The following is a 53908-nucleotide window of genomic DNA, read 5'->3' as shown; positions in this document are numbered from 1 at the left end:
GTTGACGACGACGCGGGTGCCGGCCGCGATCGAATCACTGGCCTCGACCACGCCGGCGATGTCCATGCCCGCGGTGTGCGGCAGCTGGAAGCCCGGGATCAGCGCCGGGCCGCGTCGCTGCTGGATGTCGAGGAAGTTCACCGAGCAGGCGTCGACCCGGATCAGCGCCTCGCCGGGGCCGGGCTCGGGCACGGGAAGGTCGTCGACGACCAGGGTCTCGAGACCGCCGTGGACGTGATGACGAACCGCTTTCATCGTCCGCTCCGTTTCGCTCGGTTCGAAAGCCGGGCGCGTCGCAAGCCGCACCGGCCTGCAACGGGGAGGGAACGCGACGGAGTCTGTTGCCTACTCGCGTCGCGGTGAGACTAGGACGGGGATCACTCGGCTGTCAACGCAATGCGTGATGGCGTAGTGCGATACGTAATGGGCATGCGCCCACTATAATGGGCGCATGCCCACTTCCCCTCATGAACACCGTCGCGCGGCCGAGTCGTTCGGCGTCGACGTGGCGCGGTACGACCGGACCCGTCCGTCCTATCCGGACGAGCTGATCGCGCGGATCGTCGCGTCGAGCCCCGGTCCGGCCGTGCTCGACGTCGGGTGCGGCACCGGGATCGCCGCCCGCCAGTTCACCGGCGGTTCGGTGCTCGGCGTCGAACCGGATCCGCGGATGGCCGCGTTCGCCCGGAGCACCGGGATCACCGTCGAGGTGGCCCGGTTCGAGGAGTGGGACCCCGCCGGGCGCCGCTTCGACGCCCTGGTCTGCGGGCAGGCGTGGCACTGGGTCGACCCCGAGGCCGGCGCGGTCAAGGCCGCGGAGGTGCTGCGCCCGGGCGGTGTGCTCGCGCTGTTCTGGCACGTGTTCCGGGCGCCCGACGCGGTCACCGCGGCGTTCGCCGACGCCTACGAACGCGTCGCTCCCGACTCGCCGGTCTCCGTGCGCGGCTCGGCGCCGGACCCGCACGACCTCTACCGGCCGGTCCTCGACCGCGCGGCCACCGCGCTGCGCGCCACCGGAGCGTTCGCGGAGTTCGACGAGTGGCGGTTCGAGGTCACCCGGACGTACACGACAGCACAGTGGCTGGACCTGCTGCCGACGCAGGGGACGATGACGCGCCTGCCCGCCGACGCGATCGCGGAGATCAGCACCGCGGTGGGCACGGCGATCGACGCGCTGGGCGGCTCCTTCACCCTGCCGTTCCACACCGTCGCGTCCTCCGCCCGGCGCACCTGACCACGGTGTCAGCCGTCGGGGAGCCGGGCGAGCGTGCGGTGCCGACGGAGACGCCGAGCCGACCCGGATGCACACCGACACGGTCTCCGACCACGCAAACCAGTTGTCCGCCGTGAGAGCCTTCGGCCCATGACCGAGGACGTCTTCTGGCGCGCCCACACCGACCTGCCCCGCGAGGCGCCCGGCTCGGAGGCCACGACGCGGCTGCTGCTGCGCCTGGCCGGCCCGCTGCCGTCCCGGCCCAGGGTGCTCGACGTCGGCAGCGGAACCGGGCCGGCCACCGTGCTGCTGGCCCAGCTGACCGGCGGCGACGTCACGGCGGTCGACCGGCACGAACCGTTCCTGGCCCGGGTCACCGAACGGGCGAAGGCCGCGAACGTCCACGTCGGAACGCTGGCCGCGTCGATGGACGCGTTGCCGTTCGCGCCCGGGTCCGTCGATCTGCTCTGGGCCGAGGGCTCGGCGTACATCATGGGTTTCGACGCCGCGCTGGCCGCGTGGCGTCCGCTGCTCACGCCGTCCGGGGTCGTCGTGCTCACCGAGGCCGAATGGTCGAGCGACGCACCCGCGCCGGAGGCCCGCGCGTTCTGGGACGCCGGGTACCCGGCGATGCGCACGATGCCGGGCAACGTCGCCGCGATCGCGCGGGCCGGGTGGAGCATCCGCGCCGTCTACGTGCTCCCCGACGCCGACTGGGACAACTACTACGGGCCGCTGGCCGCACGGATCGAGGAGCTGCGCGCCGAGGGTGTTCCGGACGACCGGCTGGCCGCGGTGCGCGAGGAGATCGACGTCCGCGAGCGGCACGGCGCCGACTACGGCTACACCGCGTACGTCCTGCGCCCGCGGTAGCGCTTCGTAGACCGAAGAACACCCACCGTAGACCGGAGACGGACGCGGAGGGCCGCGGGGCGGACGCATCCTGACGGGACCACTCGTCGAGGAGGCATCATGGCGAACGCGCTGCTCGAACGGACGGTGTGGACCGCGCCGGCCTACCTGTGCGCCACCGGCCTGCTGGTCTACGCCGGGCAGAAGGCCTACTACGCCGCCCAGGGCCGGCTCGGCATCCCCGGTGGCGCCTCGGTGCCCACGTCCGCCTACGCGGAGCTGGGCCACGTCGCGGCGCGTCAGTGGACGCTCGCGTCGCTCGGCCTGCTCGGCGCGGCCCTGGCGTTGAGCACGGTGTTCGCTCGTCGCCGGCTGTTGCTGGTGCCGCTCTGGGTGGCGCTGCTCCCGATGCTGGCCGGGGCGCCGTACCTGATCGCGACCGCGGGCCGGGAGACCCTGGGCGGCCTGGCCCGAGGCGTGGCGGTCACGCTGCTGTGGCTGGCGATGACCTGGTCCTACCAGGTCCGATCCCGGCCGCGGCGATGAACCGGCCGGCCGCTCTCGCGCTGGGGTGCACCGCGGCCTACGGTGCGCTCAAGCTGTTCTGGGCGCTCGGCGGCGACTTCGGCCTGCGTCAGGTGCCGCTCCCGCCGGAGGCGATCCGGGACGCGCTGGAGCGCACCCCCGGCGCGGTGCTCGGGCACTGGCTCGGCGTCGCCGCTGCCGGTGTCGGCGTCGCGGCCGCGTGGCTGCTGATGCGCCGCACGCTCCCCCGCCGCGTCGGCGTCGCCCTCGTGGTGCTGGGCGCGGGGATGGTGCTGCGGGCGGTGCTCCAGTCGATCGGCGACGTCCAGCGCCTGCTCGCCGGTGTCTCGACGGCCGCGGCGGCCACGGCCCGCTGGGACCTGTTCCTCTGGTCGCCGTACTTCCTGCTCTGGGGCGTGTGCTGGGTCCTGGCCGCGCGGCGCGGCTACACCGGGCTCCCGCCCGACCGGGCCACCCGGAAGCCGACGTCGTCGAGCGTCAGGTCCGGATGGCTGCGCCGGCGCACCGAGGCACGGCAGCTCCAGTGCTCGTCGAACCAGCCTCCGCCACGCAGCACCCGGTAGCCGCCGTAGACGTCGGGGTCGTAGCGGTCCCAGCACCACTCCCAGACGTTGCCGAGCAGGTCGTGGAACCCCCACGCGTTGGGCGCCCTGGTGCCGACGTCGTGCGATCGTTCGCCGGAGTTGTCGCGGTACCAGGCGATGTCGGCCAGCGGTCCGTAGCGCGGCCCGTCCGTTCCGGCGCGGCAGGCGTACTCCCACTCCGCCTCGGTCGGCAGCCGGTAGCCGTCGGCGTCCCGGTCGCGCTCGACGCCGTCGGCGGTGAGGCGGTACGCCGGGCGGAGCCCCTCGCTCGCCGACGCCCGGTTGCAGAAGCGCACGGCGTCCCACCAGCTGACCGAATCCACCGGACGCCGGGCCGTGTCCCCGCTGACCCGGTGGTACCACGCGTTCGTCACCGGAACGGCCGCGAGCCGGAACGGGAGCACCTCCACGGTCCAGGAGCGCTGGGTGCGCCGGTCGGACAGCGTGACCGCGCCGGCGGGCAGCGCGATCAGCGTGTCCACGCCGCGTCCTCCCGGAGCGCGCGGAGATAGCGCGCGGTGATCAGGCGCTGGTAGAGGTGGCTCACCGGTGCGCCGAGGCGCGCGTACCAGGCGGCCGGACGGACGAAGCCGCTGATCGTGAACGTCACCGACTCGCCGCGCTCGATCAGGAAGCGTTCCTCGCCCTGCTCCGGGTGTCCGCGCAGGGTCCCGTAGGTCAGCCAGGCACGGTCGGGCTCGCGGCCGACCTCGAGCACGCGCACCGGCGCCACCACCTCGATCGGGCCCACCCGCAGGCGCTGCACGAGCACCACACCGGGCGCGACCGTCGGGGCGGAGGCACGCAGCCGGATCCCGGCGCGCGCGTGCATCCGCCCGGACAGCAGGTCACCGACAGCGGTCGGGAAGTGGTCCGGGCCGCCGAGCCGCACCCGGTACGCGAAGTGCCCGTAGCCGGGCGGCCGTTCACCGCGGCCGACCGCGCCGATCTCCGGGTAGTTGAGCTCGTTCATCGGCCAAGCTTGACCCATGACCGTGGAACTGCGTCCCGTCGGTGTGGTCGAGTCGACGCTCAGCGATCCGGCGAGCGCGCCGAAACAGGGCACGGAGGACGGTCCGCCGGCCTGGCTGCGGTTCCGCCCCGAGTTCGCCGACGCGATCCGCGACCTCGACGTCGGCGACGACGTGTTCGTGCTCACCTGGCTCCACCTCGCCGACCGCTCGGCGCTCACCGTCCACCCGCGTGACGACCCGGCGAACCCGCTGACCGGGGTCTTCAGCACCCGCTCGGCGGACCGGCCGAACCCGATCGGCCTGCACCGCGTCCGGGTGGTCGCGATCGACGGGACCCGGGTGCGGGTGGCCGACCTCGAGGCCGTGGACGGCACCCCGGTTCTCGACGTCAAACCGGTGCTGGACGCGACGCGCTGAGCGCCAGCGGACGCTCGTCGGGCAGCCGCGCCGCGGCGGCGGACAGCTCGCCGCGACGCACCAGGTCGTGGATCTCCCGCACCAGCGCGGTGACGTCGGTGATGGCCACGATCCACTCGTCGGCGTACCGACGGGCGGCCTCTCGCCCGAGCCCCAGCTGCAACGACCGGTGTGCGAGCGGACGCAGGTGCAGATCGCGCTCCGGGTCCCACTGCACCCGGGCCGGCGCCCGCTTCAGCGCGCGCTTCCAGGCCGCGGCCGACGGGTGGACACGGGAGTCGTACTGCGCCGAGCAGGCGTGCGTCAGCGCCCACTCGAATCCCGCCCGCGTGATCTCGACCGCCAGCACCGTCTCCTGGTCCGGCTTGGTGGCCCACCCGCAGCGGTACATCATCCAGAGGAACGACGGCTTGATCCACGTCATCCGGTCGCGCTTCCAGGCGTCGGGGAAGCGCCCAGGGATTTACTCTGGACATCCACAGTGGAGAGGGCGGTCCATGGAGCTCGACCAGCCGTCCGCGGCCCGGATGTACGACTACTTCCTCGGCGGTGCGCACAACTTCTCCGTCGACCGGCAGGCGGCCGCGCGCATCCTGACGATCTACCCGCACGCGTCGTCGGCGGCGCAGGCCAACCGGGCGTTCCTGCGCCGGGCGGTCGCCGAACTGCTCGCGCTGGGCGTCCGCCAGTTCATCGACCTGGGCTCCGGCATCCCGACCGCGGGCAACGTGCACGAGGTCGTCGACGCGACCGCGCCGGGCGCGCGCGTCCTCTACGTCGACAACGATCCGGTGGCCGTGGCCTACAGCGAGTCGATCCTGGCCGGCCGCACCGACGTCGGCGTCCTCCAGGCCGACGTACGTGACCCGGCCGCGATCCTCGACGCGCCGCTCACCCGGCGGCTGATCGACCCGGCGCTCCCGGTCGCGGTGCTCGCCGTCGCGGTGCTGCACTTCGTGGCCGACGACGAGGACCCGGCCGGGATACTGGGCCGCTTCCGGGACGCCGCGGCGCCGGGCAGTTACCTGGCGCTCTCGCACGGCACCGTCGACCGGCAGCCGGCGAAGGCGGCGCGCTCGGAGGAGGTCTACCGGAGCACCCGCGATCCGCTCACGTTGCGTACCCGCCCGGAGATCGAGCGGCTGCTGGCCGGTTGGGACCTCGTCGAACCGGGCCTGGTCTGGCTGCCCGAGTGGCGCCCGGACTGGCCGGACGAGCCCGGAACGGACCCGTCGCGCACGGAGATCCTGGGCGCCGTCGGCCGCAAAGCTTAATTTTTTGACGCCGCCCGGTGCAAATGACGGTTCACTTATGCGGATTCCGTACTCACGATGCGTTGATCTGCGGGTGGCGTAGTTCGTAAATCGACCCGGTCCGCCACCCTGCGTCACGCCCGGGCGGGACCGGCGTCCACCGGGGGTCGTCGGCAAACGTGCAACTCGGATTGCACGATTGCGCGCGGGATCTTGTTCGGGAATTGCAGCTGAGAATAATCCCATCCATCTCAGACACCGCCCGTCCGTCTGTTAACTCCTGTCCCGCCTCCGGCGTTTTCCGGGAACTCCACCAAGAGGTCTAGCAATGTCGCCGCTCCTCCCTGGCCAGCGCAGATTCCCCAACCGACGCAGACGGATGGTGGTCGGCGTGGCCACCGCCGTCAGCGCGGCCGTGCTGCTGTCCGCCTGCAACGGATCGATCTCCACCAGCGACCGCAAGGACGCCGCCGCGGGGTACGACAAGAACGCCGACGTCACGCTGACCTGGTGGACCGGGCAGACCCCGGAGGCGCAGAAGACGGCTGACCAGCTGGCCCAGCAGTACCACCAGCTGCACCCCAACGTCACGATCAAGACCTCGCCGGGCGCCGGCACCGCCGACGAGCTGCTGCCGAAGATCACGGCGGGCTACAAGAACGGCAGCTACCCCGACATCTCGTACGCGTACGGCAGCTGGGCGGGTCAGCTGGCCGACGGTGGCCACACCCAGGACCTCACCGACTACGTCGGGCGCCCGGACTTCGGCTGGGAGGACTTCCCCGGCGCCGCGCAGCGCACCGCGACCGTCAACGGCATCGTGATCGGCGTACCGGCGCTCGTCGACAACCTCGCGCTGATCTACAACAAGAAGATCTTCAGCGCCGCCGGGGTGCAGCCGCCGACCGACAACTGGACCTGGGACCAGTTCCGGTCCGCGGCGAAGAAGCTCACCGACCCGGAGAACGGCATCTACGGAACCGCCTACTCGGTGGCCGGCGGCGAGGACACGACGTGGCACCTGTGGCCGCTGCTCTGGCAGCGGGGCGGCGCGATCCTGAGCGGCAAGAAGCCGGTCTTCAACAGCGCCGAGGGTGTCGCCGCGCTGGAGACGCTGCGCGCGATCGCGGTCGACGACAAGTCGATGTACCTGGACCAGACCGACGAGAAGTACAGCGCGCTGTTCCGTCAGGGCAAGGTCGGCATGATCATGTCCGGCCCGTGGGAGCTGCTCGAGCTGGCCCAGACCGACGTCTCCTACGGCGTGGTGCAGCTGCCGGGTTTCAAGGGTGATCACCAGACGGTGTCCGGCCCGGACCTGTGGGCGCTCTTCGACCACGACGACGCCGACCGCGCCGGCGCGTCCCGGGAGTTCGTCAAGTGGTTGACCAGCAAGGACATCGACGCGAAGTGGAACCTCGCGATCGGTAACCTGCCGGTGCGCGACATCGAGCAGTTCACGCCGCAGTTCTTCGCGTACACCCAGGAGTACCCGGGCGGCAAGGAGTTCTTCCAGAACCTCGAGAACGCCAGGCAGTCCCGCCCGACCGTGTCCGGCTACGACGAGATGTCACGCAACGTCGGTGAGGCGATCGCGTCGGTGCTGCTGGGCCGGGCCAAGCCGCAGCAGGCCCTGGACCTGGCGGCGGAGAAGTCCAAGGCACCGCTCAGCGGAGGGTAGCCGGGCGCGGGAGCAGCAGCGGGCTGGCCAGCACGAGCGCGCCCGCCGCGGCGATCGCGACCCGCGGACCGGTGACGTCGGCGAGCACCCCGCCGAGGGCGCTGAGCGCGGCGATCGCGGCGCCGCTGCTGATCGACCAGGCGGCGAGCGTGCGGGCGAGGAGATCGGGCGGCGTCTGCTCGAGCCGGTAGGTGGCCAGCACCGGGGTGAACAGGCTCATGCTGACGACGATCGCGAGCTCGACGACGATGACCGTGACCAGGCCGACGACGCCGGGCCGCACCGCGACCAGGCCGATCAGCCCGATCGCCCGGGACGTGCCGACGACCCGGATCACCCGGGCCCGGCCGAAGCGCGCGACGACGCGGGGCGCCAGCCGTGCGCCGAGCAGCCCGCCGACGCAGGGGACGGCGAACGCGAGGCCGTACTGCCAGGGCGGGAACCCGAGTTCGCCGAGCAGCAGCACGGCCAGCAGCGGCTCGGTGGCCATGATCAGCCCGGCGACGACCAGCTGGTTGACGAAGAGCGGGCGCAGCCCGGGGTGGGTCAGCAGGTGGCGCCAGCCGTCGAGCAGCTCGTCGCGGGTCAGGGGTCGTCGCGGCCGGGCCGGGCGCCGGTCCGGGTGCCGCATCGCGCCGAGGGCCAGCGCCGACGCCAGGTAGCTGACCGCGTCGGCGGCGACGGTGGTGACCGGCCCGAACAGGCCGATCGCGGCGCCGCCCAGCGGGGGTCCGACCGCGATCGACCCCCACGTCGTCGACTCGAACCGGGCGTTGGCCACGAGCAGGTCCTCCGGGCGCACGACCGCGCGCAGGTGCGCCCCGCCGGCAGCGGTGAACACGATCCGGGCCGCGGCGACGACCACCGCGACGACCAGGAGCTGGGCGAAGCCGAGCCACCCCAGCAGGTAGGCGGCCGGCACGCTGAGCAGCGCCCCGAACCGCACCAGGTCGGCCGCGATCATCACCGGGCGCTTCCGGTGGAACTCGATCAGCGGCCCGAGCGGCACCGCGAGCACCGCGCCCACGGCCGGCCCCACCGCGGCCAGCGCCGACACCTGCCCGGGGCTCGCGCGCAGCACCAGGAGGGCGACCAGCCCGAACGCGCCGAACGCCAGCCCGGACCCGTAGGCGCTCACCGCGTACGACGCCCACAACCACCGGAATTCCCGCCCCAGCGAACGCATCCGGCCACCCTGGTCGAACCGGCGGAGGCGGATCAAACAACCGGATCGCCCGCGAGCCACAACGCGGTGTTGTCCGGCTACGGTCGGCGGCGTGGATCTCGACGCCGTGCGCACGTTCGTCGCCGCCGCGGACACCGGTCAGTTCCAGGAGGCGGCCGCGGACCTGTCGATCACCCAGCAGGGGGTGTCCCGGCGCATCGCCGCGCTGGAGCGTGACCTGGAGGTGCGGCTGTTCGCGCGGACCCCGCGCGGTGTGCGTCTCACGGTCGACGGCCAGGCGTTCCTGCCCCACGCCCGCGAGCTGCTCCGGGTGGCCGACCGGGCCGACGCGTCCGTGCGTCCCGGCCGGCGGGCGTTGCGCGTCGACGTGCACAGCCGTCGGATCGCGCCGGCGGTGCGCCTGCAGGAGTTCCACCTCGCGCACCGGCACGTGGGCCTGGAGGTGATCACGCTGAGCGGGGACGTGCACACCGCGGCCGCCGCCGTCGTGGCCGGGACGATCGACGCGACCTTCCACGCCGTGCCCCGCCACGCGCTCGCGCCCGGCCTGAACTCGGTGCGCGTGATCGACGACGCCCACCAGCTGCTGGTCGGCCCCCGGCACCCGCTGGCCGACGCCCGCTCGGTGACCCCGGGACAGCTGGCCGGGCACCGCCTCTGGATGCCGGGCCTGGCCGCGGGCACCGAGTGGTCGGCGTACTACGACGAACTCGCCGACGCGTTCGGGCTCACGATCGACCAGGACGGCCCGGTGTTCGGCTACGAGGCCCAGATCGCCGACATCGCCGGGTCGGCGACGCTGGCCACACTGGTCGGTGAGGGGTCGCGCTACCTCTGGCCGGACCGCTACGACCTGCGCCGGATCCCGGTGGTCGACCCGACGCCGGTCTATCCGATGTCGCTGATCTGGCGCGAGGACAACCGCCACCCCGCCCTGGCCGAGCTGCGCGCGTACTTCGGCGGCCGGCACCGGGCCGGCCCCGACGCGTGGGCGCCGGCCTGGGCCCGGGCGGGTCAGCGTCCGGTGTAGCCGTCCCAGAAGTCCTTCGAACGGCCCTTGTACCCGCGGCCGGAGCGACGGCGCCGCGCCTTGTCACAGCCGTAGTCCCACGTGTTGTCGTAGCGGAATTCGCAGTCGCAGGATGCGTGGCAGCTCATCGTCGTCTCCTTGTCCGAGTCGGTCGGAATGATCGGCGCGTTCAGTGTTCATGGGTCATCGGACGAAAACCGTCCGGGCCCGAACGCAGCGACTGTTCGCCGGACGACACAGCCGGGTGCTCCGGTCTCCGCCACCCGCCAGTGACGGAGACCGCACGCCCTCTTCCAAGTGGCTGCTTCACGGAAGCACATCGATCGGCTCCGCACCGCCCCGGGCACGCGGACTTAAGAACTGCACAGCTAAATGCACCCGTCCGGGGCAGAAAACGCGCGATTGTCCGATCTAGCCTGATTGTCGGAATCAACGACGACGACAAGAGGGTGACCATGACTGGGACAGTTCGACGGACCGCGACAGCCGTCGCCGTGTGCGCGCTCGGCGTCGGCCTGGCGGCGGGTCTGAGCCCGGCCGCTGCGACGGCGGCGACCCCCAGCGGTGCGCAGGCGGTCTCGCTCCAGACGGCCCCGAGCCACGGGAACTGGGACGACGACTGGGACGACTTCCGGCGGTACGACCGCGGCGGCTTCTGGAACGGGGAGTGGCAGTACGGCCGGTTCGAGCGGCGGCACTTCCGGACGATCGGCCGCTACCGCGACTGGCGTGAGTGCCGTGACGCGGCCTGGCGCGGCCAGATCAGTGGCTACTGGAGCAGCTTCAGCTACCGGGAGGTGGGAGGCTTCTGGGTTCTTTACGCCTGACGCGCGACGCGTCTCTCCCTTCTTCGGGCACCCGTGGCCCCGGACGCTTCCTCTCCGCGTCCGGGGCCACGCACCCGCAACTGGACCGCGTCACGAGCGTCATCGGCACCGTCCGTCCCGGCGCGCCGTCGAGCACCGCGCCGACCGCGGCGACGCCGAGCTCCGCGAACGGCGTGGTCACCGCACTCAGCCCGAGATACGCGCCGAGCTCGGTACCGTCGACGCTGATCAGCCCCAGGTCCGTCCCGAGTACCCGCCCGGCCTCGGCGGCCGCCCTGATCACGCCGAGCGCGTGTTCGTCGGTGGTCGCGCAGATCGCCTCGACCGGCCCGGCCAGCAGCCTCGTCGCCGCCCGGTACGCGTCCCCGCGCAGGTCGGTGAACGCGCACTCGACCACCGCGTCCGGCGGCCCGGCCAACCCGGCCAGCGCGCCCCGGGTCCGCCGACCGACCGGATCGTCCCCCTCGGCCGCGCCGAGCACCGCCACCCGCCGGTAACCGTGGCCGCTCAGGTGCGCCGCCGCGCGCCGTCCCGCGTCGAGATCGTCCCCGGCGACGCCCGGCGCGGCCCCGACCGTGCGGTGCACCAGCACGTGCGGCAGCTCCGCGCGGCGCAGCAGTTCCAGTGCGGCGGCCGGGTCGTGCGCCGGCGCCAGCAGCACGGCGTCGACGTGCGCGTCGACCAGGGCCTGGAGCTGTTGTTCCTCGTGCCCGGCGTCGAACTGCGCGCTGCCGACGAGCAGCCGGTGGCCGCGGGCGAAGGCCGCGTCCTCGATCGCGCGGGTCAGCTCGGCGAAGAACGGTTTCGCGAGGTCGGGAACGACGAGCCCGAGCGTGCCGGTGCGGTTGGCGCGCAGCGCGCGGGCGGAGCGGTTGGGCCGGTACCCGAGCGCGTCGATGGCCGCGCGCACGCGGGCGCGCGTCTCGGGCGCCACCGGCCGCGGCCCGTCGTTGAGCACGTAGCTGACCACGGCCGTCGACGTACCGGCGCGGGCGGCGACGTCGCGGATCGTCGGTCCCTTTGACATGGGCGGAGTATGCCAGTCTAATCGTTTAGATGCGCCTCCTGATCGACACCGACACCGCGTCCGACGACGCGGTCGCCCTGGTGCTGGCCGCCCGGCACCCGGGCGCGCGCATCGCCGCGGTCACGACCGTGGCCGGGAACGTACCCCTCGCCCAGGCCACGCGGAACGCCGCGGTGACGCTCTCGCTCGCCGGCGCCGCCGACGTCCCGCTCCACGCCGGCTGCGACCGGCCGCTGCTGCGTGCGCCGCGGACCGCCCAGCACGTGCACGGCGACGACGGGATGAGCGGGGTCGCGCTCCCGGCGCCCGACGTCGCCGCCGGTGACGACCACGCCGTCGACGTGCTGCTGCGGCTGGCCGCACCGGACGTCACGCTGGTCACGCTGGGGCCGCTGACGAACGTGGCCGCCGCCCTGCTGCGCGACCGGTCGCTGCTCGGCCGGTTCCGGCACGTGTACTGCATGGCCGGCGCCGCGGACGCGGTCGGCAACATCACCGCGACCGCGGAGTACAACGTCTGGGCCGACCCGGAGGCGGCCGCGATCGTGTGCGAGGCGGCCACGCCCGGGACCGTCACCTGGATCGGCTGGGACGCCTCCCGGCTCGACGCGGTGATGACCCCGGAGCGGCAGGCCCGGCTGCGTGGGCTGGGCACCCCGCTCGCGGCGTTCGCGGACGGCATCAACGCCGCGGTGGACCGGTGGGCGCTCGCGGTGACCGGGCTGGCCGGCTACGACCTGCCCGATCCGCTGGCGATGGCGGTGGCGCTGCGCCCGGACCTGGTCCGGGACGCGGAGGTGGTGCCGGTGCGCGTCGCGGTCGGCGACGAGGCGCGCGGCCAGCTGCTGGTCGACCGGCGGCGCTCGGCGGCCGACCCGAACCTCACGCTGGTGCGCCGGGTGGACGGGGACGCGTTCTTCGCGTTGCTGCTCGACGCGTGCGGTGGCGCATGAGCGGGCGGTACGAGCTGCACTGCCACCTGGACGGGTCGGTGCGGCTGTCCACACTGGCCGACCTGGCGCCCGGCGTCGACGTCCGGGCCCGCGCGGTCGCGCCGCCCGACGTCGGGAGCCTGCACGGCTTCCTGCCGTTCATCGACGTCGCGCTCGACGTCCTGCAGACGCCGGAGGCCCTGGAGCGGGTGGCGCGTGAGCTGGCCGAGGACTGGCGCGCCGACGGCGTCGTGCACGGGGAGGTGCGGTTCGCGCCCCAGCTGCACACCCGCGCGGGCCTGAGCGTCGACGCGGTGATCGACGCGGTGTCGGCCGGGCTCGCCGCGGTCACCGGGGTGCGCACCGGGCTGCTGCTGTGCTGCCTGCGTCACCAGGATCCGTCGGTGAGCCTGGAGATCGCGGCGACGGCGGTGCGGCGCGACGACGTGGCCGGGCTCGACCTGGCCGGCGACGAGCGGCGGCCGGGCGCCCCGCACCGGGAAGCCTTCGACCTGGCCCACGCGGCCGGGCTGCCGGTGACCGTGCACGCGGGCGAGGCGGCCGGGCCGGACAGCGTGTGGGAGGCGCTCGACGTGCTCGGGGCCCGGCGGATCGGGCACGGCGTGCGGTCGGTCGGGTCCGCGGCGCTGCTCTCCCGGCTGCGACGCGACGCGATCGCGCTCGAGACCTGCCCCCGGTGCAACGTGCTGACCAGGGCGGTGCCGTCGCTCGCCGCGCACCCGGTGGACCAGCTGCTGCGGGCCGGGCTGCGGGTGACGGTGAGCACGGACACCAGGACGACCGCGGACACGTCGCTGGACGCCGAGTTCGCCGCGCTGCGCGAGACGTTCGGGTGGGGGCCGGACGAGGAGCGGCGGGTTCAGGAGAACGCGGCCGCGGCGGTGTTCGCACCCTGAAGCAGCCGCGCCTCGCGGATCAGCGCCGCGCGGGTGGCGGCGGTGGAGCCGGTGAGCGCGCCGATGCGGGCGAGGGCCATCGAGCGCCCGGTCCAGCCGGGGTCGTCCACCTCGACGCACACGATGCCGCCGGGCAGCGCCGGTGCCATCAGCCCGGGAACGGTGGTGACGCCGAGCCCGGCGGCCACGAACCCGAACCGCGCCGACCAGTCACCGAGCTCGGCGACGATCCGCGGGCGCTCGACGGTCGGCCAGGCGCCGAACTGCGGTTCGCCGCGGGCACCCCGGCCGGCGATCCAGCCCTCGTCGGCGAGCTCGGCGACCGGTACGCGACCGGCGCCGGCCAGCCGGTGACGGCGGGCCACCGCCACCAGCAGCGGGCTCGAGGGCAGCGGCTCGACCTCGATGCCGGTCAGGTCGTACCCGGGCAGGCCCTCACCGGACGCGAGGAGCGCCAGGTCCAGCCGGCCGGCCCGGAGCCGCCGGATCTGCACCGACGTGGACGACTCGAGGAAGTCGACCTCGATCGACGGGTGGTCGGCCCGGACCCGGGCGATCGCGCGGGGCACGAGCCACAGCGCGGTGGCCGGGAAACCGCCGAGCGCGACGCGGCCGCCGAGCGGCGCGGGCAGGTCCTCGAGTTCACGCTGGGCGGCGTCGTACTGGTCGAGGATCGTCGCCGCGCGCGTGGCCAGGCGGTTGCCCGCGGCCGTCGGCTCGACCCCGCGCGGCCCGCGATCGAACAACCGGGTACCGGCCGCCGCCTCCAGCGCCGCGATCTGCTTGGACAGCGCCGACTGCGTGAACCCGAGGCGTTCGGACGCCGCGGTGAGCGAACCGGTCTCGATCACCGCACGCAGCGCGCGCAGCAGTTGCGGGTGCACATCCATGCCTCCATGGAATACCTGATCTGAGAATCAGTCGCTACCGGAATGAAGTCGGCCGGCGCAGGCTCGAGTCATGAGCAAAACCTGGTTCATCACCGGCACGTCCTCCGGCTTCGGCCGTCTCTGGGCCGAGGCCGCACTCGAACGCGGCGACCGCGTGGCCGCCACCGCCCGCGACACCGACACGCTCACCGAGCTGGTGTCCCGCTTCCCCGACACCGCGCTGCCGCTGGAACTCGACGTCACCGACCGGGAGGGTGTCTTCGCCGCCGTCGACACCGCGGTGTGGCGTTTCGGGCGCCTCGACGTCGTCGTCAACAACGCCGGTTACGGCCACTTCGGCATGGTCGAGGAACTCACCGAGCGTGAACTGCGCCAGCAGGTCGAGACGAACTTCTTCGGCGCGGTCTGGGTGACCCAGGCCGTCCTGCCCGTGCTGCGCCGCCAGGGCAGCGGCCACATCCTGCAGGTCACCAGCGAGGGCGGCGTCCGTGCCTTCCCCGGCATCGGCGCCTACCACGCGTCCAAGTGGGCCCTGGAAGGTCTCTCCGAGGCGCTGGCTCCCGAGGTCGCCGGGTTCGGCATCCACGTCACCTGCGTCGAGCCGGGGCCGTACGCCACCGACTGGCTCTCCCGCGGATCGCGGCACAGCGCGCAACTGCCGGACTACGCGCAGACCCACGCCGACACCGCGGCCGACTTCGAGGTCGGTGAGGCCGCCGCGACCGCACCGGCGATCCTGGCCCTGGTCGACGCCGCCGAGCCGCCGCGCCGGATCCTCCTCGGGAAGAGCTTCCCGGCGATCGAGGCGATCTACCAGGAGCGCCTGCGGACCTGGCGCGACTGGCAGCCGGTCTCGCTGGCCGCGTTCGGCGGATAACTTCTTCCGCATCGTGGAAGTTCCCGCGACCGGCCCGTGTTCGCCCGCTCACACTGACCCGACCCAGCCGGGCTGACGGTGAGAGGGCTGACGATGACGTCGATCGTGAACAACCAGTGGTACGTGGCCGCCTACGGGCGGGAGATCGGCCGGGACCTGTTCTCCCGGACGATCTGCGGGGAATCGATCCTGTTCTGGCGGACCGAGGCCGGCGCGGTGACCGCGATGTCCGACCGGTGCGTGCACCGGCGCTTCCCGCTCTCGGAGAGCCCGAGCCACCTGCTCGGCGACACCGTGGTCTGCGGCTACCACGGGTTCACCTACGGCGCGGACGGCAAGTGCGTCGCGGTACCCGGCCAGTCCCGGATCCCCCGCACCGCGCGCCTGCGGTCGTACCCCGTCGTCGAGCAGGACTCGTTCGTCTGGGTGTTCATCGGCGACCCGGCGCTCGCCGAGACGACACGCATCCCCCGCGCGCCCTGGCTGGCGCTCGACGGCTGGACCACGGTGTCGGGCATGGAGCCGCTGGCCGCCCGCGCGAGCCTGCTCGTCGACAACCTGCTCGACCTGTCGCACGAGACGTACCTGCACGGCGGGTACATCGGCACGCCCGAAGTCGCCGAGACCCCGATCACCACCGAGGTCGACGAGGACGCCGGCATCGTCTACGTGTCCCGGCGCATGGCCGACGCCGCGTGCCCGCCGTTCTACGCCAAGTCCACCGGCATCACCGGCCGGATCACCCGCTGGCAGGACATCGAGTACACCCCGCCCTGCCTCTACACGCTGCACTCGCGGATCGCGCCGGCCGGTGTCCTGCCCCACGACGACGGCACCGACCCGGACGCGTTCCACGTCGAGGTCGTCTACGCGATCACCCCGGAGACCGAACACTCGACGCACGACTTCTGGGCCGTCGCCCGGGACTTCGCCCTCGACGACCAGGGCGTCTCGGACTTCCTCGCCGAGAACAACCGCACCGTCGTGCTCCAGGACGTCGCCGCGCTCGACGTCCTGGAGCGGGTGATCGCCACCGAACCCGACGGCTACCAGGAGCTGTCGATAAACATCGACACCGGCGGGCTCGCCGCCCGGCGCATGCTGGCCCGGCTCGCCGGTGCCGCTCCGGCGTCGGCGGCGCGATGAGCGACCGCGTCTTCCGGGTGGAGTGGGTGCCCGGTTCGGACCGGCTCGCGGGGCGCTGCCACTGCGGCGCCCGGACCGAGGCCGAGGACCCGGTGGTGCTCTGGGAATGGCTGCTCGCCCACCCCGATCACCCCTCCGGCGGTTCCGGCGCACCACCGCGCCCACCGATGCGTCTCGTCCCCGTCCCGGCCTGACGGCTCCCCCGATCCCAGGAGCATCCCGTGCCCGAGTCCGACCTCCGCCTGCGCGTCGACCGGCGGGTGAGCCTCGCCGACGGCGTGATCGGCCTGGACCTCCGCGGCTCCGGGGAGCTGCCGGCCTGGACACCCGGAGCGCACGTCGACCTGTCGCTGGGACCCGGACTCACCCGCCAGTACTCGCTGTGCGGCGACCCCGGCGACCGGTCGGTCTGGCGCATCGCGGTGCTGCGTGAAACCGACAGCCGCGGCGGCTCGCAGTACGTCCACGACAAGCTCCACGAGGGCACGCTGGTCGACGTCCGCGGGCCGCGCAACCACTTCGCGCTCGAACCGTCCCCGCGTTACGTGTTCGTCGCCGGCGGCATCGGCATCACCCCGATCCGGCCGATGATCGACGCCGCGGAGGCCGCCGGCGCCGACTGGGAACTGCACTACGGCGGACGCAGCCGCGCCTCGATGGCGTTCGCCGACGACCTCACCGGGCCGCGGGTGCACCTCGTCGAAGGGCTCCTCGATCTGGCCGGGATCCTGACCGACCCGCACGCCCTGGTCTACTGCTGCGGGCCCGAACCGCTGCTGGCCGCGGTGGAGGAGCTCGTGCCGTCCGGGGCCCTGCGGGTCGAGCGCTTCGCGCCAAAGCAGCAGGACGAACCCGTCCGGCCCTGGTCGTTCGAGGTCGAGCTCGCGCGGAGCGGGCTGACGCTCACCGTGCCGACCGACCGCTCGATCCTCTCGGTGGTCGAGGCCGCCGGGGTGGACGTGCTGTCCTCGTGCCAGGAGGGGACGTGCGGAACCTGCGAGACCGGGGTGCTTTCCGGCGAAGTCGACCACCGCGACAGCCTTCTGACCGAGGATGAACAGGCCGCCAACGACACGATGTTCATCTGCGTCTCGCGCGCCGCGTGCCCGCGGCTCGTGCTCGATCTCTGACCCGGGAGGTGCCGTGCCTCCTTCCGCCGGATCCCGTTCCGCCGGGCCGCCCGCGGACCGGGTTCCGGTGGCTCGCGCCGAGGCCGGGCTCGCGGTGCGGCGGGCCACCGAGCTGCTCGCCGCGTTCACGCCCGAGCGGCCCGCGATGAGCCTCACCCAGCTCGCGCAGCGCACCGGGTTACCGCTCACGACCGCGCACCGCCTGCTCGGCGTCCTCGTCGACTGCGGCCTGCTCGAACGCGACGAGAACGGCACCTTCCACGTCGGCCTGCGGCTGTGGGAGATCGCGTCGCTGGCGCCGCGCGGGCTCGGGCTGCGCGAGGTGGCGCTGCCGTTCCTCGAGGACCTGTACGCGGTGACGCACGAGAACGTGCAGCTGGCCGTCCGTGACGGTCTCGAGTCGGTGTTCGTGGAGCGGATCGCGGGCCGCGCCGCGGTGCCCGTCCTCACCCGGGTCGGGGGCCGGTTCCCGCTGCACCCCACCGGCATCGGGCGGGTGCTGCTCGCCCACGCGCCCGCCGACGTCCAGGAGAAGGTGCTGGCCGGGCCGCTCCCGGCGTTCACGCCGCTGACCGTGACCGATCCGGCGGCGATCCGGCGCATCCTCGGCGACGTGAAGGCGCACGGCTACGCGATCAACGACCGCCAGGTGACGATGGACTCCCTGTCGGTGGCCGCGCCGGTCCACGGCCCCGGTGGCGACGTCGTCGCGGCGGTGTCGATCGTCGTGCTGGCCGGCACCGCACTGCCGGCCGCGCTGGCTCCGATGGTGCGTGCCGCCGCACGCGGCATCTCCCGCTCCCTCGGCGCCGATCGTCCGTGAGGTGCCGTCGTCGTGTCTGGGCTTGTTATTTTGGGTACCGGCCGCCGAGTGCCGGGCGGGTCCGGCGCGCGAGCATGGCGTCATGTCTCTGGCCTACGTCGACAACGCGATCGCGATGTGGAGCGCGCTGGAACCCTCCGCGCGCACGACCGCCGGCACCTTCGTCGTCGACCGGGCACGGATCAACCGCCGGATCACCCGGGCACCGGCACCGGTCGACGCGCTCGTCGCGGCGGCACCCCGTGGCGTCGCGCTGGTCGTCGAGGACGTGTTCGGCACCGCGGTGACCGAGCCGGTCACCACGCTGCGGATGCCGGTCATGACCCGTCCCCCGGGTCCGATCGCCCCGGCCGCGCCGCCGGGTACCCGGGTCGTCCGCGTCACCGGGACGACCGACCTCGCCGACGCCGAGCGCGTCATCGTCGACGGGTTTCCGCAGCGGGCGTATCTGCCCTGGTCGGCCGGCGAGTTCCTGCCCCCGTCGGTGCTCGGTCTCCCCGGCTGGCACGTGTGGCTGGCGTTCCGGCACGACGTTCCCGCCGCGGCCGCCTACACCTACGACGACGGGCACTCGATCGGCGTCTACTCGCTCGCGACGCTCCCCGGTCACCGCGGCGCCGGCCTGGCCCGCAGCGTGCTGACCGCGGCGCTCGCGGCCGGTGCGGAGCGGGCGTCCACGCTCACGGCCACGGAGGCCGGCGTGCCGCTCTACGAGTCACTCGGCTACCGCACCGAGGCGACCACGACCTGGCACCTGCGGTCCCCGCACTGACCCCCACTTCAACGTATAAGCCATGGGGAGGCTTGCCACAAGCCCCGGGTGGGCGCGCAGAATCGCACGCCGTAAGCGATCAACCTGCGCGAACGGGGACCGGACATGATCGACGTGATCGTCGTCGGCGGCGGACCGACCGGCATGATGCTGGCGAGCGAACTGCGGCTGCACGGTGTCCACACCGTCGTGCTGGAACGGGAACGGGAGCCCAGCAAGGTCGTGCGTTCGCTGGGCCTGCACGTGCGCAGCGTCGAGGTGATGGATCAGCGCGGGCTGCTCGAGCGCTTCCTCGCCGCCGGCACGCGGTACCCGACGACGGGCGGCTCGTTCGCCGGCATCGAGAAGCCGTGGCCCGACCGCATGGACACCGCGCACGGCTACACGCTGGGCCTCCCCCAGCCGGTGACCGACCGGCTGCTCACCGAGCGCGCCGCGGAGCTGGGCGCGGACATCCGGCGCGGCGCCGGGCTCACCGCGCTGAGCCAGGACGACGGGCACGTCACCGCGACGCTCACCGACGGCACCGAGCTGCGTGCCCGCTTCCTCGTCGGCTGCGACGGCGGCCGCAGCACCGTCCGCACGCTGCTCGGGGTGCCGTTCCCGGGCGAGCCGGCCCGGGTGGAGGCCCTGCTCGGTGAGATGGAGGTGACCGCGGACCCGGCCGAGATCACGGCTTCGGTGATCGAGCTGCGCAAGACCGAGAAGCTGTTCGGCCTCGGTCCGATCGGCGACGGCGTGTACCGCGTGCTCGTCCCGGCCGCCAGCGTGGCCGAGGACCGCACGGTCCCGCCGACGCTCGACGACTTCCGGCGGCGGCTGCGTACGGTCGCCGGCACCGACTACGGGGTGCATTCGCCGCGCTGGATGTCGCGTTTCGGCGATGCCACGCGGCTCGCCGACCGGTACCGCGTGGGCCGGGTGCTGCTGGCCGGCGACGCGGCCCACGTGCACCCGCCGGTGGGCGGCCAGGGGCTCAACCTCGGCGTCCAGGACGCGTTCAACCTGGGCTGGAAGCTCGCGGCCACGACCGCCGGCTGGGCGCCCGCGGATCTGCTGGACTCCTACGAGAGCGAACGGCGCCCGGTCGCGGCCGACGTGCTGACCGTGACCCGCGCCCAGATGCAGCTGTTGTCGCCCGATCCGGGTGCGCAGGCCGTGCGTTCGGTGCTGTCGCAGCTGATGGACTTCGAGGAGGTCAACCGGTTCCTGGTCGAGAAGGGCATCGGCATCGGCATCCGCTACGACTTCGGCGACGGCCCGCCGCTGCTCGGACGGCGCCTGCGTGACGTCGGGCTGACGCGTGGCCGGTTGTATTCGCTGTCGCACGCGGGCCGCGGGCTGCTGCTCGACCAGACCGGCCGGCTCTCGGTCGGCGGCTGGGCGGACCGGGTCGATCTGGTCGCCGACGTCAGCGAGGAGGTCGACGCCCCGGCCGTGCTCCTGCGCCCGGACGGCCACGTCGCCTGGCTCGGCGACGATCAGCGCGACCTGGACACCCACCTGTCCCGCTGGTTCGGAGCCACTGCGTAGACGCGCTCGGAGCGGGTTACGCCCCGCCGCCGAAGAACGCCGCGGCTTCTCGTCCCTTCGCCTGGTTGTCCGCGACGTACGGTCGTAGTTCGTGCTCGTAGGCCGTGAACGCGGCCTCGACGTCGTCGCCGCACGTGACCAGTTGACGAGCCAGGGTCCGGGCCCCGATCAGCGCCTGGGAGGTCCCCATCCCGCTGGTGGGCGCGGCGCAATACCCGGCGTCACCCACCAACACGACCCGACCTTCGTGCCAGCGGGGCAGGTGGACCTGGCTGGTGGAGGCGAAGTAGAAGTCGTCGGATCCGGTCATCGCGTCGAGCAGGCGCGGCACCTCCCAGGCGTGGCCGGCGAACGCCGTCCGCACCGCCTGCTCCTGCTCGGCCCGGCCGCGCCGGTCCAGCGCCGGTGACGTCGTGGCGAAGGAGAGGCTGACCGTGAGCCGGTCGGCGACCCCGCTGTCGAACACGAAGACCGCGGTGTCCTTCGTCGGCCGCAGCAGCCCGGTGCGGTCGAGGCCGAGGTAGTTCGGGGTGCTGAACGCGGCTCCGGACATGCCCAGGTGCCGCAGTGCTCGGCTGTCCGGCGGGAAGGCCAGCTCCCGGACCTTCGAGTGCAGACCGTCGGCACCGACCACCAGATCGAACCGCCGGACCGCCGAACACCTCGGGACCCCAGCGTCGACGTTCCGTTCCCGTCTCGTCGACGACGACCGTGCCCCGCATCGCCGTTTCGTGGGCGCGCACCTCGGCCAGGATCCCCAGCTCGGCGAGGACTTCGACGGCGGCGCCGCGGAAGTCCACCGCGTATCCGGTGGTGCGCAGGCGCGGCGCACGTTCGACGACCTGCTCCGGGGGGCACGGCAGTGCCTGATCGAGCGGGGTTGGGCACGCACGACGGTCCGCGACATCGCCGAGGCCGCCGGGGTCAACCACGCCGCCATCGGCTACCACTTCGGAAGCAAGGACGCGCTGCTCACCCAGGCGTTGGTGGAAGCGATGGAGCAGCTCTCCGCGGAACTCGCCGAGCAGTCGCGCACCGACGGCACCGAAGCGCGCTGGCAGGCGCTGATCGACACCTTCACCACCCACCGCCGGCTGTGGGTGGCCCAACTCGAGGCGGCGGTACAGGCCGAACACTCACCGGAGATTCGCCGGCACCTCGCCGAGGGCCAACGGGAGGGACGGGAAGGCCTCGGCGGGTCGGTACCGCTCGCCCTGGTGACCGGCCTCATGCTCCAGTGGCTCGTCGACCCGGCTCACGCACCCGACGCGGCCGAGGCCCTCGCCGGGGTGCGGACACTCGCCGCGGACCTCGTCACCGGTGACCGATCGGAAGTCATCGGACGCTGAAGATCGGCCACTCCGACGCGTTGGTGAAGTTGCCGACGCGCCGGACGCTGGCCGTCGTCGACAGGCACAGCTTCTTGAACTCCGCCGCGCTGACCTCCGGGTTCGGGTTGTAGTTGCAGGTGCCGGTCACCTTGAGATCGTCCGCGGCCACGACCATCGTCGTGAATTCGCCGCCCTGACCGTTGCCGGACTTCTCGGTCTTGATCCGGGCGGGCCGGTCCTCGTACACCGAGTCGGCGTCGCCGATGCCGGCGCCGAGCGGGTTGGTGTTGATGCTGATGAAGCCCGACCCCGGCCCCCCGAACGCCGCGGTGGCCGACGGCTGGCGGCCCGTACCGCTCAGGTCCACGGTGGCCTGGAACTCGCTCAGCAGCGCCCCCGCCGGCGCCCGGACGGTGAACGGCAGCCGGGCGTGGCCGGTGAGGTTGACCCGCAGGGCCGTGGCGATCTTCGCGGCGAGTTCGCCCGGGTTCGGATAGCCGACCACCACCACCGACGCCGGGGCACCCGGCGCCCAGTTCCAGGTCAGCTGCCAGCCGAACCCGGGGTCCCACTGGTTCAACGTCGACGGGTGGCCGTGGATGCTGGGACCGGGCGTCGTCTTGACGATCCGGTTGCCGATGACGCGGTTCAGCCGGGCGTCACGGGCCCCCACCGTGATGTACACGGCCCGCGACGAACGCTTCTGGGTGCCGTAGTAGCCCAGCGCGGTGAAGCGCACCTGGGCACCGTTCTCGGTCAGGTCGTCCGGTAGGCCGCTGACCACCAACTCGCTGCGGAGCAGGTCGAACCGGGTGGGCGCGGCGCCGGGCAGCGGAAGGTTCGGTTGGGGCTTCTCGGCCGGAAGCTTCTGGATCGGCAGCTTCGCCGGCCCGGCCGGTGGTGCGGCCCGCTCGGCGCCGGGGCCGAGCGTCAGCACGCTCACCGCGAGCGTCACGACGACGGCGACCGCGGCCGCGGCGGCGAGCACCCACCGGGTGCGCTGGTGCTCCCGCGCTGCGGCCAGGGCGATGATCCGGTCGACGTCGACCGCGGCCGGCGGTGGGGCTTCGGCCACCACCCTGGTCAGCAGCGCCCGAGTCCGGGACTCGTCCATGGTCAACTCCTCGTCCGGGTCGTGGGGACGTCGTCGGGTTCGACTTCGGGCAGCGCGCGGCGGAGCGCGGCGAGGCCCTTGGCGGTCTGGCTCTTCACCGTTCCGGCCGAGCACCCGAGCGTCTCGCCGGTCTCTTCGACCGAGAGGTCGGAGTAGTACCGCAGGGCGATCACCGCCCGTTGACGCGGCGGCAACTCGGCCAACGCCCGACGGACCGCGACGATCGACGCGGCATCGGGGTCCGAGATGCCCGGCTCGTCACGGAAGCCGTCGACGAGCACCACCCGGCGCGCCCAGTTGGTCCGGCGCTCGCTGAGGAACGTCCGCACCAGCGTCGTCCGCGCGTACGCGTGCAGATGGGACGCGGCGCTGGCCCGGTCCCACTTGGTGTACAGCTTCACCAGCGCTTCCTGAACCAGGTCGTCGGCGTGGTGCCGGTCCTGGCACAGGAGGTACGCCAAGCGTTGCAGCGCGGGTAAGCGCTCCTCCACGTACTCCCGAAAGGCCTCGTCCGGCCGGTCGCTCACCACATGCCCTCCGGCTGCCGTCACGGTCTCCCTCCTTAGAGGGATGCCACCCGACGCGCGTTGCCCGCGACACCGAGAAACCTTCCCGGCGCGGCCCGCCCGGCCTCCGGCGCGCGAGCCCAGGGCATCGCGGATCTTTGATCGTTCGGCCAGCGGCTCCTGTGGACAGATGGCCGATGCCCACCGGGTACGGCGCGCTTACTCTTTGTGCCTCTGTGGGGACAGAACCTGGTGGGGGGCACATGGCTAAGGTCAGGCGTTTCAATCCACCGCCGAACTGGCCGCCGGCACCCGAGGGCTGGATGCCTCCGGAAGGATGGTCTCCCGATCCGGCCTGGGGCCCGCCGCCGGTCGGGTGGCAGTTCTGGATAGACGTGGCCCTCCATCCACCGACGCCGGCGCCACCGCCGGCTTCCGTGGCGCAGCAGATCGAGCCGGAGAAAGTCTCGATGTTCGGCGCGAAGGCCCGGGTCCGCGAGCTGTCCGAGGAGGTCGCGAGACTTCAGGGCCAGCTGAGGGCGCTCGGTGCGCTGGACGTCGTCCAGCTGCAGCGACTTCGCGCGGACCTCCAGGCCGAGGTCGCCGCCCAGCGCGAGCAACTCGGCCGTGATCGCGCCGCGCACGAAGCCCTGCTCGCCGAGCAGACACGAGTTGCCCGAGCCGGCACGGAGCAGGCGCTCGCCGCGGCGCGGGCCGAGACGCATCGCTTGGAGGGCGCGCTCACGGCGTTGCGACAACAAGTCGTCGTGACCGAGGAAACCCAGCTCCTGCAAGAAGTCGGCGTCTATACGTACCAGCATCCGCTGTCGGACGCCGCGGCGTATCAGGCGCAACTGGGCCGGCTGCGTGATCAGACCAAGGCGATGGCTCGTCGGGACGGCGGAGCCATCCAAGCCACGACCGACTGGACCGTCAACGGGTCGGCGGCCGAAGGCCGGGCGATGGTGCGCGACTTCAGCAAGCTCATGCTGCGGGCGTACAACGCCGAAGCGGACAATCTCGTTCGAAGCCTCAAGCCCTACAAGGTGCACAGCTCCGTGGACCGGCTGGACAAGGTCGCCAAGACCATCGAGCGCCTGGGCAAGACCATGAACATCCGGGTCGCCGTCGCCTACCACCGGCTGCGGATCGAGGAGCTGACGCTGACCGCGGACTACCTGGAGAAAGTAGCCGCCGAGAAGGAGCGTGAACGAGAGGAGAAGGTCCGGCTCCGCGAGGAACGCAAAGCCCAGCTGGAGCTGGACCGGGAGCGCGAGCGGCTGGACAAGGAACGTCAGCACTACGCCAACGCGCTGGCCGCCGTCGAGGCCAAGGGCGACGCCGAGGCGGTCGAACGACTCAGAGCACACCTTGCCGACGTCGATCGGGCCCTGGTCGACGTCGACTACCGCGCCGCCAACATCCGCGCGGGCTACGTGTACGTCATCTCCAACATCGGCGCGTTCGGGCCGGAGATGGTCAAGATCGGGATGACCCGCCGGCTCGAACCCCGGGACCGCGTCCGCGAACTGTCCGACGCGTCCGTGCCGTTCAACTTCGACGTGCACGCGCTCGTGTTCTCCCAGGACGCAGTGGGCCTGGAGACCGCACTACACACCCGCTTCGCCGATCGACGAGTCAATCGCGTCAACGCCCGTCGTGAGTTCTTCCGTGTGGGGCCCGTCGAAGTCCGGGAACTCATGCTCGAGCTGACCGGCGACGTCCTCGAGTTCACGGAGGAACCGGAGGCCCTGGAGTACCGGCAAAGCCGCACCGAGGCTCCGGTACCGGAGGGCGCGACCAGCTGAGACGGCGCTGGGGGACAGCGTCACTCGGCGGCGAGCAGGCCGGCGATCGGGCGGCGGCTTCCCCACCAGGCCGGCAGGAGCGTCGCGACGAGCATCAGGACGAGTTCGCCGGCCGCGGTCACCGCCACGGCGACGAAACCGGCGCCGGGTGCCGCGCCGGCCGCCCACCAGCCGGCGACCGTCACCACACCGACCGCCACCGTGCCCACCAGCGCGGCCGTGACCACGTAGAGGACGGCCTCCCACGCGGCGGCGGCCACCACGACCTCGGCCGTGCCTCCGCTCGCCTGCACCAGCGCCGCCTCGCGGTCGCGGGCCCCCGACGCCATGACCACGGTGACCGCGGCCCCCAGCACCGACAACAGCAGCGGCCCGCCGATCAGCAGCACCACCGCGGCGACCCCCACCGCCCCGGACCCGGCGACGCCGTTCGCCGCGTACAGGCTGCCGGCCAGCGCGACGGCCACCACCAGCGGACTCATCGTCGCCGAGCTGCGCCCGACGCGGTGCAGCGCACCGGCGCGGGCCAGGAACCAGGACGACGAGACGGTCGCCGGGACGACGCTGGTCCACGCCCGCATCACGGCCGGGTAGAGCACCGGCCCGACGCACACCGACAGGCTCGCGACCAGCAGGCCGGTGAACAGCAGCGGCGGCTCGAGACCGGACACCGGGCGGCCGCCCAGGCTCCGGACGATCACCAGCGCCAGCACCGCGAGCACCGCCGCCGCGACCCAGCGCAGGACACCCATGCGTGTCGTCGGCCCGTCGGGGTCACGCAGCACGGCCAACCCGCTCACCCGCGCCGCCCGACGCGCACTGCCGCCGCCGGCGAACAGCACCACCACCGCCACGAACACCACCACGCTGACGTAACTCAGCGGGCCGAACACGACCTCCACCGAGCCGAGCCCGTCGGTGTCGGACACGATGCGTGCGAACAGCGGCCGGACCAGCGGCAGCGCGAGCAGCGTGCCGGCCACCGCACCGAGCAGCGCCACCACGACCAGCTGCGCCGACACCACGAGCCGCACCGCGGCCGGGCCGATGCCGGTCAGCTGCCAGAGCGCGTAGTCGCGCTGCTGGAGCACGACGGTCAGGTTGGCCGCCGCGCTCAGCACCACGACCGCGGCGACCGTCGTCGTGACCACCATCAGCCCGCCGATCGCGTACAGCGCGAGGCCGGCGTTCCCGCCGGCGTGCACGGCGGTCTCGATCGCGGTCGCGGCGACGTCGAGCACCGCCGCGGTGGCCGCCGCGACCACCGTCACCCCGAGCCAGATCCGCGCCTTCTGCCGGAGCTCACTCACCACGAGCCGCAGCATCAGACGGCCTCGCTCGCCGCGCCGACCGCGGCGAGCACCTCGGCCGGGGTGGGGTGGTGGAGTTCGGCGTGCAGGCGTCCGTCACGCAGCACCAGCACGCGGTCGCCGCGGGCGGCGGCCTCCAGGTCGTGCGTCACCATGACGACCGACCGGTCACCGGTCGCGGCCTCGCGGAGCAGCCGGAGCACCGCGTCGCCCTTCGCGGTGTCGAGCGCGCCGGTCGGTTCGTCGGCGAACACCAGGTCGGGCCGCGTCGCCAGCACCCGCGCGACGGCCACCCGTTGCTGCTGGCCGCCGGAGAGCTGCGCGGGCTTGTAGCGGGCCCGGTCGCTCAACCCGACCCGCTCGATCGCCGCGGCGACCTCGTCGGCGCCGATCGGACGGCGGGCCAGCCGGGCCGGGAGCGCGACGTTGTCCCAGACCGTGAGCGAGGTGATGAGGTTGTAGGACTGGAACACGAAGCCGACGTGGTCGCGCCGGAACGCGGCGAGCCGGCGTCGGCCGAGCCCGGCGAGCGGGGTGCCGAGGATCGACACCGTTCCCGACGTGACCGCCTCGAGGCCGGCCAGGCAGTACAGCAGCGTCGACTTGCCCGAGCCGCTCGGCCCGACGATCGAGACGAGCTCGCCCGGTTCGACGTGCAGTGAGATCCCGCGCAGGACGGCCTCCGTGCCGCCGAAGCTCTTCGTGACCTCGTGCGCCTCGAGAACGCTCATCAGTCGGTCAGCAGCAGCGTGTAGACGCTCCGGATCAGCCCGTCGCGCACCAGCGCCACGTCCACGCCGCGGACGACCGGCGGCTGCCCGGCCGGACCGAAGTTCCAGGTCAGGTACCCCAGGTCGTGGTTGACGTAGGTCTTTCCGGCCGGGGTGAACACGAAGTCCGGCGCACCGTCGAGAATGCCCTGCGCCTTGGCGTCGAGAGCGTCGTGCCCGACGACGAGTTCGTCGGGGTCGGAGAACTGCACGTCGGGCGCGTAGGTCCGGCGGATCGCCGCGCGGCGCCGGTCACCGTCGCGCTCGTTGAACACCTCCAGGAGGTTGGCGTTCATGAGTTCCTCGATCGTCGCCACGGGCGGCACCTTTCGCTAGTTTCAAGCAGTGGAGGGACGTCTCAATTCGCTGGAGCTGCGGGCCTGGCGCGGTCTGATCGAGACCACCGCGCTGTTGCGGCACCGCTCCGACCGGCTGCTGATCGAGGATTCCGGCCTGTCCGGCAGCGACTACCCGATCCTGGTGACGCTGCACGAGCGCGGCGACGAGCCGGTGCGGTCGGTCGAGCTGGCCGGGCTGATCGGCTGGGAGCAGAGCCGGCTCTCGCACCAGCTGGCGCGGATGGAGCGTCGCGGCCTGATCCGGCGGCAGCCCCACCGCGCCGACAGCCGCGGTTCAGAGGTGCATCTGACCACCGAGGGACGGGCGGTTTTCCTGGCGGCCGCGCAGGCGCACTCGCGTGCCGTCCGGACCCTCTTCGCCGACGTGCTGGACGACCACCAGCTGGCGGCGCTCGCCGACGCGATGGAGACCCTGCGCCGGCACCTCGAGAACTAGTCCCACGGGTCGGAAACTTACATGACGCGTCATGCAAGTCAAGAGCCGAGCATCCCGCGGGCCAGCCGGGCCAGCGCCTCGGCGATCTGGGCCCGGTCCTGGCCGCGTTGCCGCTGGTGCTGGTAGAGCTCCGGAGCGAGCGGCGCCAGCAGCACGTCGACGAGCGCGTCGGGCTCCGGCGTGCCCGCCGCGACGAGGAGCGAGCGCACGTGCGCGCTCCAGAACCCGTAGGCGCCGGTGCGGAAGCGCGCGGCTCCGGTCTCGCCGCCGAGCGCCAGCGGCAGGTGCTCGTCGAGCAGGTCCACCATGGCGGCGTAGAACGCGGTGAGCCGCTCGGCCGGTGACGCGCCCGGACCCAGCGGCGCCTCACCCCGGATGAGTCGCTCCTGGAGCGCCCGTTCGTGCTCGTCGAGCAGGGCGAGCGCCACTTCGGCGGGGTCGCGGTAGCGGCGGTAGAGCGTCGCCCGGCCGACCCCGGCGGCGCGGGCGAGGTCGTCCATCGTGACCGCTCGGGGGTCTTTCTCGCGGAACAGGCTCCGGGCCGCGTCGAGGACGCGGGCCCGGTTGCGGGCCGCGTCAGCACGCTCCATGCCCGCCACTCTAGCGACCCCCGGAATAAGTGGACACGCGTCTCGATTGATCTGAGACACGTGTCCACTTAACCCGCGGAGATCCTCGTGGAACTCGCTTCAGCCCTGCTCATCGGCTGCCTGCTGGCCGTGCAGGCGTCCGCGAACCTGCAACTCACGAAAGGCGTCGGGACGCCGTACGGTGCGGCGGCCGTGCAGCTCGGCCTGGCGACGCCGGTCCTGCTGGTCGCCGCCGCGGTGACCGGTTCGCTTCCGGTGAACGGCCCGGTGACCTGGTGGCATCTGCTCGGCGGCCTGGCCAGCCCGCTCTACATCACCAGCGGGATCCTGCTGTTCCCCCGGCTCGGCGCGCTGATGTCGGTCGCGCTGTTCGTCACCGGGCAAATGTTCGCGTCGCTGGCGCTCGATCTGTTCGGACTGCTCGGCGTGCCCGAACGCCCGCTCACGGCGGTGGTCGCGCTGGGTTCGCTCGCCGTCCTCGCCGGGATCACCGTGATCGTCCGCGCCCAGCGGTCCGCACCCGCCGCGCAGCCGGTCGCCGTGCGCGCCGTGGGAAGCGCGGGCGCCCCGCCGTCGCCGGGGCCGCGTGCCGGCGCCGGTGGTGTCGGGTCGGCGCGGGGTGGCTGGCTGGGGTTGGGGCTGGTCGCCGGGGCGGTGCTGCCGATCCAGGGTGCGGTCAACGCGCGTCTGCGTGCCGAGGTGCACGAACCGCTCGCGGTCGCCCTGATCAGCTTCACCGTCGCGACGGTCACGATCCTCATCGTCGTGGCCGCCACCCGCACCCGGTTCCGGCCCGACCTGGGCACGGTCCCCTGGTGGGGCTGGCTCGGCGGCCTCTGCGCCGCGGTCTACGTCACCGGCACGTTCCTGCTGATCCCGACGCTCGGCGCGGCCACGACGATCGCGCTGACCGTCACCGGCCAGCAGCTGGCCTCGGCCCTCGTCGACCACTACGGCGGGTTCCGCCTGCCCCGCCGCCCGCTGACCCGCGCCCGCACCGGCGGTCTCGCGCTGCTGCTCGTCGGCGGCCTGCTCGTCCAGCTCGGCTGACCGCGAGCGGCCCCGGCCTCGTAGTCGAGGCCGGGGCCGGTCACGTCGTCGGTACGCCGCTCAGTTCGTGCTCAGACCCCGTTCGGAGCCCGGCTTGAGCTTGCGGTCGTCGCGGAGCTCGAGGAACGGTTCGTCCGTCGGGTCGTGGCCCGCGGCGATCGCCCGGCCGCGCTCGAGTTCGGCGTCGAGTTCGGCGCCGAGCAGGATCGCGATGTTGCTGATCCACATCCAGACCAAGAACGCGATGACGCCGGCGAGCGTGCCGTAGGTCTTGTTGTAGCTGGCGAAGTTGGCCAGGTAGATCGCGAACGCGATCGACGCCAGGATCCAGAGCAACACCGCGAAGATGCCACCGGGGCTCACCCAGCGGAACCCGCCGGTCTTCGCGTTCGGCGACGCCCAGTACAGGATCGCGAACATCAGGCTGATCAGGACGATGAGCACCGGCCACTTCACGATGCTCCAGGTGGTGACCGCGGCGTCGCCGAGCCCGATCGCGTCCCCGACCACGCGGGCCAGGTCACCGGTGAAGATCACGATCGCCGCGGACACGATCAGCATCAGACCGACCACCGCGGTGACGCCCACCCGGATCGGCAGCGTCTTCCAGATCGGACGCCCCTCGGGCACGTCGTAGACCGCGTTCGACGCACGCATGAACGCCGCCACGTACCCGGACGCCGACCAGAACGCGGCGAGGATACCGACGATCGCCGCGATCCCCGCCCCGCCGGAGCCGTTGACCTGCGTCAACACGGTGTCGACGAGTTCCTGCAGCTGTTTGTTCGGGGCGAGCTCGTTGACCGCGTTCGTCACGGTCTCCTTGCCGTCGCTGCCCAGCAGACCGAGCAGCGAGACGATGACGATCGCACCCGGGAAGATCGACAGGACGCCGTAGTAGGTCAGCGCGGCGGCCCAGTCGGACAGGTTGTCGCTGGAGAACTGCTTGAACGTGCGCTTGAGCGCCGCGAACACCCCCTTGCCCCGCAGTTCGGCGGGGCTGTCGGGGCCGGCGTCCGGCGGCACGGTCGACAGATCGTTCGGCGCGTCGTCGCCGGTGCGGGTGCTCACGGCCGCGTCGAGGTCGTAGTCGTCGGATCTCTCCGCGGTCTTCTCCGCACTGTCCTGCCGACGCTTTCCGAACATGGTTCTCCTCCGAGCTGTCGCACGCTTCTCTCGCGGCGATACCCGGCAAACCGACTCATGAACGTGTCATTTGGCGCGGCGGCCCCGCCCAGTGCGGGCCACCGTCCATTGGGGTCGCGATCACGACCGGTTTGCCGTCGGCGCCGACCACCCAGCCCTGCGCGGGAAGGTCCGGCCACGGAGCACCGGGGAACGGGGCGATCGCGATCAGTCCCGACTCGACGGCGGACAACGCGCGACGCAGCCGGCGCCGCCAGTGGACCTGCATTTTTCACGCTCCCCGATCGACGCGGTCGAGATTACCTTTATCGCCTATCGATCAGGTCTGAATACTCATAAGTCGCGGTTATGAGGTCAACAGCAGATGACACCTACCGGGCCTCGCGCCCGGGCGCGAGGCTGGTGAGTCGACGGGCGCCGCACTCCGGCATCGCGGTGCCCTGGTCGCCCGGCCGCGTCGCGGTCGGCGGTGTGCGGGCTGAGCCGCGGTGCCGGGCTACGGAGGACGGCCGAGTGAGCAAGCAGGTCCAGCGGTTGGACCGTGTGGTGATCCGGTTTGCCGGTGATTCCGGTGATGGGATGCAGTTGACCGGTGATCGGTTCACCTCGGAGACCGCGTCGTTCGGCAACGACTTGTCGACGTTGCCGAACTTCCCGGCCGAGATCCGGGCGCCGCAGGGCACGCTGCCGGGGGTGTCGTCGTTCCAGGTGCACTTCGCCGACCACGACATCATGACCCCGGGTGACCGGCCGGACGTGTTGGTGGCGATGAACCCGGCGGCGTTGAAGGCCAACCTGCCGGATCTGCCGCGCGGGGCGACGATCATCGTCGACACCCACGACTTCACCAAACGCGCCCTGGCCAAGGTCGGATACGCCGCGTCGCCGCTGGAGGACGGGTCGCTCGAGGCCTACCACGTGCACTCGCTGGAGCTGACCGACCTGACGTTGCAGGCCGTCGAGGGCCTGGGGCTCTCACGCAAAGACGCGGGACGGGCGAAGAACATGTTCGCCCTCGGGTTGGTGTCCTGGCTGTACTCGCGGCCGGTCGAATCGACCGTGGGGTTCCTGGAGAAGAAGTTCGCCACCAAACCGGACGTCGCCCAGGCGAACGTGGCGGCGTTGAAGGCCGGCTGGAACTACGGGGAGACCACCGAGGACTTCTCGGTCACCTACGAGGTGAAACCGGCCCCGATGCCCTCGGGGACCTACCGCAACATCTCCGGCAACCTCGCCATGGCCTACGGGTTGCTGGCCGCCGGGCAGCGCGCCGGGCTGCCGTTGTTCCTGGGTGCCTACCCGATCACCCCCGCTTCCGATGTGCTGCATGAGCTGTCCAAGCACAAGCGGTTCGGCGTGCGGGCGTTCCAGGCCGAGGACGAGATCGCCGCGATCGGCGCCGCGTTGGGTGCCTCGTTCGGCGGGGCGCTGGGGATCACCACCTCGTCGGGTCCGGGTGTCGCGCTCAAGTCCGAGACCATCGGCCTGGCGGTGTCGCTGGAACTGCCGCTGGTGGTCGTCGACATCCAGCGCGGTGGCCCGTCCACGGGGTTGCCGACCAAGACCGAGCAGTCGGACCTGCTGCAGGCCATGTTCGGGCGTAACGGGGAAGCGCCGGTGCCGATCGTGGCGCCCCGCTCCCCGAGCGACTGTTTTGATGCCGCGATCGAGGCCGCCCGGATCGCGATCACCTACCGCACCCCGGTATTCGTGCTCTCCGACGGGTATCTCGCCAACGGCTCCGAGCCGTGGCAGGTGCCGACGGTGGACGCGCTGCCGGATCTGCGCACCGAGTTCGCCACCGAGAAGAACCACGGCGAGGAGTTCTGGCCGTACCTGCGTGACCCGGAGACCCTGGCCCGGCCGTGGGCGATCCCGGGCACCCCGGGGCTGGAGCACCGCATCGGCGGCATCGAGAAAGCCGACGGGTCGGGCAACATCTCCTACGACCCGGCCAACCACGACCTGATGGTCCGCACCCGCCAAGCCAAAATCGACGGCATCGCCCGCTCGATCCCCGCCCTCGAGGTCGACGACCCGAGTGGTGACGCCGATGTCCTGGTGCTGGGCTGGGGCTCCACCTACGGCCCCATCGGCGCCGCGGCCCGCCGGGTCCGCAAGGCCGGGATGAAGATCGCGCAGGCCCACCTGCGCCACCTCAACCCGTTCCCGGCCAACCTCGGCGAAGTCCTGCGCGGCTACCAGCGTGTGGTCGTCCCGGAGATGAACCTCGGGCAGCTCGCGCTGCTGCTGAGGGCGAAGTACCTGGTCGACGTCGTCTCCTACAACCAGGTCCGCGGGCTTCCCTTCCGCGCCGAAGAACTCGAAGAGACCCTCACGCACGTGATTGGCATGGCGCGATGACCGACCTCCAGTTCCCGTCCCTGCGGCTGGTGCCGAAGACCGACACCCCGCAGAAAGCCGGCGACTTCAAGACCGACCAGGAAGTCCGCTGGTGCCCCGGCTGCGGCGACTACGCCATCCTCGCCGCCGTCCAATCCTTCATGCCCCAACTCGGCCTCAAACGCGAAAACATCGTGTTCGTCTCCGGAATCGGCTGCTCCAGCCGCTTCCCCTACTACATGAACACCTACGGGATGCACTCCATCCACGGACGCGCCCCGGCCATCGCCACCGGCCTCTCCACCAGCCGCCCCGACCTCAGCGTCTGGGTCGTCACCGGCGACGGCGACGCCCTCTCCATCGGCGGCAACCACCTCATCCACGCCCTGCGCCGCAACGTCAACCTCAAAATCCTGCTCTTCAACAACCGCATCTACGGGCTGACCAAAGGCCAGTACTCCCCCACCTCCGAGGTCGGCAAGATCACCAAATCCACCCCCATGGGCTCACTGGACTACCCGTTCAACCCCGTCTCCCTGGCCCTGGGCGCCGAAGCCTCCTTCGTCGGACGCGCGATCGACTCCGACCGCAAACAACTCACCAACGTCCTGCAGGCCGCGGCCCAGCACGAAGGCTCCGCCCTGGTCGAGATCTACCAGAACTGCAACATCTTCAACGACGGCGCCTTCGAACTCCTCAAAGACAACGCCACCAAAGACGACTGGACGATCCGCCTGGAACACGGCCAGCCCCTGCGGTTCGGCACGGAGAACGAGAAAGGCGTCATCCGCGGAAGCCTCGACATCGTCGACGTCACCGACGACAACGAGAAGGACCTCGTCGTCCACGACGCGCACATCGAGGATCCCTCCTACGCGTTCGCGCTCTCCCGGATCCCGCGCTACACCCCCGTCGGGGTGTTCCGCTCGGTCAAGCGCCCCACCTACGACGCCGAGATGGCCGCACAACTCGACACCGCCCAGGCACGCGGCGGCGCCGACCTCCAGCACCTGCTCCACGGCAACGACACCTGGACGGTTGGATAGACCCGGTGCTGTCTCCGCGGCTCGCCGCCCTCGTCGCCGCCCTGCCGCTGCGCCCGGACTCCCACGTCCTCGAAATCGGTTGTGGGCCGGGCGCGGCGGCGCGTGCCGTCGCCGCCCGGCTGACCACGGGTCGGATCCTGGCGATCGACCGCTCGGCGGCTGCGATCCGCCGGGCCGAGTCCGCCGGCGCCGACGCGATCGCCGCCGGCCGCCTGCGTGTCCGGTGCGTCGCGGCCGAGGATTTTGTCCTCGACCCCGGTGAACCACGGTTCGACCTGGTCTTCGCGGCCCGGGTCGGCGCGCTCGACGGCCGCCACCCGGCCCTCGGCGCGATGGTCCTCCGCCGTCTGGCCGCGTGCACCACGCCGGACGCTCGCCTCTTCGTCGACGGTTCCGAACACCTCGTTCCGCGGGCTTGACAGGATCGTTCCTCGCCGCAACAGTAAACCATATGGTTCACCGTCAGTTCGCGGCTCTGGGCGACCCCACCCGTCTGGCCATCGTCGAACGGCTCGTGCGCGGGCCGTCGACCGCAGGCGACCTCGCGGCGCCGACGTCGATGTCGTTGCCCGCCGTCCTCAAGCACGTCCGCGTGCTCGAGGAGGCCGGTCTGGTGACGACCGTCAAACGCGGCCGCGTGCGCGAATGCCGGTTGCGGAACGACGCGCTCGTCGCCGTGGCCGAGTGGACCGCACGGAACCAGGCGCTCTGGTCGACCCGGCTGGACGCTCTCGGCACTCTCCTGGAGGAATCGTGACCACCGCTCCGCTCCTGTCGTTCGACCTCGACCGCACCTACCCCGCGTCACCCGAACGGGTCTGGGCCGCCTGGACCAACGCCGACCAGCTGGAGCGCTGGGTCCTGCCGGACCCGGAGTGGCGCGTGTCGAGCTGCGAGGTCGACGCCCACTCCGGTGGCGGCTACCGGCTCCGGTTCGGCCCCCGCCCGGACGGCGACTCGTACCGCGAGACCGCGACGTTCACGGTGTTCGAACCGGTGGAGCGCCTCGTGTTCGACGTGCTCACCGAGGGCGACGGCACGTCCGAGCGGTCCCGCTGCACGGTGCTGCTCCGGCCGTCCGGCGGCGGCACCCACCTGGAGCTGACGGTCGAGGGCCTCTCCGGCCCGGAATCGCTCGAGCACCTGCGTACCGGCTGGCAGTGGTGCCTGGAGGGCATCGCGGCCACGCTCGAGGCGACGGCGTGACGGCCACCGGCGCCCCGGTCGCGAGCCGGGCCACGTTCGTCGTCACCGGCCTGGTCGCCACCGTCGTCGCGGCGGTGGCGACCGCGCTCGCGGCCGTGCTCGCGCGGGTCGCCGGCGTCGAGTTCGACGTCGTCGACGGCCAGACGATCCCGGTGCCCGGGTTCGCCGTGGTGGCGGGCTTCTTCTCGCTCGTGGGTGTCCTCATCGCGGCCGCGTTCCGTCGCTGGAGCGCCCGCCCGGCCGCGCTGTTCGTCCGGACGGCGGTGGCCCTGACCGTCGTCTCGCTGGTGCCGCCGCTCGTCTCCGGCGCGGCCGCCGCCACGGTCGTCGCCCTGGTCGTGCTGCACCTGGTCCCGGCGGCCGTGATGATTCCGGCGCTGGCCCGCAGCCTGCCCCGTCAGGGCTTACGGGCGACCGCGCCGTAGACCGACACCAGTTCGTCGGAGCGGTCGGCGAAACGGTCCCGCTCGTCCGGGCGCCAGCGGTGCACGAGCGTCAGCCCGGGGTCGACCAGCTCGAGCCCGTCGAAGAACCGTTCGATCTCGGCCTTCGGCCGGACCTGCATGGTGACGCCCCGCGCGGCGTAGATCGCCTCGACCTTCTTCCACTGCTCCGGCAGGAAGTCGCCGGTGAGGTGCGAGAGCGCGAGGTACGAGCCGGACGGAAGGGCGTCCACCAGCTCGCGGACGATGCGGTGCGGCTCGTCCGCGTCGCCGACGAAGTGCGCGATCGCGACCAGCAGCAGCGCCACCGGCCGGTCGAAGTCCAGCGTCTCCTTCGCGGAGGCGAGGATGCGCGCCGGGTCGCGGAAGTCCGCGTCGAGATAGTTGGTGGCCCCGGCCGGGTTGCTGGTCAGCAGCGCCCGGGCGTGCGCGAGCACGATCGGGTCGTGGTCGATGTAGACGATCCGCGCGCCCGGGTCGATGCCCTGGGCCACCTCGTGCACGTTCGGGGACGTCGGCAGCCCGGTGCCGACGTCGAGGAACTGGCCGATGCCCTGCTCACGCGTCAGGTAGGTGACGACGCGCCGTAACCAGTCGCGGTTGGCGCCGGGCGCCACGTCGCTGGCCGGGTTGGACCGACGGCCCTGCTCGGCCGCGGCGCGGTCGGCCGCGAAGTTGTCCTTGCCGCCGAGGAGATAGTCGTACACCCGCGCCGGATGCGGGACCTCGGTACGCAAGTCGACCACGACAGCTCCTCGTCAGAACGATCCAGTGAGGACCTGATGCTGTCACGGCTCACACGAACTTCGCCTCCAGGTCGGCGAAGAACGCGGCGGACAACGCGAGAAAATCCGCCTCACGCAGCGCGATCGGGTCCCCGACGCGCAACTTCAGCACCGACGTCGCCGGGTCGAGCCGGATCGCCTTGTCGGTACCCATCACGCCGCCGTTGCTGAGCAGCGACATCGCGACCACCCGCACCTCGTTGAGCGGGTTGCCGTCCTTCTTCTCCAGCGTGCGGGTGCGGTGCACGAAGTGGTGCTCCAGCCGCAGCAGCAGGTTGTTGAAGAACATCGGCTCGAAATCGTGCACCGTCGGCGCCGACCCCAGCGTCCGGAACGCGTCCACCTGCGCGGTGATCTCGCGCCGGCAGGCGTCCACGTACTCCTGCGGGTACCTGTTCATCGCCAGCATCGTGTGCCCCTTCGACCGGTCGGTGCACCCTAGGTGCCCCCGGTCGGGCCGCCGCTAATCCTCGACCGGCAGGTGATCACGCACCCACAGCGCCGCTGACGTGCGGTCGGAGACGCCGATGCGCTTGAACGCGTTCCCCAGGTGCACTTTCACGGTGCGTTCGGTGATGCCGAGCGCCCGCCCGATCTGCTTGTTCGCCAGCCCTCGCGCCACCAGCCGCAGCACCTCCCGCTCCCGCGGGCTGAGCAGCGCCGCCGGGTCGGGCGCCGCGCCGGGGAGCAGCGTCCGGGCCACCCGCGGGTCGAGCGGCGCGTCGCCGCGCGCGGCGGCCTGGATCCCGGCCACCAGTTCGCGCGGGTCGGCGTCCTTGAGCAGGTAGCCGGTGGCGCCGGCGGCGAGCGCGTCCCGCACCGAACTGCGTCCCGACGACGACGTCAGCACCAGCACCGTGCTGCCCGGCTGCTCGGCGAGCAACCGCCTGGTCGCCTCCACCCCGTCCATCACCGGCATCGACAGGTCCATGAGCACCACGTCGGGCCGCAACGAGGCCGCGAGCTCGATCGCCCGCGCGCCGTCCTCGGCCTCGCCGACGACGTCGATCTGATCGGCGTCCTCCAGGAGGGACGCGAGCCCGGCCCGGACGAGCGCGTGATCGTCGACCAGCAGTACCCGGATGCTCATAGTTTTTTCTCCAACCGCCAGCGGGTGCCGCCGCCCGGCCGGGACGCGACCGCGAGCATCGCGCCGGCCTCACGCGCGAGATCGGCCATCACCCGCAGCCCGAAATGCCCCTCCGGCCGGACCGCGGCGCTGTCGAACCCGACGCCGTCGTCGGTGATCTCCAGCGTGACCGCCCCGGTCACCGCGACCACGACGTGCGACGCGTCGGCGTGTTTCGCCACGTTGCGCAGGCTCTCCTGGGCCACTCGGAACAGCAGCGCCTCGACGTCGGGCGTGAGCTCCCGCTCGGGCGAGACGGTGATCGCCACCTCGGTGCCGCGCTCGCGCAGACCGGTGACCAGGTCCTCGAGCGCGGCGGCGAGCCCCGAGTCGACGAGCGACGGCGGGTAGATGTCCACCAGCAGCGACCGCATGCTGCCGACCCCGGCCCGCACCGTTCCGGCCACCGAGTCCAGGCGCTCGGCGAGCGACTCGGCGCCGGGCGTCGACCGGGCCTTGCCGGCCGCCGCCGCGACCGCGAACGCACCCGCGGTCAGGTCCTGGACGACACCGTCGTGCAGCGTCGCGGCGATGCGTTTGCGTTCGGAGTCGGAGGCGGCCATCGCACGCTCACGCAGTTGCTCGCGCTGGAGCGTGGCCCGGCGGACCCGCCCGACCAGCGCCCAGGTCACCGGCGCCTGGAGTACCAGCATGAGCAGCAGGCTGCTGACCGTGATGCCGGCGAAGCCCCGCCAGAGCTGACCGCTGCGGTCGGTGACCGCGTCGTAGCGTGAGTAGGTCTCGAACAGCAGGGTCCGGCCGCCCGGCGTCCAGACCGGCCGGTACACCTCGAGCAGCTTGCTGTCGCTGCGCTCGTACTGGTTCTCGGGTTCGTCGAGGTCGCTGACGTCGGCCCGGGTGCGCGGGGTCCGCAGGACAGCGCGCTCGTCGTCGCCGAGCGGGAACGTGCGCCCGATCAGGCGTGGTTCGTCGGAGTAGACGATCCGGCCCTCGGGTGTCCAGATCTTCGTGCGCACGATCGCACCCACCAGCACACCGGGCCGGATCACCGCGTCGAGCCGGTCCCGCGCGGCGGCCGCCGTGGCCTCGTCCGGGGAGAGCAGGGCGTCCTCCAGCGCGGGCGTCACCACCGCACCGGCCAGCAGGTCGGTGACGGTGAGCGCGTCGTTGACCGACTCGGACTCGGCCGCCTGACGGGCGGCGATCGTGCCGGCCGAGGCCGCCACGCCGAACACCACCAGGACGGCGAGCACCGACTGGACGACGATCCGGCGCCAGGACACCACCCGGTCGGCCCGGGCGGCGTCTCCGGCGGCGGCGAGCACCACCCAGTTGTCGTCGGTCACGGGGAGATCCTGGCTCAGTCGTGGTTCGGGCCGTCGTCCGACCCGCCGCGGTCACCGCTCCCCTTGCCGCTGTTGCCGCTGCCCTTGCCGCTGTTGTCGTCGTCCCCGCCGCGGTTGCGCCGGCCGCCGTGGTCGTCGCCGGCCTCGGTCGAGCTGGAGTGGGTGCCGCTGGGGCGCGTGCCGCTGGTGTGGGTGCCGCTGGTGTGGGTGCCGCTGGTGTGGGTGCCGCTGGTGTGCGTGCCCCGGTCGTCGCCGGGTTCGGCGGTGCGGTGGCCCTTGTCGTCACGCTGCCGCAGACCGCCCTTGTCGTCGGCGGACGCCGAGGCCGAGGGCCGCGCCGTCGGACCGTGGCTGGTGGCCGACGGCGACGGGGCCGTCTTGACCGCGACCTCCCGGCTGAGCGCGCTGTTCCCGGTCACCCCGGCCACCGCGGGCGCCGCCGCGGCGAGAACCGCCACCACACCGAGCGCTACGAACGTCGCTTTCATCAGGTCTCCTCCTCGACGCGAAGTGCGATGAGACCTTTGTCCGCCACTTCCGGTTCCAGCCACCAGCCGTCCGGTAGTACTAGTACCACGGTAGCCAGGCCCTGACCTGGGACGTCGCCGCCGGGATCAGGGGTGGCCCGTCATGCCGGGCCTGCCGGTACGCGAGGCGCGGCGGGCCGCCAGAGGCCCATGGTCGGATTGTTGTCGGCTGCGGCGAGTTGAGTATCGGTGAGGGTGCCGGTACCAAGCGCGTTCGCGTCCACAGTGGCGCCCTCCGTCGCGGCCGTCGCCTGGCGCCCTCACCGGAGACGGGTAGTTTGAGGGTGTTCCGGCCCGATGATGATGAGGTGTCGACTTGGTCGCCCAGCCCCCGTCTACGGACGTCGACGAGCGCAACCTGACCGTTGGTCCCAAGAAGGACCAGGCGGCGGGTTTGACGGCAGTTGTCCAGTCGTTACGTCACGCGGGCCGGCAGATGAGCGCCGGGCGTACCCTGCTCACGCTCGCGAAGGTCAACCAGAAGGACGGGTTCGACTGTCCGGGGTGCGCGTGGCCGGATCCGGATCACCGCAGCGTCGCCGAGTTCTGCGAGAACGGCGCGAAGGCGGTGGCCGAGGAGGCGACCGAGCGTCGCGTCGACGCGGACTTCTTCGACGCCTGGTCGGTGGTCGACCTGGCCGACAAGAGCGACTACTGGCTCGGCCAGCAGGGCCGGCTCACCGAACCGATGTTCCTGGCGCGCGGCGCGCAGCACTACCGGCCGATCTCCTGGGACGCCGCGTTCGACCTGGTCGCGTCGGAGCTGGCCGCGCTGGACGACCCGAACGAGGCGTCGTTCTACACCTCGGGGCGCACCAGCAACGAGGCCGCGTTCCTCTACCAGCTGTTCGTGCGTGCGTTCGGCACCAACAACCTGCCCGACTGCTCGAACATGTGCCACGAGTCGTCCGGGTCGGCGCTGGTCGAGACGCTCGGCGTCGGCAAGGGCAGTGTGTCGTTGGAGGACCTGTACCGGGCCGACCTGATCTTCGTGGTGGGGCAGAACCCGGGGACGAATCACCCGCGGATGCTGTCGGCGCTGGAGAAGGCCACGAAGGCCGGGGCGTCGATCGTGGCGGTGAACCCGCTGCCCGAGGCCGGGTTGATGCGGTTCAAGAACCCGCAGAAGGTGTCCGGGGTGATCGGCCGGGGCACGGCGCTGGCCGACGAGTACGCGCAGATCCGCCTCAACGGTGACCTGGCGCTGTTCCGGGCGCTCAACCGGCTGCTGCTGGAGTCCGAGGACGCGCTGGACCGCGCGTTCATCGACGAGCACACGCACGGTTTCGACGAGTTCGCGGAGGCGACCCGGGCGTCGGAGTGGCCCGAGCTCCTCGAAGCCACCGGGTTGCCGCGCGAGCAGATCGAGCGCATCCACCAGCGCGTGCTGGGCTCGGAGCGGATCGTCGTCTGCTGGGCGATGGGGCTCACCCAGCACAAGAACTCGGTGCCGACGATCCGCGAGGTCGTGAACTTCCTGCTGCTGCGCGGCAACGTCGGCCGGCCCGGTGCCGGGGTCTGCCCGGTGCGCGGGCACAGCAACGTGCAGGGCGACCGCACGATGGGCATCTACGAGAAGCCGTCGGCCGCGTTCCTCGACGCGCTCGGCACCGAGTTCGGGTTCGCGCCGCCGCGCGAGCACGGCTACGACGTCGTCGACTCGATCCGGGCGATGCGCGACGGCGTCGTGAAGGTGTTCCTCGCGCTGGGCGGCAACTTCGTGTCCGCGACCCCGGACACGGCCGTGACCGAGGCCGCGCTGCGCCGGACCCGGCTGACCGTGCAGGTCTCGACGAAGCTCAACCGGTCGCACACGATCACCGGTGAGCAGGCGCTGATCCTGCCGACGCTCGGGCGCACCGAGGTCGACCGGCAGGCGGGCGGGCCGCAGTTCGTGACGGTCGAGGACTCGATGAGCGCGGTGCACGCCTCGCGTGGGCGGCTGACGCCGGCGTCGGCGCAGCTGCGGTCGGAGGTCGCGATCGTGTCCGCGCTGGCCGAGCGCACGCTCGCGAAGGCACGCCGGGTCGAGTTGCCCTGGGAGGAGTTCACCGCCGACTACGACCGGATCCGGGAGCGGATCGCGCGGGTCGTGCCCGGTTTCGAGAACTTCGTCGAGCGCGCCGAGGAGGGTTTCGTGTTACCGCACGGGCCCCGGGACTCGCGGACGTTCCCGACCGCGACCGGCAAGGCGAACTTCACCGCGAACGCGCTCGAGGTGCTGCGGGTGCCGCCGGGTCGGCTGATCCTGCAGACCGTGCGGTCGCACGACCAGTACAACACCACGATCTACGGGCTCGACGACCGCTACCGGGGGGTGCGCGCGGGCCGCCGGGTCGTGTTCGTCAACCCCGCCGACCTGGCCGAGCGGGGGATCAACGACGGTGACCACGTCGACCTGATCAGCGAATACGCCGACGGTGAGCGGGTGGCGGAGAACTTCCGGGTGATCGCTTACGACACCGCTCCGGGGTGCGCCGCGGCCTACTTCCCGGAGACCAACGTGCTGGTCCCGCTCGACTCCACCGCCGAGGTCAGCAACACGCCGGTGTCGAAGTCGGTGGTCGTGCGCTTGGAACGCCGCTAGGGCGGTGCGGAGGGGGCCGCCCTGGGAGCAGCCCCCTCGCGGCCCGCCCGGAGCCCGCCGAGTCTATGTCCACAGCGGAGCGGGAATTCCCGGCTGTCGCGATCACGACAGTCAGCCGCGCCGGCTCCACTCCTCGGCCAGCAGTTCGTAGGAGCGCACGCGGTCGGCGTGGTCGTGGGTGATCGTGGTGATCACCAGTTCGTCCGCACCGGTCGCATCACGCAGCTGTTCGAGCCGGGCGGCGACGGTGGACGGCGCGCCGACCAGCTGGGTGTCGATCCGGTCCTTGACCAGCTCCCGGTCCTCGTCGGTCCAGGTGGTCGCGGCGGCATCGGCCGGCGTGGGGTAGGCGATCGCGCCCGCGCCGGTGCGGATGCTGCGTACCCAGGGCGCGTACCCGGAGGCGAGCACCGCGGCCTGTTCGTCGCTCTCGCCGACCACGACGTCCGCGGAGACGCTGACGTAGGGCCGGTCGAGCGTGGCCGAGGGTTCGAACGCCGCGCGGTAGGCCCGCACCGCGTCGATGACCGTGCTCGGGCTGTGGTGGTAGCTGGCGACGAACCGCAGCCCGTTCGCGCCGGCCACGGTGGCGCTGGACCCGCCGGACGCGCCGAGGATCCAGACCTCGAGCGCGGCGCCCTCGCCGGGGAACGCGTGGCCCGCGGGGTGGACGCCGGCCAGCAGGGCGAGGACGTCGCTGATCTGCTCCTCGTAGCCGGGGGTGTAGGCACCGGGCTGCTGCAGCAGGTCGAGTTGCGCGGTGATCTTCGCACCGGCGGTGGTCAGCAGCCGGCTGACGTCGTACTGCTTGGGCAGGAGCAGGCCGTTGCCGGTGCGTTCGTCGGTCCGGTGCGCTCCGCCGCCGCGGCTCTTGAGGTACGCGTCGGCGGCCGCGGCGATCGCCGGTTCGGGGGTGGGCTTCTGGCGGCCGAACGAGCGGCCGATGCCCAGGTCGATGCGGCCGGGGTAGGCGGCGTCGAGCAGCCCGAACTCCTCCACGGTGGCGAGCGGCTGGCGGTGGCCGAACTGCACACCGGCCGACCCGAGCCGGATCGTGGACGTGGCCGCGGCGGCCAGCGCGATCGTGACGGCCGGGGAGGCGCCGAGCACGCCGGGGTTGAGGTGGTGCTCGGCGAACCAGTACCGGCGGTAGCCGAACCGTTCGGTCTGCCGGGCCAGGTCGATGGCGTTGCGTACCGCGGTGGCGGTGCTGTCGCCGCTGCTGCGGGGGACGAGGTCGAGAACGCTGAGCGGGGTACTGGGCAAGGCCGTCCTCCCTATCAAGCCGATAGGGATACTGTAGCCGCGCGATCGCCGCCGGTCTAAGCGTCGGCGCGGGCCCAGCGCATCGTGGTGGCCACGGCGGCGTCGCCGGGTTCGCCGGTGGCGCTCAGGCCGGCGATCACGCCCTCCTGATCGGCCTCCGGGCGGTTCTGGCTGAGCTTGGCCTTGCCCTCGACCCGGCTGATCACCAGCTCCAGCCCGACGATGGCCCGCAGCTGCCCGTCGATGAACTTCTCCGGGGCGTCGGTGACCTGCCACGGCTCGTCGCGGAGCGCCTCGTGGGCGTCGGTCAGCCTGGTCACCAGGGTCCGCAGCCACTCGACGTCGTCGTGGGCGACCAGCCGCCCGTGGACGTGCAGCACCTCGTAGTTCCACGTCGGCACGACCCGCCCGTGTTCACGCTTCGAGGCGTAGAAGCCGGGCGAGACGTACGCGTCGGGGCCGGTGAGGATCGCCAGCGACTCGGCGTCGGGCAGGTCGCGCCAGTGCGGGTTGTTGCGGGCCACGTGACCCAGCAACGCGTTGCGCCCGGCGTCGAACAGCAAGGGCAGTGGGGTGGACCGGAGACCCTCGGCGGTGGGCGTCACCAGATGCGCGAAACCACCGCCGCTCAGGAGCGCGGCCTGGCGGTCCGCCGGAACGGCGAAGTGCGACGGGACGTACATTCCCCGACCCTAACCCGGGCCGGGCCGGTGGTTCACCGGCGTCGGGCGTAGTAGGTGCGGCTCGTCTGCGGGAACAGCAGAACCACCAGCAGGGCGACGCCGAGCGCGAGCCGGACCGCGTCGGCCCAGTGGTGGGACTCGCCGAACGCGGGGGCCGCGACCAGCACGGTGAGCGTGGCGGCGATCGTTACCAACACGTACGCGAGGTGGCGCCCGCGCCAGAGCCCGGCCATGAGCAGGCCCCACACGCCGAGTTCGAGCAGCGGCACGAGCGCAGGGACGTCGCGGTCGAACAGGCCCTGCGTCGCCAGGTAGGCGGAGTGCACGGCGTAGAGGCCGGCCAGCAGCGTGGCGATCACGACCGGCGCGGGGCGGGTCGGTGCGGCGTGCAGCGGGACGACGTTCATGCGGACCCTCCGGGTGACGTTCCAGGACGTCCATCAGGGTCCGGGCCGCGGGCGCGACGAATGGTCACCGCCGTGACACGAGCGCTGTACCGGTGGCAACAAAAACGCGTGGGAGCCCGGCCGGGCTCCCACGCGCGCGGGGCTTACTTCGACGGCTGGGGCGTCGAGCAGTTCACCTTCGGGTTGAGCCCGAAGTAGTTCAACGGACCGGCGACGATCGTGACGAGGATCGTGCCGGTCTTCGCGCAGCTGGCTTCTCCGCCGGAGAAGTAGTCGCGCTGTGCGGCAGCGATGACGCCGATCAGCAACCAGATCACCACGACAACGCTTCCGATTCGCATGGTGCGACCTCCTGGGGTGGGGGCATCCGGGCGGGGGGTTGGTGATGCCCGCAAAAACTGATCCCCCTATTCCCCGTTGGGAGCGCAGCCAAGCAGTAACTACCCGTGTCAGGAATTCCTCGTCAGGCGGGTGCCGCCGAGGGTCCGTCCGCGTGCGGCGAGGAACGCGACCAGGCCGTCGGGCTCGTCGCTGGCGAGGAACACCCCGCGCGCGCTGATCAGCACCTCGTCCGCGTGCTCGACGCAGCTCCAGGCCGAGGCCCCGGAGCCATCGGCGAGCTTCACCTCGGCGGGGGCGGGACAGTCGGTGCCGTCCGGCCGGCCGATCACACAGCGGTCGGGAACCCCCTGGATCACGCGGGAACCTTAGTGGGTCGGCGGAGCCCCTGGTTAGCGGGGCGGCCCGCCTCCGGAACGGTCGGGCCAGGCGGGCCTAGTCGAGCACGACGAGTGCGCTCAGGAGCGCCAGCCCCGAGCCGAGGAGCATCGAGAGCCAGCGCGGTGGCGGGCGGCGGCTCACCCGCCCCACCCAGCCCCGGTGCACTCTCGCCACCGGTCTTCCCCGGCGACGCTGGTGCTGGTGGACCCGTGGCCGGCAGGAGGAACGGCCGGTCGGTCCGGCGTGATGGGCGGCAGTCATGTGACGAACAATGCCCTGTGTCGGCAAGTGCACCCTTCGTACCAGCTGAGGATCTGCCCAGACTCACGTCCGGCCGGCCCACTCGTGGTTCGGGCCGCGGTGCACGGCGGCGTAGACGGCGTTACGCAGGCGGTTGGCGTGCGCGGCGGTGAGCGCGCCGGTCGGGGGGCGCAGGGTCAGGCGCAGCAGCACGTTCCACTCCTCCGGGCCCAGGCCGAGCCGTTCCCGCACGGCCGGTGGCAGGTCGGCCCAGGGCGTGGCGCCGAGGATCTCCACCGACTCCAGCGACTCGGCGTCCGCACCCAGGGCCCGTCGCACCGTGTCGCCGAGCAGCTCGGCGTCGGGGGCGCCGTCGACGACGATCGACAGGTCGCGGCGCACGGCCGGCTGCCGCGACACCGGACGCCACGGCGCCAGGTCGAGCATCTGGACGGCCACGCGCGGATCCGCCGACCGCAGCAACCGGATGTCGTCGATGCCCTTGCGCAGCATCAGCGCACGGTCGAGCCCGATCCCCATCGCCAGCCCTCCGGAACGCAGCCCCGCCCGGTCGAGCACCGCGGGTGCGATCAGCCCGCACTCCCCCAGCTCCACCCAGCCGTCCGGCGTCCCGACGTCGATCTGCCGGCCGGCACACGTGTACGGGTGGGACGCCGGCGTCAGCCGCCACCGCGCTCCGGGCAGCAGCGTCGACACGACGCGCGCCACCAGGTCGTCGAGATCGCCGGGAGAGGCCGGGGACGGCGTGACCCGCCACAGGTCCACCTGGTGCGGCGCACCGACGTGCAGCCGGTCGATGACGTCGCGGCGGTGGACCAGGCCGGGCAGCACCAGCAGGACGTCGGGCACCGGGTCGGCCGCCAACCGGCGCAGGGCCGGCGGGACACCGGCCGAGGTGTGGCTGCGGAGCATCACGTTCTCGCCGACGTACCGGCTGTACCGGGCGTCGCGGGTGACGGCGTCGGGCGGGTAGCCGAGCCGGTCGTAGTTGTCCTCGACGGACACCAGCGGCGAGGGCCGCAGGACACGCACCGGACAGCCCCAGTCCGCGGCCACGAGGGCGTCGAGCAGGAGTTGGAGGGCGTGCCGGCCGCCGGCCGGATCGGTGAGGTCACGCAGCCGCAGTGCGGACACGAGTTCGGACGTGTTCAACGGGACTCCTCGTCAGCGATGGAAGGGAGGAAACCCCCGGCTGACGAGCCCGTGCGCTACCGAACGATCGCGGCACCCGCACGGCTGACCGGCAGCCGGGGGTGATCAAAGAAGGTGCGCACGTGATCCACGGTACGCCGGAGCGCTAGCCGATTAGGGTCCGCAGCGTTTCGGCGTTGCGGACGGCGTGGCCGTGGCCGTCGTTGTTGAAGTACGCCCACACCTCGTGCCCGGACGCGGCCCACTCGTGCATGCGGTCGGCCCACCAGCGCAGGTCGTCGTCCGAGTACGAGCCCGCGTAGAGGTGCTCCCGATCCGGGCCGTGCAGCCGCACGTAGACGAACGGCGCGGTCGCGCGCAGGACGCAGGGCAGGTTCGCGCCGCTCATCACGACGTACGCCGCGCCGTGTTTCTCCAGCAGCGCGAACACCGCCTCGTCGTGCCAGCTGGGGTGGCGCAACTCGACGGCGGTCGGCACCCACGAGGGCAGCGCGCCGAGGAAGTGGTCGAGCCGGGCGTCGTCACGCTGGTGGGCGGGGTGGGTCTGCACGAGCAGCACCCCACGTTTGTCGCCGAGCTCGTGCCAGCACGACGCGATGCGTTCGATCCAGACCTCCGGTTCGCGGAGGCGTTTGGCGTGGGTCAGCCCGCGCGGGGCTTTGACCGTCAGGCGGAATCCGTCGGGCAGGCGCTGCCGCCAGCCGGCGAACGTCTCGGTGCGCGGCCAGCGGTAGAAGCTCGCGTTGAGTTCGACCGTGGAGAACCGGCCGACGTAGTGCGCGAGCCGATCGCGCGCGGGCGTGCCCGGCGGATACAGCACGTTCTCCCAGTGGTCGTAGCTCCACCCCGACGTCCCGATGTGCACGCGGCTGGGTTAACCGTTTTCCGGCTTTTCAGACCCGATGAACGTGCGGCTCACCTCGGCCAGCTTGCTGAGCACGTCGCGGACCGCGTCGAGGCTCGTGACGTCGAACGACTCGAGGACGCGGGTCGTGGCGTCGGACAGCGGGCCGTAGATCTCGGCCAGCTTCTCCTCGTGCTGACCGGTGGTGCGTACGTACACCTTCCGGCGATCGGACGCGTCGCGGTACCGCTCGACGAACCCGCGCTTCTCGAGCCGGTCGATCAACGCCGTGACCGCGGACGTGCTCATGCCGGTGACCTCGGCGATCCGCCCGGCGGTCAGCGCCTCCTCGCGGGCGGCCAGGTCGAGGCACTTCAGGTCGGTCGGGTTGAGACCGAACCGCTCGGCGACGGCCTGGTGCAGCACGAGCGCCAGCCCCGACTGCAGGCGCAGCAGATCGCCGATCGACCCGATCAGCTCGTCACGTCTTGACACGGCGTCCTAACATCTCGACAGACAGGAAATCTCGATTGATCGAGACTTCCTGCTTCCAGAATGATTCTACCGAGGAGAAGTGCGATGAACGACGAGGCCGCCGTCCGGTCCCTGTTCGACTCCACCCTCACCGCCTGGAACAGCGGCGACGCCGAGGCCTACGGAAACGCGTTCACCGAGGACGCCGACTACGTGATCTTCACCGGGACGCACTACCGGGGCCGGCAGGTGATCGTCGAGATGCACGCGGCGCTGTGGCGTCGGTACCTGAAGGGCAGCCGGCTGCTCGGTCACGTCACCGACGTGCACTTCGTCACCGACGACGTGGCGGTCGTGACGAGCGTCGGCCGGGTGCTGAAGTCGCGGTTCAGCCGGCGCAAGCCGGACAAGGCGCAGACGTTCGTCGCGGTGCGGCGAGAGGGCGCGTGGAAGTTCGCCGCGTTCCAGAACACCACGCGCCGTCCGCTGCTGGAGTGGATCTCCGCACGCAGCGACCCGCACCTGGCCCCCAACACCCCGCCGATCCCGGCGACTCTGAGCCGACCGAAGACCTCCTAGGTATCGGCGTCCTGCGTGTCGGTTCGCCGGGCTGAGCGGTGCGGCGGGTCGGCCGGTGGTCAGAGCGGTGGTCAGCGGGACTCGTCGATCCGTCGCACGGCTTCGGTCGCCTCCAGCAGCGGGGCGCCGGTCCGCCGGCGGTAGATCCGCACGGCCTCCGCCAGGCCCTCCCCGTCGAGGGCGGCCACGACTTCGGTGCGCACCGCGTCCGGGTCCACCGTCCGTCCGGCGTGCTCGCGCCGCGCCCGGCGCGTGAGGTACGCCGAGACGATCAGCAGGACGATGCCGGCGCCACCGATGATTCCGATCACGGTCCAGTCCATGTCGGACATCATGACGGCTCGGCGCCAGCGCGGTAGCGGCCCGGAGTGACCCCGATCAGTCCGGCGAAGGCCTCGATGAAGCTGCTCGGGTTCGCCCACCCGCACCTCCGGGCCACGCGGGTCGTGTCGTGGCCCTCGGCCAGGAGTACCAGCGCGTGGTAGATCCGCACCTGCGTCCGCCACTCGGGGAACGTCAGGCCGAGTTCGTCGTGGAACAACCGGCTGAGCGTGCGCGGGCTGGCCCCGACCCGGCGCCCGAGCTCGGGCAGCGACGAGGTGTCTCCCGGCGACCCGTACAGCACCCGTGCGACCGCGCGTCACCGGTCGTCGCGTGGTTCGGGCAGCTGCAGCCGCTCCTCGTCGGCGCGGCGTAGTTCGTCGGCCAGGACGCGGCGCAGGCGGGCCCGCGCGCCGCGGTCGTCGCGGCGGGCGCGGTCCGTCAGCGCCAGCAGGAGCTCGCGGGCGAGGCCGGTGGCGGCGAAGACCACCGGCGCGGCGGGCAGGGTGCGGGCCAGGGACGCGGGCAGGAAGACGATGCGCATGTCGGTGCGGCCGTGCGCCCGGTGGTGGTGGGCGAACCCGGCCGGGGTCCAGGCGACGCGGTTGGCCGGCACGATCGACGTGCCGCGTTCGGTGTGCACGGAGAGCACCCCGCGGGCGGCGTACACCAGGTGTCCGCGGGGATGCGTCCGCGACGCACTGGCTCCCCCCGACTCCCACAGGTGCACCCCGGCCGACGGCCACACCCACGAATCCTGGCGTCCGTCCGGCATCAGTTGGCGTCCTTCCGGTAGTCGGCCACGGACGGCCCCGGCGAGGGTAGCCGCATGACGACGATGCGTGCAGCGGTGTGCACCGGGGCCGGTGGCCCGGAGATGCTGGAACTGCGTGAGGTGCCGGTACCGGACGTCCGGCCCGGGTGGAGTCTCGTCCGGGTGGACGGCGCGGGGCTGAACCGGTCGGAACTGCGGACCCGGCCGGGGCACTCCCCGAGCGTGGTGTTCCCCCGCTTGCTGGGGATCGAGTGCGTGGGGGTCGTGGCCGCCTCGACCGACCCGGCGCTGCCGGAGGGGACGACGGTCGCGGCGGTCATGGGCGGGATGGGCCGGGACTTCGACGGCGGGTACGCCGAGTACGCGCTGGTGCTGAACCGGCTGCTGATGCCGGTCGTCACCGACCTTCCGCCGCTCCTGCTGGCCGCACTGCCCGAGACGTACCTGACGGCCCAGGGTGCGCTGGACACCCTCGGGCGGCCCGAGCGCCTGCTCGTCCGGGGCGGGTCGTCGTCGGTGGGGACGGCGGCCACGGCGATCGCGTCGGCGTCCGGGATCGAGGTCGCCGCCACGACCCGCCGCCCGGACAAGACGCTCCGAACCGATCGCGGCGGTGCCCGCGGGCACGAAGCTCACCGCGTTCCACAGCGGCGCCGGGGCCGGTGACGCGGCGGCGTGGCAGCGGATCGTGCACGCGGTGGAGACCGGCGTGTACCGCGTGCACCTCGACCGCGTCTTCCCGCTCGAGGACGTCGGGGCGGCGCACCGCTACCTGGAGTCCGACGCCGCGACCGGGAAGGTGGTCCTGTCCGTCGCCGGAACGCCGGGTCAGCGCGGGGATTCCTGCGGGTGCCACCAGGGCTCGGTGACGTCGCGGTAGGCCACCGGGCGGAAGTCGTGGTACGGGGCGGGGGCGGCGTAGTGGCTGCTCACCAGGAGGTGGTTGGGGTTCTGGAACCAGCTGAAGTTCGGCGGCGCGGCCGCGTCCGTCTCCGAGGCCGGCGCCTCCAGCGCGGGTGCGGTGGACAGCCGCGACGGGAACGCGGTGCGCGCGAGGAACACGATCGCCAACGCCACCGCGGCCAGGCTCAGCCCGACGCCGGGCAGCACGTCCAGGTAGCCGGCCCGCACGATCCGCTCCCCCAGGAACGAGCCGCCACCGATGCCGATCTGGAACGCCACCACGTACACCGCGGACGCCGCGTCCGCCGACTGCGGTGCGACGCGTAACACCGCGGCCTGCATGATCACCGGCGAGGCCGTCATCGCCGCGCCCCAGGCGAGCACCGCGACGATCGTCGGCGCCGGCCCGAGCGCCGGGACGAGCAGGGCCAGCGCGGCGATCATCACGCCGATCAGGACCTTCAGCAACGGGCCCGGACGCCGGTCGACCCACCGTCCGATGAACCAGTTCCCGACCAGTCCGGCCGCGCCGAAACCGAGCAGCAGCGCGCTCAGCGCCGGCCCCTCCAGCCCGGCGTTGCGCCGGACCAGCGGCGCCAGGAACGTGTAGGCGCTGAACAGACCGGTCATCAGCACGATCGTGGCGAGCGCGACCGCGACCAGCGGCCGCGACCGCAGCACCAGCACCGCGTTGCGCTGACGTTGCCAGGCCGACGTGCGCAGGTCACCCGGCAGCGGCGGCAGCGCCGGGAGCTGCGTCAGGATGCCGACGACGCAGAGCGCACCACCGACCGCGAGCGCCGCCAGCACGACCCGCCAGCCGAAGTACTGGCCGAGCGCGGTGCCGACCGGGACGCCGACCACGATCGCCAGCGAGTTGCCGAGGAACACCCAGGCGGTCGCGCGACCGCCCTGCCCCGGTCGTACCAGCCGGAACGCGATCGGGGCGACGGTCGCCCAGAAGATGCCGTGCGCCAGTGCGCAGGCGAGCCGGGCCACGACGAGCAGTTCGAACGTCGGTGCCAGCGCCGAGGCCAGCTGGGACAGCCCGAAGATCGACATGCCGATCGCGATCAGGCGCCGGCGCGGAACCTGCATGGTCACCGCGGTCAGCGGGATCGACGTCAGCGCGGCGACGGCCGCGTAGATGGTCACCAGCAGACCGACGTCCGCTTCGCTGACCGACAGGTCGGCCGCGATCTCCGGCAGCAGCCCGACCGGTATCGCCTCGGCGGTCACGTAAACGAACGTGGAGGCACCTAGAGCTGTCAGGGCAACACGGTGGTTCACGCTGGTGAGAGTAGGCACACAGCTAAGAGTTAATCGTGATTTTAGAGCGATTGGTGTTACGTTTGCACATCGTCGCAGGTCAGGGCAGTTGCATGGGGCCACTGGGGACAGTGTCCGACCACGCCGTCCGGGAAAGACCGGGAAAGCCCACGACCGCGATGACCAGCGCACCACGACTTTCGCGACGACCGGCGGGGCGGGCCGCCCGTGCCTCCCGGACCCCGCCGGCCGGAGGGTCACTCCGCGTGGCCGTAGGCGCCGGACCGGATGTCCTCGAGCAGCGTCGGGCCGGTCGGCGTCCAGCCGAGCAGTTCGCGGGTCCGGGCGCTGGAGGCGTACATGTCGAGGCCGAAGAAACCGGCGATGAACCCGAAGTGCTCGTCGGCGTCGGCGGGCGCGATCGAGGTGACCGGCAGCCCGAGCGCCTCGCCGAGCGCCTCGGCGATCGCGCGCGTGGAGATGGCCTCCTCGGCGACCGCGTGCATCCGGGTGCCCGCGGGCGCGCGCTCGAGGCCGAGCCGGATCAGCCGCGCGGCGTCCGAGCGGTGCACCGCCGACCAGCGCGTGGAGCCGTCCCCGATGAAGCCGGACACCCCGCGACGCCGGGCCGCGTCGGCGAGGAACGTGACGAAGCCCCAGTCCCCGACGCCGTGCACCGAGGGCGCGAACCGGACGATGACCGACCGCACCCCGCGTTCGACGTGGTCGAGCGCGAGGTTCTCGCTGCCGCCCCGGTCCGCGCCCGGGCCGACCTCCGGTGAGGCGTCGGTCTCGACGGCCGCGCGGTCCTTCACCAGGCCGGACAACCCGTTGGCGAGGACGAACGGCTTGGCGCTGCCGTCGAGCGCGCCGAGGATCGACTCGACCGCCGCGCGCTCGGCCCGGTCGCTCTCCGGGCCGAAGTCGTGCTTGTTCGCCAGGTACACGACACCGTCCGCCGCGTCGGCGCCGCGGCGCAGCGCGTCCACATCGTCCAGGTCGCCGCGGAGCGCGGTCGCGCCCTTCGCGCGCAGCGCCGCCGCCGACTCGTCCGAGCGGGCCAGGCCGGTGACCTGGTGACCGGTGGCCAGCAGCTCGTCGACGGTCGCGGAGCCGATCCACCCGGTCGCTCCGGTGACAAAAACACGCATGATCGTTTCTCCCTTAATCGGGCCCCGTTTCGAAGCACCGTGTATCGAAAGGTAGCACAGAAACGAGTCATGGTGTCTCGGTATTATCGGCGCATGAACGAACCGAAAGGGCCCGGGGGCCGGCCGCGGAGCGAACAGGCCCGCGAGGCCGTACTCCACGCCGTCGACGACCTGCTGCTGGAGGTCGGTTACGCCGCGCTGACGATGAAGGGCATCGCCGAGCGGGCCGGCGTCGGCAGGCAGACGGTCTACCGCTGGTGGGCGACGAAGGCGGAGGTGCTGTTCGAGGCCAGCGTCGCCGACGCCGCGGACGAACTCGCGGTCCCGCCGGCCGGGACGCCGCTGGCCGACGTCACCGCGTACCTGGACGCCTTCGTGCGGTTCCTCGCGCACTCACCGGCGGGCATCGCCTACCGGACCCTGCTCGGCGCCGCGCAGCACGACCCCGCGGTGAAGGAGCTGATCGGCACCCACGACACCCTCGTGGCCAGCGCACGCGCGGTCGTGGAGCGGGTCCGGCCCGGCCGGGACGTCTCCGATCAGGAGGCCGCCGCGTTGATCGGGCCCGCGCTGCTCTGGGTCATGACCGGACGCGACCCCGCGCGGCTCGACACCGGCGAGCTGGCCCGGGACTTCCTCCGGGCCGGCCGGGGCGCGCCCTCCGCCCGGTAGGTGGACACCCGGTCCGCGGTCGCGGGAT

61 protein-coding genes and 4 pseudogenes (1 of these 65 cut by a window edge) are annotated in these 53908 nt (G+C 72.3%); 32 read left to right on the top strand and 33 right to left on the bottom strand.

From position 1 onward, the window contains the following. On the bottom strand, positions 1 to 255 hold the 5' end (the start) of the coding sequence (locus ABD437_RS17360; protein ID WP_344649881.1) for a zinc-binding dehydrogenase. The gene continues 765 nt to the left of window position 1, outside the view; only the first 255 of its 1020 coding nucleotides appear in the window; the start codon lies at positions 253 to 255; its stop codon lies beyond the left edge, outside the window. Between the two features lie 196 nt (positions 256 to 451). Here ABD437_RS17360 and ABD437_RS17355 point away from each other — a divergent pair, with 196 nt between their 5' ends. The 4 genes and pseudogenes from ABD437_RS17355 to ABD437_RS17340 all read left to right on the top strand — a co-directional run. Then, positions 452 to 1234: a class I SAM-dependent methyltransferase gene (locus ABD437_RS17355; RefSeq protein ID WP_344649880.1), complete on the top strand. Its 783-nt coding sequence runs from the start codon at positions 452 to 454 to the stop codon at positions 1232 to 1234. A 129-nt stretch (positions 1235 to 1363) separates the two neighbouring features. Next, positions 1364 to 2086, top strand: coding sequence for a class I SAM-dependent methyltransferase (locus tag ABD437_RS17350; protein WP_344649879.1), 723 nt, complete (start codon positions 1364 to 1366; stop codon positions 2084 to 2086). A 99-nt stretch (positions 2087 to 2185) separates the two neighbouring features. Next, positions 2186 to 2611, top strand: a complete 426-nt coding sequence (locus ABD437_RS17345; RefSeq protein WP_344649878.1) for a hypothetical protein — start codon at positions 2186 to 2188, stop codon at positions 2609 to 2611. Next, a pseudogene (locus ABD437_RS17340) lies at positions 2608 to 3000 on the top strand (DUF3995 domain-containing protein); the annotation flags it as partial. The gene ABD437_RS17345 and the pseudogene ABD437_RS17340, both read left to right, overlap by 4 nt. 35 nt (positions 3001 to 3035) lie before the next feature. Here ABD437_RS17340 and ABD437_RS17335 read toward each other — a convergent pair. Both ABD437_RS17335 and ABD437_RS17330 read right to left on the bottom strand, forming a co-directional pair. Continuing rightward, positions 3036 to 3668: a formylglycine-generating enzyme family protein gene (locus ABD437_RS17335; RefSeq protein WP_425558180.1), complete on the bottom strand. Its 633-nt coding sequence runs from the start codon at positions 3666 to 3668 to the stop codon at positions 3036 to 3038. Further along, on the bottom strand, positions 3665 to 4168 hold the full coding sequence (locus ABD437_RS17330; RefSeq protein ID WP_344649876.1) for a DUF1990 domain-containing protein: 504 nt from the start codon (positions 4166 to 4168) through the stop codon (positions 3665 to 3667). The genes ABD437_RS17335 and ABD437_RS17330 overlap by 4 nt, the downstream gene beginning before the upstream one ends. Before the next feature lie 16 nt (positions 4169 to 4184). Between ABD437_RS17330 and tsaA the strand changes: the two genes are divergently transcribed. Continuing rightward, entirely contained in the window at positions 4185 to 4586 is a 402-nt protein-coding gene (gene tsaA / locus ABD437_RS17325) for a tRNA (N6-threonylcarbamoyladenosine(37)-N6)-methyltransferase TrmO (RefSeq protein WP_344649875.1), read from the top strand. Here the strand turns inward: tsaA and ABD437_RS17320 are convergent. After that, positions 4558 to 5043 (bottom strand): annotated as a pseudogene (locus tag ABD437_RS17320) (DUF4291 domain-containing protein); the annotation flags it as partial. The gene tsaA and the pseudogene ABD437_RS17320 overlap by 29 nt on opposite strands. Before the next feature lie 4 nt (positions 5044 to 5047). Here ABD437_RS17320 and ABD437_RS17315 point away from each other — a divergent pair. After that, entirely contained in the window at positions 5048 to 5860 is an 813-nt protein-coding gene (locus ABD437_RS17315) for an SAM-dependent methyltransferase (RefSeq protein ID WP_425558179.1), read from the top strand. 370 nt (positions 5861 to 6230) lie between these two features. After that, on the top strand, positions 6231 to 7520 hold the full coding sequence (locus ABD437_RS17310) for an ABC transporter substrate-binding protein (protein WP_344649873.1): 1290 nt from the start codon (positions 6231 to 6233) through the stop codon (positions 7518 to 7520). Here the strand turns inward: ABD437_RS17310 and ABD437_RS17305 are convergent. Next, a complete protein-coding gene (locus ABD437_RS17305) occupies positions 7507 to 8706 on the bottom strand; it encodes an MFS transporter (RefSeq protein ID WP_344649872.1) in 1200 nt (399 codons plus the stop codon). The two genes, ABD437_RS17310 and ABD437_RS17305, sit on opposite strands and share 14 nt — an antisense overlap. A gap of 91 nt (positions 8707 to 8797) precedes the next feature. On the opposite strand from ABD437_RS17305, the gene ABD437_RS17300 reads away from it, so the two are divergent. Continuing rightward, positions 8798 to 9736, top strand: a complete 939-nt coding sequence (locus ABD437_RS17300; RefSeq protein WP_344649871.1) for a LysR family transcriptional regulator — start codon at positions 8798 to 8800, stop codon at positions 9734 to 9736. On the opposite strand, the gene ABD437_RS17295 is transcribed toward ABD437_RS17300, so the two are convergent. Continuing rightward, positions 9721 to 9864 (bottom strand): hypothetical protein, encoded by a 144-nt coding sequence (locus ABD437_RS17295; protein ID WP_344649870.1) that lies wholly within the window; start codon positions 9862 to 9864, stop codon positions 9721 to 9723. The two genes, ABD437_RS17300 and ABD437_RS17295, sit on opposite strands and share 16 nt — an antisense overlap. A gap of 327 nt (positions 9865 to 10191) precedes the next feature. Between ABD437_RS17295 and ABD437_RS17290 the strand changes: the two genes are divergently transcribed. Then, positions 10192 to 10563: a hypothetical protein gene (locus ABD437_RS17290; RefSeq protein ID WP_344649869.1), complete on the top strand. Its 372-nt coding sequence runs from the start codon at positions 10192 to 10194 to the stop codon at positions 10561 to 10563. Here the strand turns inward: ABD437_RS17290 and ABD437_RS17285 are convergent. Further along, positions 10520 to 11590: a LacI family DNA-binding transcriptional regulator gene (locus ABD437_RS17285; protein ID WP_344649868.1), complete on the bottom strand. Its 1071-nt coding sequence runs from the start codon at positions 11588 to 11590 to the stop codon at positions 10520 to 10522. The two genes, ABD437_RS17290 and ABD437_RS17285, sit on opposite strands and share 44 nt — an antisense overlap. A gap of 29 nt (positions 11591 to 11619) precedes the next feature. Between ABD437_RS17285 and ABD437_RS17280 the strand changes: the two genes are divergently transcribed. Both ABD437_RS17280 and add read left to right on the top strand, forming a co-directional pair. Then, a complete protein-coding gene (locus tag ABD437_RS17280; RefSeq protein WP_344649867.1) occupies positions 11620 to 12543 on the top strand; it encodes a nucleoside hydrolase in 924 nt (307 codons plus the stop codon). Next, on the top strand, positions 12540 to 13439 hold the full coding sequence (gene add, locus ABD437_RS17275) for an adenosine deaminase (protein WP_344649866.1): 900 nt from the start codon (positions 12540 to 12542) through the stop codon (positions 13437 to 13439). Before ABD437_RS17280 ends, add begins: the two co-directional genes overlap by 4 nt. On the opposite strand, the gene ABD437_RS17270 is transcribed toward add, so the two are convergent. Then, on the bottom strand, positions 13403 to 14329 hold the full coding sequence (locus ABD437_RS17270; RefSeq protein WP_344649865.1) for a LysR family transcriptional regulator: 927 nt from the start codon (positions 14327 to 14329) through the stop codon (positions 13403 to 13405). The two genes, add and ABD437_RS17270, sit on opposite strands and share 37 nt — an antisense overlap. Positions 14330 to 14399: 70 nt before the next feature. Between ABD437_RS17270 and ABD437_RS17265 the strand changes: the two genes are divergently transcribed. The 7 genes from ABD437_RS17265 to rox all read left to right on the top strand — a co-directional run bounded on the left by ABD437_RS17265 (position 14400) and on the right by rox (position 20610). Continuing rightward, positions 14400 to 15206, top strand: coding sequence for an SDR family NAD(P)-dependent oxidoreductase (locus ABD437_RS17265; RefSeq protein WP_344649864.1), 807 nt, complete (start codon positions 14400 to 14402; stop codon positions 15204 to 15206). A gap of 93 nt (positions 15207 to 15299) precedes the next feature. After that, positions 15300 to 16352 (top strand): Rieske 2Fe-2S domain-containing protein, encoded by a 1053-nt coding sequence (locus ABD437_RS17260; protein ID WP_344649863.1) that lies wholly within the window; start codon positions 15300 to 15302, stop codon positions 16350 to 16352. Then, positions 16349 to 16546, top strand: coding sequence for a hypothetical protein (locus ABD437_RS17255; RefSeq protein WP_344649862.1), 198 nt, complete (start codon positions 16349 to 16351; stop codon positions 16544 to 16546). Before ABD437_RS17260 ends, ABD437_RS17255 begins: the two co-directional genes overlap by 4 nt. Before the next feature lie 27 nt (positions 16547 to 16573). Further along, positions 16574 to 17482, top strand: a complete 909-nt coding sequence (locus ABD437_RS17250; RefSeq protein WP_344649861.1) for a PDR/VanB family oxidoreductase — start codon at positions 16574 to 16576, stop codon at positions 17480 to 17482. Between the two features lie 67 nt (positions 17483 to 17549). Then, positions 17550 to 18305, top strand: a complete 756-nt coding sequence (locus ABD437_RS17245; RefSeq protein WP_344649860.1) for an IclR family transcriptional regulator — start codon at positions 17550 to 17552, stop codon at positions 18303 to 18305. 82 nt (positions 18306 to 18387) lie between these two features. Beyond that, complete coding sequence (locus ABD437_RS17240; protein ID WP_344649859.1) at positions 18388 to 19077, top strand: GNAT family N-acetyltransferase; 690 nt, start codon at positions 18388 to 18390, stop codon at positions 19075 to 19077. Between the two features lie 105 nt (positions 19078 to 19182). Continuing rightward, complete coding sequence (gene rox / locus ABD437_RS17235; RefSeq protein ID WP_344649858.1) at positions 19183 to 20610, top strand: rifampin monooxygenase; 1428 nt, start codon at positions 19183 to 19185, stop codon at positions 20608 to 20610. Positions 20611 to 20626: 16 nt separating this feature from the next. Here the strand turns inward: rox and ABD437_RS17230 are convergent, their stop codons facing one another. Beyond that, positions 20627 to 21244, bottom strand: a complete 618-nt coding sequence (locus ABD437_RS17230; RefSeq protein WP_344649857.1) for an FAD-dependent monooxygenase — start codon at positions 21242 to 21244, stop codon at positions 20627 to 20629. 208 nt (positions 21245 to 21452) lie between these two features. On the opposite strand from ABD437_RS17230, the gene ABD437_RS17225 reads away from it, so the two are divergent. Next, entirely contained in the window at positions 21453 to 21959 is a 507-nt protein-coding gene (locus ABD437_RS17225; protein ID WP_344650164.1) for a TetR/AcrR family transcriptional regulator, read from the top strand. Here ABD437_RS17225 and ABD437_RS17220 read toward each other — a convergent pair. Together ABD437_RS17220 and ABD437_RS17215 are read right to left on the bottom strand one after the other, a co-directional pair. Further along, positions 21946 to 23055: a hypothetical protein gene (locus ABD437_RS17220; protein WP_344649856.1), complete on the bottom strand. Its 1110-nt coding sequence runs from the start codon at positions 23053 to 23055 to the stop codon at positions 21946 to 21948. The genes ABD437_RS17225 and ABD437_RS17220 overlap by 14 nt on opposite strands. Positions 23056 to 23057: 2 nt before the next feature. Then, positions 23058 to 23606: a SigE family RNA polymerase sigma factor gene (locus tag ABD437_RS17215; protein WP_344649855.1), complete on the bottom strand. Its 549-nt coding sequence runs from the start codon at positions 23604 to 23606 to the stop codon at positions 23058 to 23060. Positions 23607 to 23758: 152 nt separating this feature from the next. On the opposite strand from ABD437_RS17215, the gene ABD437_RS17210 reads away from it, so the two are divergent. Beyond that, the gene (locus ABD437_RS17210; RefSeq protein WP_344649854.1) at positions 23759 to 25369 is read left to right on the top strand and encodes an SNIPE associated domain-containing protein; all 1611 of its coding nucleotides are present in this window, start codon (positions 23759 to 23761) and stop codon (positions 25367 to 25369) included. Positions 25370 to 25389: 20 nt separating this feature from the next. On the opposite strand, the gene ABD437_RS17205 is transcribed toward ABD437_RS17210, so the two are convergent. The 3 genes from ABD437_RS17205 to ABD437_RS17195 are packed head-to-tail and all read right to left on the bottom strand — an operon-like array spanning position 25390 to position 27766. Continuing rightward, positions 25390 to 26694, bottom strand: coding sequence for a hypothetical protein (locus ABD437_RS17205; protein WP_344649853.1), 1305 nt, complete (start codon positions 26692 to 26694; stop codon positions 25390 to 25392). Beyond that, positions 26694 to 27410: an ABC transporter ATP-binding protein gene (locus ABD437_RS17200; RefSeq protein WP_425558171.1), complete on the bottom strand. Its 717-nt coding sequence runs from the start codon at positions 27408 to 27410 to the stop codon at positions 26694 to 26696. Before ABD437_RS17200 ends, ABD437_RS17205 begins: the two co-directional genes overlap by 1 nt. Then, positions 27410 to 27766, bottom strand: a complete 357-nt coding sequence (locus ABD437_RS17195) for a nuclear transport factor 2 family protein (protein WP_344649852.1) — start codon at positions 27764 to 27766, stop codon at positions 27410 to 27412. Before ABD437_RS17195 ends, ABD437_RS17200 begins: the two co-directional genes overlap by 1 nt. Positions 27767 to 27794: 28 nt before the next feature. On the opposite strand from ABD437_RS17195, the gene ABD437_RS17190 reads away from it, so the two are divergent. Then, complete coding sequence (locus ABD437_RS17190) at positions 27795 to 28244, top strand: MarR family winged helix-turn-helix transcriptional regulator (RefSeq protein WP_344649851.1); 450 nt, start codon at positions 27795 to 27797, stop codon at positions 28242 to 28244. A gap of 38 nt (positions 28245 to 28282) precedes the next feature. Here the strand turns inward: ABD437_RS17190 and ABD437_RS17185 are convergent, their stop codons facing one another. After that, a complete protein-coding gene (locus ABD437_RS17185) occupies positions 28283 to 28834 on the bottom strand; it encodes a TetR/AcrR family transcriptional regulator (RefSeq protein ID WP_344649850.1) in 552 nt (183 codons plus the stop codon). A gap of 87 nt (positions 28835 to 28921) precedes the next feature. On the opposite strand from ABD437_RS17185, the gene ABD437_RS17180 reads away from it, so the two are divergent. Then, entirely contained in the window at positions 28922 to 29884 is a 963-nt protein-coding gene (locus ABD437_RS17180; protein ID WP_344649849.1) for a DMT family transporter, read from the top strand. A 60-nt stretch (positions 29885 to 29944) separates the two neighbouring features. Here ABD437_RS17180 and ABD437_RS17175 read toward each other — a convergent pair whose 3' ends face one another. Further along, positions 29945 to 31030: a YihY/virulence factor BrkB family protein gene (locus ABD437_RS17175; protein ID WP_344649848.1), complete on the bottom strand. Its 1086-nt coding sequence runs from the start codon at positions 31028 to 31030 to the stop codon at positions 29945 to 29947. Between the two features lie 348 nt (positions 31031 to 31378). On the opposite strand from ABD437_RS17175, the gene ABD437_RS17170 reads away from it, so the two are divergent. From ABD437_RS17170 to ABD437_RS17145, 6 genes are read left to right on the top strand one after another with little or no spacing between them, the layout of a single operon-like run. After that, entirely contained in the window at positions 31379 to 33394 is a 2016-nt protein-coding gene (locus ABD437_RS17170; RefSeq protein ID WP_425558170.1) for a 2-oxoacid:acceptor oxidoreductase subunit alpha, read from the top strand. Then, entirely contained in the window at positions 33391 to 34419 is a 1029-nt protein-coding gene (locus ABD437_RS17165) for a 2-oxoacid:ferredoxin oxidoreductase subunit beta (protein WP_344649847.1), read from the top strand. The genes ABD437_RS17170 and ABD437_RS17165 overlap by 4 nt, the downstream gene beginning before the upstream one ends. Further along, positions 34416 to 34838, top strand: a complete 423-nt coding sequence (locus tag ABD437_RS17160) for a class I SAM-dependent methyltransferase (protein ID WP_344650161.1) — start codon at positions 34416 to 34418, stop codon at positions 34836 to 34838. The genes ABD437_RS17165 and ABD437_RS17160 overlap by 4 nt, the downstream gene beginning before the upstream one ends. 32 nt (positions 34839 to 34870) lie before the next feature. Next, complete coding sequence (locus tag ABD437_RS17155; protein WP_344649846.1) at positions 34871 to 35176, top strand: ArsR/SmtB family transcription factor; 306 nt, start codon at positions 34871 to 34873, stop codon at positions 35174 to 35176. After that, on the top strand, positions 35173 to 35625 hold the full coding sequence (locus ABD437_RS17150; RefSeq protein WP_344649845.1) for an SRPBCC domain-containing protein: 453 nt from the start codon (positions 35173 to 35175) through the stop codon (positions 35623 to 35625). The genes ABD437_RS17155 and ABD437_RS17150 overlap by 4 nt, the downstream gene beginning before the upstream one ends. Further along, a complete protein-coding gene (locus ABD437_RS17145) occupies positions 35622 to 36050 on the top strand; it encodes a DUF6069 family protein (protein WP_344649844.1) in 429 nt (142 codons plus the stop codon). The genes ABD437_RS17150 and ABD437_RS17145 overlap by 4 nt, the downstream gene beginning before the upstream one ends. Here ABD437_RS17145 and ABD437_RS17140 read toward each other — a convergent pair. The 5 genes from ABD437_RS17140 to ABD437_RS17120 form a co-directional block, all read right to left on the bottom strand. After that, positions 36023 to 36814, bottom strand: a complete 792-nt coding sequence (locus ABD437_RS17140; RefSeq protein WP_344649843.1) for an SAM-dependent methyltransferase — start codon at positions 36812 to 36814, stop codon at positions 36023 to 36025. The genes ABD437_RS17145 and ABD437_RS17140 overlap by 28 nt on opposite strands. A 49-nt stretch (positions 36815 to 36863) precedes the next feature. Next, the gene (locus ABD437_RS17135; protein WP_344649842.1) at positions 36864 to 37253 is read right to left on the bottom strand and encodes a hypothetical protein; all 390 of its coding nucleotides are present in this window, start codon (positions 37251 to 37253) and stop codon (positions 36864 to 36866) included. Between the two features lie 63 nt (positions 37254 to 37316). Further along, entirely contained in the window at positions 37317 to 37943 is a 627-nt protein-coding gene (locus tag ABD437_RS17130; protein WP_344649841.1) for a response regulator, read from the bottom strand. Continuing rightward, a complete protein-coding gene (locus tag ABD437_RS17125) occupies positions 37940 to 39289 on the bottom strand; it encodes a sensor histidine kinase (protein WP_344649840.1) in 1350 nt (449 codons plus the stop codon). The genes ABD437_RS17130 and ABD437_RS17125 overlap by 4 nt, the downstream gene beginning before the upstream one ends. A 14-nt stretch (positions 39290 to 39303) precedes the next feature. Continuing rightward, positions 39304 to 39777: a hypothetical protein gene (locus ABD437_RS17120; RefSeq protein WP_344649839.1), complete on the bottom strand. Its 474-nt coding sequence runs from the start codon at positions 39775 to 39777 to the stop codon at positions 39304 to 39306. 355 nt (positions 39778 to 40132) lie between these two features. Here ABD437_RS17120 and ABD437_RS17115 point away from each other — a divergent pair, with 355 nt between their 5' ends. Further along, the gene (locus tag ABD437_RS17115) at positions 40133 to 42403 is read left to right on the top strand and encodes an FdhF/YdeP family oxidoreductase (RefSeq protein WP_425558169.1); all 2271 of its coding nucleotides are present in this window, start codon (positions 40133 to 40135) and stop codon (positions 42401 to 42403) included. Positions 42404 to 42514: 111 nt separating this feature from the next. Here the strand turns inward: ABD437_RS17115 and ABD437_RS17110 are convergent, their stop codons facing one another. From ABD437_RS17110 to ABD437_RS17075, 8 genes are all read right to left on the bottom strand, one after another. Then, on the bottom strand, positions 42515 to 43669 hold the full coding sequence (locus ABD437_RS17110; protein ID WP_344649838.1) for an LLM class flavin-dependent oxidoreductase: 1155 nt from the start codon (positions 43667 to 43669) through the stop codon (positions 42515 to 42517). 56 nt (positions 43670 to 43725) lie between these two features. After that, the gene (locus ABD437_RS17105; protein ID WP_344649837.1) at positions 43726 to 44352 is read right to left on the bottom strand and encodes an FMN-binding negative transcriptional regulator; all 627 of its coding nucleotides are present in this window, start codon (positions 44350 to 44352) and stop codon (positions 43726 to 43728) included. A 32-nt stretch (positions 44353 to 44384) separates the two neighbouring features. Beyond that, positions 44385 to 44759, bottom strand: a complete 375-nt coding sequence (locus tag ABD437_RS17100; RefSeq protein WP_344649836.1) for a hypothetical protein — start codon at positions 44757 to 44759, stop codon at positions 44385 to 44387. 143 nt (positions 44760 to 44902) lie between these two features. Further along, on the bottom strand, positions 44903 to 45100 hold the full coding sequence (locus ABD437_RS17095; protein WP_035856003.1) for a hypothetical protein: 198 nt from the start codon (positions 45098 to 45100) through the stop codon (positions 44903 to 44905). 108 nt (positions 45101 to 45208) lie between these two features. Next, the gene (locus ABD437_RS17090) at positions 45209 to 45457 is read right to left on the bottom strand and encodes a hypothetical protein (RefSeq protein ID WP_344649835.1); all 249 of its coding nucleotides are present in this window, start codon (positions 45455 to 45457) and stop codon (positions 45209 to 45211) included. Positions 45458 to 45803: 346 nt separating this feature from the next. Then, positions 45804 to 46892, bottom strand: coding sequence for a PheS-related mystery ligase SrmL (gene srmL, locus ABD437_RS17085; protein WP_344649834.1), 1089 nt, complete (start codon positions 46890 to 46892; stop codon positions 45804 to 45806). 145 nt (positions 46893 to 47037) lie between these two features. Next, the gene (locus tag ABD437_RS17080; protein WP_344649833.1) at positions 47038 to 47757 is read right to left on the bottom strand and encodes a DUF72 domain-containing protein; all 720 of its coding nucleotides are present in this window, start codon (positions 47755 to 47757) and stop codon (positions 47038 to 47040) included. 9 nt (positions 47758 to 47766) lie between these two features. Continuing rightward, on the bottom strand, positions 47767 to 48231 hold the full coding sequence (locus ABD437_RS17075) for a MarR family winged helix-turn-helix transcriptional regulator (RefSeq protein WP_344649832.1): 465 nt from the start codon (positions 48229 to 48231) through the stop codon (positions 47767 to 47769). Positions 48232 to 48315: 84 nt separating this feature from the next. On the opposite strand from ABD437_RS17075, the gene ABD437_RS17070 reads away from it, so the two are divergent. Continuing rightward, positions 48316 to 48789, top strand: a complete 474-nt coding sequence (locus ABD437_RS17070; RefSeq protein WP_344649831.1) for an SgcJ/EcaC family oxidoreductase — start codon at positions 48316 to 48318, stop codon at positions 48787 to 48789. Between the two features lie 71 nt (positions 48790 to 48860). Here the strand turns inward: ABD437_RS17070 and ABD437_RS17065 are convergent, their stop codons facing one another. Both ABD437_RS17065 and ABD437_RS17060 read right to left on the bottom strand, forming a co-directional pair. Beyond that, positions 48861 to 49112: a hypothetical protein gene (locus tag ABD437_RS17065; RefSeq protein WP_344649830.1), complete on the bottom strand. Its 252-nt coding sequence runs from the start codon at positions 49110 to 49112 to the stop codon at positions 48861 to 48863. Positions 49113 to 49120: 8 nt separating this feature from the next. Then, positions 49121 to 49885, bottom strand: a pseudogene (locus tag ABD437_RS17060) (AraC family transcriptional regulator). Between the two features lie 54 nt (positions 49886 to 49939). On the opposite strand from ABD437_RS17060, the pseudogene ABD437_RS17055 reads away from it, so the two are divergent. Beyond that, positions 49940 to 50765 (top strand): annotated as a pseudogene (locus ABD437_RS17055) (zinc-binding dehydrogenase). On the opposite strand, the gene ABD437_RS17045 reads toward ABD437_RS17055, so the two are convergent. Together ABD437_RS17045 and ABD437_RS17040 are read right to left on the bottom strand one after the other, a co-directional pair. Further along, complete coding sequence (locus tag ABD437_RS17045) at positions 50714 to 52078, bottom strand: MFS transporter (RefSeq protein ID WP_344649827.1); 1365 nt, start codon at positions 52076 to 52078, stop codon at positions 50714 to 50716. The pseudogene ABD437_RS17055 and the gene ABD437_RS17045 sit on opposite strands and share 52 nt — an antisense overlap. 236 nt (positions 52079 to 52314) lie before the next feature. Further along, complete coding sequence (locus ABD437_RS17040) at positions 52315 to 53208, bottom strand: SDR family oxidoreductase (protein WP_344649826.1); 894 nt, start codon at positions 53206 to 53208, stop codon at positions 52315 to 52317. A gap of 93 nt (positions 53209 to 53301) precedes the next feature. On the opposite strand from ABD437_RS17040, the gene ABD437_RS17035 reads away from it, so the two are divergent. Then, positions 53302 to 53880 (top strand): TetR/AcrR family transcriptional regulator, encoded by a 579-nt coding sequence (locus tag ABD437_RS17035; protein ID WP_344649825.1) that lies wholly within the window; start codon positions 53302 to 53304, stop codon positions 53878 to 53880. Positions 53881 to 53908 lie beyond the last annotated feature (28 nt).

The organism is Cryptosporangium japonicum (assembly GCF_039524755.1).
GTDB classification, from domain to species: domain Bacteria; phylum Actinomycetota; class Actinomycetes; order Mycobacteriales; family Cryptosporangiaceae; genus Cryptosporangium; species Cryptosporangium japonicum.
This window is presented reverse-complemented; position numbering and strand designations above follow the sequence as displayed.

What these genes read in the sequence shown, in the direction of transcription:
- ABD437_RS17255 (WP_344649862.1), top strand. Translation starts at nt 16,349, where the DNA reads ATGAGCGACCGCGTCTTCCGGGTGGAGTGGGTGCCCGGTTCGGACCGG.
- ABD437_RS17105 (WP_344649837.1), bottom strand. Translation starts at nt 44,352, where the DNA reads ATGTACGTCCCGTCGCACTTCGCCGTTCCGGCGGACCGCCAGGCCGCG.
- ABD437_RS17165 (WP_344649847.1), top strand. Translation starts at nt 33,391, where the DNA reads ATGACCGACCTCCAGTTCCCGTCCCTGCGGCTGGTGCCGAAGACCGAC.
- ABD437_RS17170 (WP_425558170.1), top strand. Translation starts at nt 31,379, where the DNA reads ATGAGGTCAACAGCAGATGACACCTACCGGGCCTCGCGCCCGGGCGCG.
- ABD437_RS17290 (WP_344649869.1), top strand. Translation starts at nt 10,192, where the DNA reads ATGACTGGGACAGTTCGACGGACCGCGACAGCCGTCGCCGTGTGCGCG.
- ABD437_RS17065 (WP_344649830.1), bottom strand. Translation starts at nt 49,112, where the DNA reads ATGGACTGGACCGTGATCGGAATCATCGGTGGCGCCGGCATCGTCCTG.
- ABD437_RS17205 (WP_344649853.1), bottom strand. Translation starts at nt 26,694, where the DNA reads ATGCTGCGGCTCGTGGTGAGTGAGCTCCGGCAGAAGGCGCGGATCTGG.
- ABD437_RS17210 (WP_344649854.1), top strand. Translation starts at nt 23,759, where the DNA reads ATGCCCACCGGGTACGGCGCGCTTACTCTTTGTGCCTCTGTGGGGACA.
- ABD437_RS17240 (WP_344649859.1), top strand. Translation starts at nt 18,388, where the DNA reads ATGTCTCTGGCCTACGTCGACAACGCGATCGCGATGTGGAGCGCGCTG.
- ABD437_RS17175 (WP_344649848.1), bottom strand. Translation starts at nt 31,030, where the DNA reads ATGTTCGGAAAGCGTCGGCAGGACAGTGCGGAGAAGACCGCGGAGAGA.
- ABD437_RS17185 (WP_344649850.1), bottom strand. Translation starts at nt 28,834, where the DNA reads ATGGAGCGTGCTGACGCGGCCCGCAACCGGGCCCGCGTCCTCGACGCG.
- ABD437_RS17070 (WP_344649831.1), top strand. Translation starts at nt 48,316, where the DNA reads ATGAACGACGAGGCCGCCGTCCGGTCCCTGTTCGACTCCACCCTCACC.
- ABD437_RS17355 (WP_344649880.1), top strand. Translation starts at nt 452, where the DNA reads ATGCCCACTTCCCCTCATGAACACCGTCGCGCGGCCGAGTCGTTCGGC.
- tsaA (WP_344649875.1), top strand. Translation starts at nt 4,185, where the DNA reads ATGACCGTGGAACTGCGTCCCGTCGGTGTGGTCGAGTCGACGCTCAGC.
- ABD437_RS17260 (WP_344649863.1), top strand. Translation starts at nt 15,300, where the DNA reads ATGACGTCGATCGTGAACAACCAGTGGTACGTGGCCGCCTACGGGCGG.
- ABD437_RS17040 (WP_344649826.1), bottom strand. Translation starts at nt 53,208, where the DNA reads ATGCGTGTTTTTGTCACCGGAGCGACCGGGTGGATCGGCTCCGCGACC.
- ABD437_RS17095 (WP_035856003.1), bottom strand. Translation starts at nt 45,100, where the DNA reads ATGCGAATCGGAAGCGTTGTCGTGGTGATCTGGTTGCTGATCGGCGTC.
- ABD437_RS17035 (WP_344649825.1), top strand. Translation starts at nt 53,302, where the DNA reads ATGAACGAACCGAAAGGGCCCGGGGGCCGGCCGCGGAGCGAACAGGCC.
- ABD437_RS17100 (WP_344649836.1), bottom strand. Translation starts at nt 44,759, where the DNA reads ATGAACGTCGTCCCGCTGCACGCCGCACCGACCCGCCCCGCGCCGGTC.
- ABD437_RS17305 (WP_344649872.1), bottom strand. Translation starts at nt 8,706, where the DNA reads ATGCGTTCGCTGGGGCGGGAATTCCGGTGGTTGTGGGCGTCGTACGCG.
- ABD437_RS17345 (WP_344649878.1), top strand. Translation starts at nt 2,186, where the DNA reads ATGGCGAACGCGCTGCTCGAACGGACGGTGTGGACCGCGCCGGCCTAC.
- rox (WP_344649858.1), top strand. Translation starts at nt 19,183, where the DNA reads ATGATCGACGTGATCGTCGTCGGCGGCGGACCGACCGGCATGATGCTG.
- ABD437_RS17200 (WP_425558171.1), bottom strand. Translation starts at nt 27,410, where the DNA reads ATGAGCGTTCTCGAGGCGCACGAGGTCACGAAGAGCTTCGGCGGCACG.
- ABD437_RS17295 (WP_344649870.1), bottom strand. Translation starts at nt 9,864, where the DNA reads ATGAGCTGCCACGCATCCTGCGACTGCGAATTCCGCTACGACAACACG.
- add (WP_344649866.1), top strand. Translation starts at nt 12,540, where the DNA reads ATGAGCGGGCGGTACGAGCTGCACTGCCACCTGGACGGGTCGGTGCGG.
- ABD437_RS17120 (WP_344649839.1), bottom strand. Translation starts at nt 39,777, where the DNA reads ATGAAAGCGACGTTCGTAGCGCTCGGTGTGGTGGCGGTTCTCGCCGCG.
- ABD437_RS17350 (WP_344649879.1), top strand. Translation starts at nt 1,364, where the DNA reads ATGACCGAGGACGTCTTCTGGCGCGCCCACACCGACCTGCCCCGCGAG.
- ABD437_RS17155 (WP_344649846.1), top strand. Translation starts at nt 34,871, where the DNA reads ATGGTTCACCGTCAGTTCGCGGCTCTGGGCGACCCCACCCGTCTGGCC.
- ABD437_RS17265 (WP_344649864.1), top strand. Translation starts at nt 14,400, where the DNA reads ATGAGCAAAACCTGGTTCATCACCGGCACGTCCTCCGGCTTCGGCCGT.
- ABD437_RS17130 (WP_344649841.1), bottom strand. Translation starts at nt 37,943, where the DNA reads ATGAGCATCCGGGTACTGCTGGTCGACGATCACGCGCTCGTCCGGGCC.
- ABD437_RS17330 (WP_344649876.1), bottom strand. Translation starts at nt 4,168, where the DNA reads ATGAACGAGCTCAACTACCCGGAGATCGGCGCGGTCGGCCGCGGTGAA.
- ABD437_RS17280 (WP_344649867.1), top strand. Translation starts at nt 11,620, where the DNA reads ATGCGCCTCCTGATCGACACCGACACCGCGTCCGACGACGCGGTCGCC.
- ABD437_RS17135 (WP_344649842.1), bottom strand. Translation starts at nt 37,253, where the DNA reads ATGAACAGGTACCCGCAGGAGTACGTGGACGCCTGCCGGCGCGAGATC.
- ABD437_RS17285 (WP_344649868.1), bottom strand. Translation starts at nt 11,590, where the DNA reads ATGTCAAAGGGACCGACGATCCGCGACGTCGCCGCCCGCGCCGGTACG.
- ABD437_RS17220 (WP_344649856.1), bottom strand. Translation starts at nt 23,055, where the DNA reads ATGGACGAGTCCCGGACTCGGGCGCTGCTGACCAGGGTGGTGGCCGAA.
- ABD437_RS17270 (WP_344649865.1), bottom strand. Translation starts at nt 14,329, where the DNA reads ATGGATGTGCACCCGCAACTGCTGCGCGCGCTGCGTGCGGTGATCGAG.